Below are 57671 nucleotides of genomic sequence, written 5' to 3' on the forward strand. Positions count from 1 at the left end.
AACGATGGAGTTCTCCGGGAAGGAATGACCTACACAATCGAACCGGGAATCTATATTCCTGAAATCGGCGGTGTGCGAATCGAAGATGATGTCCTGATTACGAAGGATGGCTGTGAAACGCTCACATCCTATCCGAAGGAACTTCAGATCATCGATTGACCTATTTACCAGCAGGGAACATCCTGCTGGTTTTTTCATGCCAACCGAAGGATGCATGATATAATAGAAGGAAATATTCACATAAGAAAGGATAGGCCAATGAAACTTGTAATTGCCGAAAAACCCGACCAAGGTGCCACGTTGGCAAAACCATTCCCCCATACGAAAAGGCAGGGTTATATCGAAATCCAGCCCAACCCTATTTTTCCGAACGGAGCCTATGTGACATGGGCGGTAGGGCATCTTCTTCAATTAAAATCCCCTGAGAAGTATGAATCTTCTTGGAAGAAATGGACCCTCGAGACCCTCCCCATCGTACCCGATCGCTTCCAATATGAAGTGCAGCGCAGCAAAGCAAAGCAGTACAACATCATCAAAAGTCTCCTTCAAAAGGAAGAGGTGTCTGAGATCATCCATGCGGGAGATGCAGGAAGGGAAGGAGAACTGATCGTCCGAAATATCACCACCATGGCAAAAGCCAGGAAACCGATGAAAAGATTGTGGATTTCTTCCCTGACGGAAAAAGCCATCGTTCAAGGCTTTCAGAATTTGAAGGATGAAAGTGAAACCCGAAGTCTCTATCATGAAGCATATTCACGGGCATGCGCTGATTGGCTTGTCGGCATGAATGCTTCGAGGGCATACAGCCTTCTTCTGCAGGGACAAGGAATGTCGGACGTTTTTTCTGCAGGCAGGGTCCAGACACCGACGCTTGCCCTGATCGTAAAAAGGGAAGAAGAGATCGAACGATTCAAAAGTGAGCCCTTCTGGGAAGTGAAGGCCACCTTCAATATGGAAGGGAACGTATACGAAGGAACCTGGGTCAAGGATGGGAACACTCGCATCCAGACGAAGGAAATGGCTGAAAAAATTGCTGCGTTCTGTCAAAAGGGCAATGCCCGTGTAAAAGAGGTGAGGACAGAGAGAAAAGAATTTGCACCACCGATGCTTTTCAACCTATCCTCACTGCAGGCTACCATCAATAAAATGTACAAGTTCTCCCCTAAAAAAACACTGGATATCCTTCAGAAGCTATATCAAAAAGGAATCGTCTCCTATCCACGGTCGGATTCCCAGCATGTGACGAAAGGAGAGGCGGAAGCATTCCCGGAAATCCTCGCTAAGCTGAGGAAGTTCAACCCATACTCCCAATGGATCGGTGAATCCCCACCCAACCTTATGAACAATAAGCGTTTCGTCAATGATCAGAAGGTATCCGATCACTATGCCATCATTCCGACGGAACAGGTAAAGGATCCTGCCAAACTCTCTGAGGAAGAACGGAAAATCTACGATGTGGTGATCCGTAGGCTGATTGCCGCTCATCACGAGAAGGCGATCATCGATTACACTTCTGTGTCCACTATCGTAGAGGAAAGGGCAGAATTTTCATCAAAAGGAAAACAGATCATTCAAGAAGGTTGGAGGGAGGTCATCGTCCCGACTGAAAAAGACCATGACGTGATCCTGCCTCCTCTTTCAGAAAATCAAGAGGGAAGGGTGACGAAGTCCTCTGTTAAGGAAGGAAAGACACAGCCTCCGAAACGGTATACGGAAGGACAGTTGATCACCCTGATGAAGACGGCTGGAAAACATATTGAAAATGATGAACTTGAAAAAGTCTTGAAGGCAACGGAAGGCCTTGGAACGGAAGCTACAAGGGCGGGGATCATCACGATGCTGAAAGACAGACAGTATATCTTCATCCAAAAGAATATTGTCTATCCGACCGATAAAGCCAGAGTGCTGATCCGAGCGGTCGGTCCACACGTCCTTGCCTCCGCTGAAATGACCGCCAAATGGGAGCAAAGACTGCAGGAAATCGGCAGGGGACAAGCCTCGGCACCTGAATTCATGGAGCAGGTAAAAAAGCTCAGTGCCAGTCTTGTCAAACAGGCCACCGAAGAATCCGACCGTTGGGATTTCAACGACCTTGATACGTCATCCATCCAGAGGGGAAGAGGGAAGGGCAAGGGAAAAAGCAGGGCAAAAACACCGGTCGGCACCTGTCCTAAATGCGGAGGAAAAGTCATTACCAAAGGAAAGTTCTACGGATGCAGTGAATATAGTAAAACCAAATGCAGCTTCAGCATTTCAAAGAAGATCCTCTCGAAAACGATTCCCCAAGCCCAAGTGAAGAAGCTCCTCAAAGATGGGCGTACGGACAGGATTGACGGTTTCAAAAAAGGAGAAAAGGAATTCTCTGCCTATCTGGGATGGGATCCCCAAGCAAGGAATATACAGTTCCTATTTGACGTAGAGTGACGTGACTTCCATCCATTCCCTCCCGGTAACATGATGGTTTGATCAAAAACATGTTTAATCCGAATGAAAATGGATAAAACATAAGAGACAGATCAACAACTTGGAGGTTTTAATGTGAAGAAGATTCTAATGGTATTGACCAATGCAAGCAAAATTGATGACGAACATGAAACGGGACTCTGGCTTTCAGAGTTTGCTGAACCATATGAAGAATTCAAGAATCAGGGATATGGTGTAGACGTGGCCAGCCTTAAAGGCGGCAGGATCCCACTCGACCCAAACAGCCTTGAAGACGGAGATCTCGTCGAAAAATGGAAAGGTGTCACGAAAGAGCTTGATCAAACCCTCGTTTTATCTCAGCTCAACATGGAGGAATATGTAGGGATTTTCCTTCCGGGAGGACACGGTACGATGTTCGATCTTCCTGACAGTCCTGAATTAAAATCTGCGCTGGCGCATTTCGCTGATAACAATAAGGCAATCGGAGCTGTATGCCATGGACCGGCAGGGTTTGTCGGAACGAAGCTTTCCAATGGCAAATGGCTCGTCGAAGGGAAGAACATGACCGGCTTTACAAACGAAGAAGAGCAGCAGACAGGGCTCGATTCCCTTATGCCATTCCTTCTTGAATCACGCCTTCGTGAGCAGGGTGCCAAGTTTGAAAAATCGGAACCGTGGAGTGACTATGTGATCACGGACGGTAAATTTGTGACCGGACAAAATCCTCAGTCCAGTCAATCGACAGCAGAAGCGTTCATCAAAGCGTTATCTTGATGTGAAAAGCCAAGGGTGAAGCCCCTTGGCTTTTTTTTGCCCTATTGACTACCTGGATATGTTAAAATTTTCTTACTAATCCAGGAGGGATGAATCATGTACTACATGCGGGTCGCTTTTCAAATTTTTGGACTGATCTTACTGTTTGAGACCGGAAAATGGCTTTCTGCCACTCTCCATCTCCCCATACCCGGTGGGATTTTAGGAATGGGAATCCTATTCATACTCCTATCAACAGGACTCGTTCATGATCAATTGCTTGCACAAGGGGCATCGATTCTTTTGAAATATCTTTCGTTTCTTTTCCTTCCTCTGTCTGTAAGTGCCATCGTCCTGATTCCATTCATGGATCTGTATGGGTGGAAGCTTCTTATGGTACTCATCATCTCAAGCTTCATAGGATTTGTCGCTACTTCAATCCCTGCTGTGTATGCCACACGGAAAGGAAGTGCTTCCCATGAGCATGACCGGTGAGATCGTGGCGATTTCAGGCAGTGCGGTGATTTTTCTTTTAGCCAATCTCCTGTATAAAAGATGGACGAACCCGCTCCTGCTTCCTATCTTCACGTCCACACTGGTCATCATCGGAATCCTGCTGGTCGTCGGGCTTCCGTACGCACAGTACGCACAATGGACCAAAAGCGTCACCTACCTTCTAGGACCGGCAACGGTGGCACTTGCTTATCCCCTCTACCACCAGAGGAGATACCTGAAGGCATACGCACTGCCGATCGTACTCGGTCTGGTAATCGGCAGTTCGGCACAAATGACCGTTTCGTATTATATGGGAAGGTTCCTTCGTTTACCCGAAGATTGGAATCTTGCCGTCATGATCAAAACGATTACTACCCCCGTCGCACTCGGGGTGGGTGACATCATCGGGGCAAAAATCGAGGTCATCCCATCCGTTGTCATTATGACAGGAATGTTCGGAGCAATGGCCATCATTCCCCTGTTGAAAATCCTGCGAATCGAAGATGCCATTGTCACCGGTCTGACTTTCGGAGTCATCTCCCATGGTGTTGGCACGGCAAGGGCACTTAAAGAGGGGGAAGTCGAGGGAGCCGTGAGCGGAGCTGCCATGGCGTTGGCGTCCATGGTGCTATCCATTTTCCTGCCTCTATTGTTTTTCCTTTTTTCCTGATCCTATCGCTTTTAAAAACGTCATCCTTTAGGTATGATAAGGGATGGAGAATATATAAATAGTAAAGGAAGATTGTATGATAGTACGTAATGATGAAGAACTGGAAGCACTAAAAGAAATCGGCAGGATTGTCGCGGAGATCCGGGACGAATTGAGAAAACAAACAAAACCGGGAGTCACGACCAAGGAACTCGATGAGATTGCAGGACGCATGTTTGAAGAAGCGGGTGCCCTTTCCGGACCTAAAGGAGAATATGATTTTCCGGGGTACACATGCATTTCAGTGAATGAAGAAGTAGCGCATGGCATCCCAGGCAGCCGGGTCATCAATGAAGGAGACCTGGTGAATGTGGATGTATCAGGTTCAAAAAACGGTTTTTATGCCGATACGGGAATCTCATTTGTGGTTGGTCAAGGAGAAGCCGTGTTAACAGAGCTTTGTGAGACGGCCATCAAATCATTTGAAGCTGGACTGCGTAAAGCCAAAGCAGGGTCAAAGCTCAATGGAATCGGGAAGGCCGTACACAATGAGGCAAGAAAGAATGGATTCACCGTCATCATGAACCTGACTGGTCACGGAGTGGGGAAATCCCTTCATGAGAAGCCGGATCATGTTCTGAATTATTTCGATCCATGGGATAACGCCCTTCTGAAGGAGGGGATGGTCCTTGCTTTTGAACCTTTCGTTTCTACCGAAGCACAAAACGTCATCGAAAAAGGGGATGGCTGGACCTATATCACTCCAGATGGAAGTAAAGTGGCACAGATCGAGCATACGATCGTCATTACCAAAGGTGAACCCATCATCCTGACCCAATTATAAAAACGAGCGATCCCGTTAGAAGCGGGATCGCTCTTTTCCTATTTATACGATTTTGGTTTTGCCGCATTCCTGGCATTTTCGGTAGAACTTCCCGTCTTCGACCCTTGATTTAAAGACGTTATTGCCACATTCGCAGCGACCGCTGTGTTCATCAGGTTCGTCTCTATATAAAACGATTTTCTCTTCAGACATGACCGGTTCCTCCTTACTTCCATTCGTTTTTATTCTAATATAAGCGGCTAAGATTGTTAAGCCTAACTCTTAATTCTATATTTTTCCATAAAATCCAATATGTACTTAGAAAACGCTCTCTATTACATTACTGAAATATTCTTGACTTATTATTATAAAGTTCCTGTTATTGAAATGAGATTTTACTATGTTAGTATGGTCACTGTTAGCTAATACAAACTCGCTAGCTACATAAGGAGGAATTTTTCATGAAACTAAAGAAATCGATCATTTCTGTAGCAGCTTTCACCACACTCGCGGTTGCCGGTGGTGCCAGCGCATCAGCACAAGATATCGATGTCAAAAAGGGAGATACGTTATGGGGAATAGCGAAGGAGTATGGTACATCTGTTGATCAACTCAAAAAATGGAATAACATTTCCAGCGACTATATTTACCCTGATCAAAAGCTGACGGTTTCTTCCAAAGAATACTACACAGTGAAATCAGGAGACACACTCTGGGGTATCTCCTCATACTATGGTCTTTCAGTAGAAAACCTTAAAAACTGGAATGCACTGGACAACGATCTAATCGTTCCGGGCCAAGAGCTCGTTATAAACTTTGAAGATAAATCACCTTCAGCCCCTGTAAATACTTCTGATGAGGCAGCACCTGCCCAAGAAAAAGCAGAGGTAGCTCCAGAAGCTGAAGCACCAAAGGCTGAAGAGCCTAAAGCAGAAGAACCTAAAGCAGAAGAACCTGCCAAGGAAGCCTCAACTGAACCAGCTCAAGAAGAGAGCGTGGCAAAAGAACTTTCAGTCGAAGCCACTGCTTACACGGCTGATTGTGCCGGATGTTCAGGTGTTACGGCCACAGGTGTTAACCTGAAGGAAAACCCTGATCAAAAAGTAATCGCTGTTGATCCAAGCGTGATCCCACTGGGATCTAAAGTATACGTTGAAGGATACGGCTATGCGACTGCAGCTGATACAGGCGGTGCCATCAAAGGAAATAAAATTGACGTATTCATCCCTTCTGAAGACCAAGCAAGAGACTTCGGACGTAAAACAGTAACTGTAAAAGTACTAGACTAATAGGAATCGAACCAGAGAACCATCCAAATCATGGGTGGTTCTTTCTTTTTATGGTACCCCGTTTTCCTCATTTATACTCTGTTTTATAACAATTACCATTATTACATCTCTGTCATCTAACTGTCATAGAGTTATAAACAGTTTGTCATGGAGATGAGGCATGACTATGTTACTATTTCCTCTGGTTGGTTCATTAGGACCACAACTAAGGAGGAATCACACATCTATGTTAAAAGCGATTATTTCCACATTTACCCTCGCTTCCATTTTCTCCATTGGATTTGCAGAAGTATCGGCCAAAGAAAATTCCAAGGAATTAGCCCTAGCTGATATCCAACATATAGATCAGGATAACTATTTCACAGATCTCGCTGAACGCCATGAGGATTCTGTTGATGAAGTCAAAGAGCGTAAATCACTCCTTAAAGAAGGCGTCCGGAGCGAACCTGTGATTAAAAAGGAAAAAAAAACTGCATCAAAGCCAAAAGCTGAGACCCAAGAAGAAAACATAGCGAAGACTGTAACAGTTAAAGCGACTGCTTACACTGCACATTGTGAAGGGTGCATCGGTATTACCAAAACGGGGGTTGACTTACTCGCAAACCCGAATGAAAGAGTCATCGCCGTTGACCCATCCGTCATTCCATTGGGATCAAAGGTTTATATCGAAGGATATGGTTATGCTAAAGCTGAAGACACCGGAGGCGCTATAAAGGGAAACCGGATCGATATCTATATGCAGCATGAAAAAGATGCGCTGGCATACGGAGTGAAAGAAGATATCAAAGTGAAGATAATTGAATGATCCGGGGGAGGATGCCTAAATGGCATTCTCCTTTATTTTGATTAAAATGACCCATGGCATCTTCAATAGGAATGGTTTCATACAAAAACACTCATACTAATAGCGCAAAGCTCGACAACATTCGCTTAATCGTGGTTTATAGATGTCGAAAAACGGGAATGGGTAAGAAGTATCACTCCTTGTGTCAAAATTCACAAACAATAATCTGATTGATTGTTGATAAAGTGTCTTCATTTGAAATTGTCAACATCCTCTGATAGTGTTACATGGGAGTTTTTTGTACATACCAATTTAATCGAAAGGGAGAATTTTATGAAAAGAATTTCAAACGTATTTTGGATTACCCTGGCAATCGTAGTGGTTGCCGTGGGCTTCGGAGCCATTGCTCCAGACACATTTAAAACGGCAACAGCCAACGTGCAATCATTCATAACATCGAGTTTCGGCTGGTACTACCTGATATTAGTCAGCGTCATCGTCATTTTCTGCATTTTCCTCATCGTCAGCCCGATCGGTACCATCCGGCTTGGTAAACCTGATGACAGACCGGAGTACTCCAGGGGAACATGGTTTGCCATGCTGTTCAGCGCAGGGATGGGGATCGGACTCGTCTTCTGGGGGGCTGCTGAGCCTCTTTCCCATTATATGACGCCTCCACTCGCTGAAGGAGGAACAGATCAAGCGATCAAAGAATCCCTTCGCTATACCTTCTTCCACTGGGGGATACATGCCTGGGGGATCTACGCCATCGTTGCACTGGCACTAGCGTACTTCAACTTCAGGAAAGATGAACCTGCGTTGATTTCTTCAACCCTCCGCCCGATACTCGGTGATAAGGTAAAGGGACCGATTGGTACCATCATCGACGTCCTTGCAGTATTTGCAACGGTTGTGGGTGTAGCTACAACACTTGGCTTTGGAGCAGCACAGATTAACGGAGGATTATCGTACCTATTCGGAATTCCGAATAATTTTACGGTCCAAACGATCATTGTAATTGTCGTTACCGTCCTGTTCATGATTTCAGCCTGGTCCGGTTTGAGTAAAGGAATCAAATATTTGTCGAACACCAATATGGTGCTTGCCGTCGCATTGCTGATCCTTGTTTTCGTAATGGGGCCTACATTACTTATCTTGAATCTGTTTACTGATACGCTTGGTTCCTATATGCAAAACATCGTCTCCATGAGCTTCAGGATAGCCCCGCTTAATCCGGAGCACAGGGAATGGATCAATGGATGGACGATTTTCTACTGGGCATGGTGGATCTCCTGGTCACCATTTGTCGGAATCTTCATCGCAAGGGTATCAAAAGGAAGGACGATCCGGGAATTCCTTATCGGAGTTCTGCTGCTACCATCCCTTGTCAGCTTCTTCTGGTTTGCCGTATTCGGAACTTCAGCCATCGATGTTCAACAAGCTGTCAGTAACGATATCTCCAAACTGAATACGGAAGAGGTCCTGTTTGCCGTCTTTAACGGAATGCCGGGGACAACGATCCTTGCTATCATCGCGATTGCTTTGATTGGTACATTCTTCATCACCTCTGCCGACTCTGCGACATTCGTTCTAGGTATGCAGACCACTTATGGATCCAACAACCCGCCGAACTATGTGAAGCTTACATGGGGTGTTGCTCAATCCATCGTCGCGCTTATCCTTTTGTACAGCGGTGGGCTTGATGCACTTCAAAATGCACTGATCATAGCCGCTCTTCCTTTCTCCGTGATCATCGCCCTGATGATGGCATCCCTGTATAAATCCTTGAACAGGGAAAAGAAAGAACTTGGTTTGTATATTAAGCCTAAGCCTAGAAAACCGAAGGAACCTAAACCGCACAAAGAAAAAAGGCGTAAGAAACATGAACATGCCGATGAGCCTAAAACTGAATCGTAATTTACAGAAAGGACATTCCGTCAAGGGATGTCCTTTTTTCTGGTCATTTGCCTCAATTTTCTTATCTTGCGGCAGGCAGAACCCTTGAATGACAAGGCTGAATAAATGACGGAAGAAAAAAACTGAAGATGATATTAACCTACAAGTTGTCCTCTACATACATTGATATCGTAGTAAGATACTTGGAGGTGACTGATGATGTACGGATACGGATACCCTGGTTATGGATATGGCTGCGGTGGCGGCGGCGGATACGCTGGAGGCTTTGCGTTAATCGTAGTATTATTCATCCTATTAATTATCGTTGGAGCAGCATTTGTTTGCTAATGAGATAACCTAAAAGGTGCCTGGGATCACCATTACAAAAAGATGACGGTGGTCCCGGGTTTTCTTTTTTGATTGTCATGTGCACTCTTCTGTATTAAGATACATGGAGGAGAACCGACAATCATTACATAAAGGATCAGTGATATGGCTAAACAAAAGAGAAAATCTAAAAAGAAGAGAAGAATTTCTATCCTTGTGATCCTGGCGATCCCATTGCTCATTCTTGGACTTTATACCGTTCTCTACTATGAATATCCGTACAAGCTGTCTTCGATCGTTCAAACGGATGTGCCTGAAGAGTACATGCCCATCTATAAAGCGGCCGAAAAAGAGTACGGAGTCCCATGGTATCTTCTTGCCGCTCATCATAAAGTCGAGACGAGATTTTCGACCATGAAGACATTGATATCTCCGGTAGGTGCCGAAGGTCATATGCAGTTCATGCCATGTACATGGGTAGGATGGTCCCATCCGAGCTGCTCGGGACTGGGGGAAGGGGATATTCCTGAAGAAGATAAAGTAAATCCTGATGTGATTGCAAAATACGGCGGCTATGGGGTCGATGCAAATGGAGACGGGAAAGCAGATCCGTTTGATATTGAAGATGCTATATTCAGTGCTGCCAACTTTCTAGCTAATAATGGTGCTGCCGACGGCGAAATAGAAAAAGCAGTATTAACCTACAATCAAAGTGACGAATATGTGAAAGACGTGATGTATTACGCAGATCTATTCCTTGAAAAGGAAGAAGAAGACGATAAAACTCCGATGTAAAAGGCCCTTTGGGCTTTTTTTCGTCCTGGGTATTGATTGTTAGAATACGGAACATCCCGTCAAGAAAGGGGACCTCAATGAAGCAGACAGAAATCATAAGTGAATGGCAGGATGCCCTTGATATGGAGATCATTCAGATGAAGAAGAAGCAAAACAGTGGAATAAGGGTTGAGAATGGTCGATGTATCAAAAAGGAGGAAGGGAGCTATGTATATTGGTTCACCCTTCCTTATCCCCGTTCATTCCCAGAAGGCGGGTCCATTCAGATTGATTATCAGAATAAGAACCTCCAAGGGATCGTTATTTCATCGGAAGAAACCGAATGTATCATTGAATTGGATCAGTACTTGGGGGACATACTCGGTTATGCCCGTCTAATTTATGAACCCTGGGAGCTGCTGGAGAAACTGTGGCAGCGCCTGGAAGACATCAAAGAAAGGCATGGTAAATCCTCCCGTGCAATCAGGACCATACAGCCCTCCGGAGTGACGCATCACCCGCCAGGTAAGCATCTTCTGCATGAAGCGTATGTAAGAAGCAAATACAATGATCTGACCTATATGTGGGGACCACCCGGTACGGGAAAGACCTATACGCTTGCCCGGGTGGCTGCTTACCATTATACAGAAGGCCAAAGGATTCTCATCCTGTCACACAGCAATGCAGCCGTTGATGTATTAATAGAAGAAATGCATCATTTTTTAACAGAAAATGATCGCTGGACCCCGGGTGAAGTCGTTCGTTACGGGCAAAATCGAAAATCACTCTCTGCAGAAGCCCGTGACGTCAGCTTGACACAGCTCCTCGAACTCCAGGACCCCAAGCTGTCAGAGGAACGGGGGAAGGTAGAAAAATATCGGATGAAGCTGAAGAAGAAACTGACAAAGAAATTCTCGAATTATGACTCAGAACGCTTGAGCCGGCTCGAGATGCATTATCAAAAAATCAAGGAAAAGCTGAAGAGGAGGGAGGGAACGGCACTAGAGGAAGCAAGCGTTGTCGGGACCACCCTATCCAAGGCCGCCATCGACTCTTTGATTTATGACAATGAGTATGACCTTGTCATCGTGGATGAAGCCAGCATGGCTTATATCCCTCAGCTCGCATTCGCGGCCACACTGGGCAAGAGAGTCATCATCTGTGGAGACTTCAAGCAACTCCCACCGATTTCCTCATCGTTTCATCCCCTTGTAAAGAAGTGGCTGAATGAAGATATCTTCCATCGTTCAGGTGTAGCAAAGGTGATCGAAGCAGGCGGTCACCACCCACAGCTCCTTCTCCTGCCCGAACAGCGCCGTATGCACCCGAGTATCTCCTCTTTTACCAACCGATATATTTATCATTCCAGGGTTTATGACCATCCTTCCGTAGCAGAGGCCAGGGCATCGATCGTCATGAAACGTCCGTTCAAGGGAGATGGGGGGATCTTGTTCGATGTTCCCCAGGTGTCTCAATGGGGCTTGACCCATAAAGGGTCGAGGTGGAATCCGATATCAGGTATCCTCTCAATTTCCCTTGCCGTTGAAGCCCTTCAGGATGGTGTGACCTCCCTAGGGATCGTTACACCTTACAGGGTGCAGGCTCAGTGGATCAAAACCCTTCTTGATGAAGGGATATCGAGGGACTGGGAAGGGCCGGCACTTCAACTGTATGCCTCCACCGTTCACGGGTTTCAAGGATCAGAGAACGATATGATGATTTTTGATGTGGTGGATGGACCGAATCACGAACGTCCTGGCAGATTGCTGACGGGTAAATCGAGTGATCGACTGGTGAATGTAGCCGTAACCAGAGCAAGGGGCAAATTCATCCTGATGGGAGACCACCGCTTCATGAAGAGAAAGGGAGGCAAGTCCATGCCCCTCCGACAGCTGATCGACCATCTGGAATCCACAGGAAGGAACATCACGTTTCAAGAAGTAGAGCCCGTTGCTACAAAACGAATCAAATGGTTTCCTTGGGGAGATCAAAAGAAATTTCTAAAGGACCTTGCATCTTCAAAAAATTCGATCCGCGTCTTGACAAGCAATCGACAAGACATCCCGCCTGACATCATGGCCCTCCTCCAGGCAGCAAGCCGGACAGTGGAGGTCACGTTCGAGGATCATGCGGGCGGGACGTCCCTGATCATCGATCAAAAGGTACTATGGATCAACCCGTTTGAGCAAGGGTCGTTTCCCTTCCATCTGCGACTGTTCTCCAAAACCATATGTTCCCGATATATGGAATTGATCAAAGAATGAAAAACGATCAGGACATGGAGTCCTGATCGTTTTTACAATCAATGAAGTAGCGATCCTGCGTGCAAGATCCGGATTGTTTCTTGAAGATGATGATTTCGATGGAATGGTGCCCAAGTGTGTATGAAAGGGTATGGTGATCCAAAGAGAAAGGGAACGTCACCGACCTCTTGCACTCCCTATCCTTCAGATTGAGGATAATATGCAGAAGGTGATCCTCTTTCTTAATGATCACGGCTTCCGGATGTATGTGTTCAGTATCGACTTCCAGGATAAAGGATGCCGTCGATTCAAAGAACTCCAGGCGGAATTCCTTTTCATCAAGCTGGGCATTGGCAGGATCGAGGAACCATCCTTTCATATCCTCTTCCCAGCTTTCGAGGCGAAAATCCTCTTTTTCCTTTCCCATGTGACTACGACCCCCACTGATCTCTTTCAGCACAGTATATTCGCGGCTAAAAGAAAAGGTGAGGAATTAAAGACAAGCCGGTCAAGGACGACCGGCCTGCTTGTTACATATCGTGATGCTGGTTATGTTTTTGACGGGAGTGGTTCCGGTTTTTTACCTTATGGGACCCACTCAATGGTTTAGGCTGTCCGGATTGTTCGGGAGCATTTTTCCTGATGTCTTTCGGCGTGTGTTTTTCCATCTTTATGTGCCTCCTTGGTCCGAATGTTTATCTGTCGGTTAAAAGGGTAGTGTATTGGTGGGAAATCCCTTTTTATGATTGTTTTTCTTTTTTTGTTGTACTGTTTCTGCTTTTCTGTCAGCGGCTTATTGGACAGTTCTTCAATAACCTGTGCCCTTGCCTTGTGAATCTGCTGTATTCATGCCGCTAACCAAATGGTTGGTTTTTCTATTTCCCATGAAAACACCTTCCATATCATTAGAATGCCTCATGATGGGATCTTCTATAGGAGGGAAGAGCCACCATATTCACTTTTTCAGCATAATATTTCAAAGATGCTGACAAGTTGCGACAACGTGCAGACCCTTGATATGACAATGTTCTCTGCAGTAACTATCGCTAATGAAGGTTTTTGATAAGCAAAACTTATCAAAAACAATAACTTTATTGTTATTTACTTATGTAATCGCTTGTAATATGATAATTAGTGTGAGAAAAGTTTGACCATTTTTACAGCTTTTCTGCGTCAATGTACGCAAGCAGTCAGAGGGGGAACTAATAATGGCAAAGAATGATGTATTCAATGCACGCACTTCATTTGAGCTTGACGGAAAACGTTATCATTACTACCGTCTAAAAGCTCTTGAAGAAGCTGGCGTGACAAAAATCAACCGCTTACCTTACAGCGTCAAGGTACTACTCGAATCCGTCCTGCGTCAATACGACGGACGTGTCATCAATCAAGAGCATATTGAAAACTTAGCGAACTGGGGATCTTCCGAAGTAAAGGATGCGGAAGTTCCATTCAAACCATCACGTGTCATCCTTCAAGATTTCACGGGCGTACCGGCTGTTGTGGATCTTGCATCCCTTCGTAAAGCCATGGCTGACATCGGTGGGGATCCACAGAAGATCAATCCGGAAATCCCGGTTGACCTCGTCATCGACCACTCTGTCCAAGTGGATCAGTATGGTACAGCTACAGCACTGAAAGCGAACATGGACCTAGAATTCGAACGTAATACGGAGCGTTACCAGTTCTTGAGCTGGGCGCAAAAAGCATTTGAAAACTATCGTGCTGTTCCACCGGCAACGGGAATCGTCCATCAGGTCAACCTTGAGTACCTTGCAAGTGTTGTCCATGCCGTCGAAACAACAGAAGGCGACTTTGAAACGTATCCGGATACACTTGTAGGAACAGACTCCCATACCACCATGATCAACGGAATCGGTGTTCTTGGTTGGGGTGTAGGAGGAATCGAGGCAGAAGCAGGGATGCTTGGTCAGCCTTCATACTTCCCGATCCCTGAAGTCATCGGTGTCAAATTTACAGGTGAACTACCAAACGGCGCAACCGCTACAGACCTTGCCCTTAAAGTCACTCAGGTGCTCCGTCAAAAAGGGGTCGTCGGCAAATTCGTTGAGTTCTTCGGACCAGGAGTTGCGACACTGCCGCTTGCAGACCGCGCTACCATCGCCAATATGGCTCCCGAGTACGGTGCGACATGCGGATTCTTCCCGGTTGATTCAGAATCCCTTGATTACATGCGCTTAACCGGCCGTGATGAAACCCATATCTCCATGGTGGAGGAATACCTGAAGCAGAATGATATGTTCTTCACACCTGAAAAAGAAGAGCCTACTTACACCGATGTTGTTGAACTCGACTTGTCTACTGTAAGTGCAAATCTTTCAGGACCTAAGCGTCCTCAAGATTTGATCCCTCTTTCTGATATGAAAGAAGCATTCCATCACTCCGTAACGGCTAAAGAAGGCGTTCAAGGATTCGGTTTGGACCAAGCTGAATTCAACAAGACGGCCAAATATTCCACAGCTGACGGCAAGGATGTTGAAATGCCTACAGGTGCCATCGGAATCGCAGCCATTACATCATGTACGAACACATCCAACCCTTACGTTATGCTGGGAGCAGGACTTGTGGCAAAGAAAGCCGTTGAACTCGGCATGAATGTTCCTGATTACGTCAAGACTTCCCTTGCACCGGGATCAAAAGTCGTAACAGGATATCTACGGGATTCCGGCCTGCTTTCTTATCTTGAAGAAATCGGGTTCAACCTTGTCGGATATGGCTGTACGACCTGTATCGGTAACTCCGGTCCACTTCGTCCGGAAATCGAGAAGGCTGTATCGGATGCCGATCTGCTGTTGACATCCGTCTTGTCCGGAAACCGTAACTTCGAAGGGCGGATCCATCCGCTTGTAAAAGCAAACTACCTTGCTTCTCCACCACTCGTTGTGGCTTATGCGCTAGCAGGAACAGTGGATATCGATCTTGAGAAAGATTCACTTGGTAAAGATAAAGACGGTAACGATGTGTTCTTTAACGATATCTGGCCATCACAGGATGAAGTCAAAGACGTCGTGAAATCGACCGTTACTCCTGAGCTTTTCCGCAGGGAATATGAGCACGTATTCACTGAGAATGAGCGCTGGAATGAGATCAAGACTAGCAACGAGCCTCTTTACAGCTTTGATGAGAATTCTACGTACATCCAGAATCCATCATTCTTTACAGGTCTTGCTCCGACTCCTGAAGCGATCCAGGGACTTGACGGCCTCCGCGTCGTAGGTAAGTTCGGTGATTCTGTCACAACCGACCATATTTCACCGGCAGGGGCCATCGGCAAAGATACACCTGCAGGAAAATACCTTCGTGCCAATGGGGTAGAACCACGTGATTTCAACTCATACGGTTCACGTCGTGGAAACCACGAAGTCATGATGCGTGGAACATTTGCCAACATCCGTATCCGTAACCAGATCGCTCCTGGCACAGAAGGTGGTTTCACTACCTACTGGCCTGAAGAAGAGATCATGCCGATCTATGATGCATGCATGAAGTATCAGGAAGATGGCACAGGTCTTGCGATCCTTGCCGGTAAAGATTACGGTATGGGTTCTTCACGTGACTGGGCAGCAAAAGGTACGAACCTTCTTGGCATCAAGACGGTCATCGCTGAAAGCTACGAGCGTATCCACCGTTCAAACCTTGTCATGATGGGTGTGCTTCCTCTTCAATTCAAGCAGGGAGAAAGTGCTGAAACCCTTGGATTGACCGGTAAGGAAGCCATCTCCGTGAACATTACGGATGATGTCAAACCTCGTGATATCTTAACGGTAACAGCAGTCAAAGAAGATGGTACGAAGGTAGAATTTGACGTACTTGCTCGATTTGACTCTGATGTGGAAGTGGATTACTACCGTCACGGCGGTATCCTGCAAATGGTCCTTCGCGGCAAACTACAATCATAATATGAAAGCCCCCGTCTCGTACGGGGGCTTTTTGTATGCTCTTTTCCTCATATATGTGGACATGCCTGCATAACGTAAGAAGAGGATGTCCATGGAGGGGATTAAAGATGAAATCATTTTTCGGTTTATTACTCATTGCCCTATTGGTATACAGCCTATATGTTGAAAATCAATCTCGACCAACCGCCCTCTTGGCAGAACAACAGGGGTTCGACCAATTGGTCGATATAGAAGAAGGAGATCCGGGGGAGGTTCCCGTTGAGCATTATCCTGGACCGAATGTTGGGGACCAAGCGCTGGACTTTTCACTAAAAACGACAGCAGGCAAGACGGTCACTTTATCAGAATTACGGGGTAAAAAAGTGATCCTGAATTTCTGGGCCACATGGTGTCCACCTTGCAAGGATGAAATACCGATCTTTCAGGAATTCCATGACAAGAAGAACAAGGATGTGGTTATCATGGCAATCAACATTGACCCACAATACAACGTAAAGCAATATGAGAAAAACATGGGGATGACATTTCCCGTTTTACTCGATGAAGACGATAAAATCAATTCTGCCTACGATATTTTAACCGTACCAACGACATTCATTATTGATGAAAAAGGTGTGATCATTCATAAGAAGATCGGGGCCTTCACGTCTCTGGATGAATTGGAGAGAGCGGTGAACTGAACTTATCTTATGTTGTTTAAACAGTCTGATAATTGGCTATACTGTTTATACAACTTCCATTATGATAAGGCGGTGTACCATGAGAAGACCAAGGAAACGCAGCTTCACCGATTTAGTGAATGAAAATAAAAAGCAATTGATGCTTGATCCGGAAGCGATGAATGCCATCGAAGAACGGATCGATGCACGCTATGAAATCAAGCGTCCCTTAGACAGAGCCGAATGAACTTCGGCTTTTTTTATGATTTTTTCTGGCAATAATTTCGCATGATCCGATTTGTGGGAATGGACAGACTAATGAGTAAGGAGGGGATATTCATGAGTAATCCGAAGCGCGACAGCAAACAGTTTGTTCCGAACCATATTGGTACCCAGCAGAGGGCTGCCGGAGGGAATAAAGGAAAACAGATGCAGGATACATCAGGGAAACATGCACAAGTGATTCAAACAAAAGGTGAATAATACTCAGAGGGGGACTTAGTATGAATCATCGTCCAGACGATCGACGAGACAATGCACAAAAGCTTCAAGGGATGGTCCAGAACACGCTGGAGAATATCGATAAAGCTGAAGAATCCATGGCTTTCACAGACAGCGAGGAACAGCTGGAATCCATTCGACAAAAGAATGAGAGACGGAAAGAAAGCATTGAAGCCTTCCGTCAAGAAATCAAGGATGAATCCCACACATGACCACAGCCACCCGGTGACAACGGGTGGCTTTCTTGTTAAGCACCACAATTCATTCCTTTCCCATGTTATGTTAAAATGGGGTGAACTGAAAAAAGAGGTGCTACTATGCAAATATCAGAAAAATCCATTGAAGTACGATATGCTGAAACGGATCAAATGGGTGTCGTCTATCACGCCAACTATTTGGTGTGGATGGAACTTGGCAGAACGAAAATAATTGAAGACTTGGGCTTTCAATATGTAGAAATGGAGCAGCAGGGAATCCTGTCTCCTGTTATCGACTTGAATGTCGCGTACAAGACACCTGTCCGTTACGGGGAAAGAGCATTGATCAAGACGTGGATCGAAGAATACGATGGCATACGCGTTACATACGGCTACGAAATCTATAACGGTGAAGGCAAACTCGCCCTGAGCGGTGAATCGAGACACGTGTGTGTCAAAAAAGATTCCTTCCGCCCCGTTTCCATACGGAAGACATTCCCGGAATGGCATGAAGCGTATGAGAAGGCGAAGAAAAAGGACTGAATGATATGGCCTTTGGTATCAACCGTGCGGAGCTAAACCGATGGAAGAAGCAGGTGGCACAAGGGAAAATCGCGTTCCTGACACACTACTGGCTGGATTCCCGATTCCCGGATGCAAAAACCGTCACGAAAGCGGGATGTTCCGACCTGGATGCACTTATTCAATGGGGGAGGGGATATGGTTTGAAGCCTGAGTGGATTGATCATCGCCATAAAGGATACCCTCACTTTGACCTTCTTGGAGAGAAGCAGCTGCAGATACTCATGGCAGAGGGACTGGAGGATCACATTGACCGCTTCCATATCTCATAAGAGAAAAGGCTGACCATAATGGCCAGCCTTTTTTTCTTATGCTTTTTTATATTCGTAAGCAGGCTCTTCTCTGGAGGAATCAAATTCCACGAATAGGTCATGTCCGTCAAAAAACCACAGATCCCGTTCTTCAACGAAGAAGGTCCGATCGGCCTTTTCCAACGTTTCTGCCGCTTCGATCGGCTCTTCCTTGCTGACACCTAGTGAGAAGCTGTCATGCAACGGGCTCGATCCTCCATAGCGTACATAAAAACGGACATACTCTCCTTCATCTACGAGCATTTCGTCTTTAAACCAGGCAAGTGCTTCATCTGATAGATGTATCTTCATCGATCGAGACTCCCTTCTTGATATGTATTCAACCTAAAGGTTCCTTCCCATTATAGCCTGAATGAAGCGAAACCACTAGTTATGCGCTCTTATGAACCTTTTTATTGAGCCATCCCATCGGTCATATGTGTAGTGATTTCCTTTGCCGAGTTTGAAATCAGTCCTTTTTTATGGGCCTCAGAAAGGGGGTGAAGACGATAGTTGGAATACCCCTGCTCGGACACATATGTCGGTTCGAAATCGACTGAAGGATAAGAGAGAGTCACACGGCCATCCTGGATCGATTTATTCACCGTCACAGTGGCCATGCCCCCGATATCCTTGTAGTCATCTTTTTGTCCTGAAAGGAAATTCCCCAATGAATAAACGATGATGGCTTCACGGCCATCTTCTGTCTTCACTTTCTCAATGGGTTGCAGCACATGAGGATGGTGTCCAAAAATGACATCGACTCCATTTTCCGTCATGACTTTCCCTAATCGTTTCTGTTCTTCATTCGGGAACCGCTCATATTCATTTCCCCAGTGAAGGCTCATCACGACCATATCCACGTCAAGTTTCCTGGCTCTTTTAATTTCGTTGATCATGTTGTCTTCGTCTATGAGATTCACGAGATACTCTTTACCTGCAGGCACCGGGATGCCATTTGTTCCGTATGTATACGATAAGAGAGCAAATTTGATCCCATTGACATTGAATGTACGGATCGTATCCTGATCTTTCTGATTCTTAAATGTACCGACATAGGGCATGGACACTTTTTCATAATAATCGATGGCACTTAGAAGACCTTTTTCCCCGCGGTCAATGGAGTGATTGTTTGCCGTTGTTACAACATCCACTCCTACGTCCTGGAGTGTGTCGATGATTTCGTATGGACTGTTAAAGGACGGGTAAGTGGACAATCCGATCTTTGTACCGCCTGGTGTCGATTCCTGATTGGCAATCAGGAAATCAGGTGACTTGAGTATGTCTTTTACACCTGCAAACATGGGCGCAAAGTCGTACGAACCGTCTTTTTTCGCGTCTTCATACACCCGGTCATGCAGAAGGATATCCCCAATTCCTGCGATGGTGGCACTGGTTTCAATGGACTTATCTTTAACTTGCAACTCCCTGACTGCATGCTGATCAGAAGCGAGTCCACCTGATTGTGTACCGGCATCATTGTACTGCATGCTCAAAAGACCTCCGACTGCAATCAGCAATAGAAAAGCAATCGCGAGCCCGATCATTTTTTTATTCACATTCATCATCCTTTTTGACTAGTTGACTTCACCCTATTTTACACAAAAAAGAAGGGAATAGGCGAAATTTTTTAAATTTATACAGGGTTCGACATGGAGGAGGAGGCAAACAAAAGAAAAAAGCCCTGAAATGGGCTTTCGTTTGTACATCAAATCCATGTGACTTTCGGTTCGGTTTTATTTTTAATACGGACGATATTGCTTCGATGCCGGTAGATGACAAAGGCTGTAAGTATGCCTACGACGATGATGAGGGGAATGTCCCACACGATCAGCGTATAGATGAAGGCGAACACTCCTGCCAACATGGAGGAAAGCGATACGTATTTGCTAAAGTAAAGGCTGATGAAAAATACAGCCAAGAGGATGACAAACACCAGCGGGGCATATCCAAGCAGGACGCCTGCAGATGTGGCAACCGCTTTTCCTCCTCTGAAACCTGCAAAAACCGGGAACATATGTCCCACGACAGCTACGACTCCAGCAAGAAGCTGGTAGTCCTGAGTACTGGCGAAGAGTAACGGAATGAGCGTTGCGGCCGTTCCTTTAAGAATATCCATTGCGGTAACGGTCATCCCCGCTTTTTTACCCAGCACCCTGAAGGTATTGGTCCCGCCAAGATTTCCACTTCCATGTTCGCGTATATCTATTCCGTAAAAGGATTTTCCAATCCATAGTCCTGAGGGAATGGAGCCCAAAAGATAGGATAATACGAGTATAAGGGCTAAGATCATGTTCATTTCTCCTTTAATATAACTAATCCACTCTTATAGTAACATGTTTTACCTATTCATAGGGGAAAAATACTGTAAAAATTAGTACCTGTTCTTAAAAGTAGATAGTGAATCCTCTTTGTATAACATATGATCCATAGAGGCACAGTTATGTTAAAATGAATCGTTAGACTAGAAAATAGAAATGAAGGTGTCAACATGCAACTCGTCTTAGCCGCATTCCAATGGATGGCATTCATGATCGCAGGATCCATTGCCGCCCCCATTGCGATTGCCGACCTCTTCCAGCTGTCTCCTGCCGAGACGGCTGGATTCATCCAGAGAACCATTTTTGTATTAGGTGCCGCAAGTCTGATTCAGGCGCTTATCGGGCATAGACTGCCGATTAATGAAGGACCCGCGGGTTTGTGGTGGGGTGTATTTTCCATATATGCCGGATTCGCAGGAACGCTGTACGAGTCGCACAGTCAAGTGATGGGCGTTCTTCAAGGGGGGATGATTGTAAGCGGAATCATCTTTATTATCCTGTCGTTGACAGGTTTATTGAAAAAACTGACCTCTCTTTTCACCCCCACGATTACATTTGTCTACCTCATGCTCTTGATCCTGCAGCTGAGCGGATCATTCGTCAAGGGAATGTTTGGCATCCAGCATGAAGGGCAGCCGTTTGACTGGCTTGTTCTGCTCGGCAGCGCACTGACAATCCTCATCGCCCTCTATCTACAAGGGCATAAGGTTCAATGGCTCCAGAGATATTCGATCATCTTCGCCTTGATCGGCGGCTGGATCATCTTTGGTCTCTTAGGGCTGACCAAGACCACGTCTGTTTCGAGCAGCTGGTTCTCCCTTCCGGAGGTGTTTGCCTTCGGAAGACCGGTATTCGATTCGGGAATCATTGTAACAGCCATCTTCATCACCTTCCTGTTAACGACGAATATGATCGCTTCGATACGGGTCATGGAAGAAGTGATGAAAAAAAGCGGTAAGGAGGTACCGGTACGCTATACGCAAAGTGGTATTGCTGCGGGTATCAATCAGCTCCTCGGCGGAGGGTTCTCCGCGATCGGCTCTGTCCCGATCTCAGGTGCTGCAGGTTTCGTTGCTTCTACAAGGCTTTTCTCTACGCTTCCGTTTATCCTCGGAAGCATCATCATCGTCATCGCAAGCTTCGTACCGAAAGTGATGAATGTGTTCGCCAGTCTGCCGGCACCCGTCGGTTATGCGGTGACCACGGTCATCTTCATCAAGATGGTCGGCCTCGCCCTCGATGAATACAGAAAGGTCAAAGAAGTGGATCGCGTCCACTTCACAGCCGGAATCGCTTTGATCATCGGTGTAGGTGCCATGGGTGTTCCAGCCAGTGCTTTTGAAGGTCTTCCTGTCATCGCGGCATCAATTTTGAATAACGGGCTTATTCTCGGCACCATCGTAGCCATCATAACGGAACAGATCCTGATGAAAAAAAATACTTAACAAAATCAAAAGGAATTCAAGATTAGGGTGGAGAAATAAGGGAATAGTGATGTTTAAAGGAGGTTATCAACCATGGAGAATCCAAGTAGAGAAGAAATCGGTCGCATCCTGAAACGGTCGAGACGGATAGCCGTCATCGGACTGAGTGATAATCCCGCCAGGACCTCCTATACCGTCTCCCAGGCGATGCAGGCCAGCGGTTATGAAATCATCCCTGTCAATCCAACGATCGAGTCCGCTCTCGGGGTGAAGGCTGTCAGCAGTTTAAAAGACATCGAGGGTCCTGTCGATATCGTCAATGTCTTTAGACGTTCTGAATTCCTACCTGAAATTGCCCGCGAATTTGATGAGATCGATTCGCCGGTATTCTGGTCCCAGCTCGGTGTTGTGAATGAGGAGGCCTATTCCTTCCTCAAAGAAAAAGGGTATACGGTCATCATGGATCGTTGTATCAAAGTGGAACATGCCTTAACCAGATAGGATTTACAGGCAAGCGGCGAATGATGCCGCTTGTTTTTTCTGTGACATTTCTGCAGAAAAATGTTATCCGGGATTATGTAAATTCAGGGATTTTCATTTGCGAATTTCAAATATAACGCTAAAATAAAGCATAGTGGTTCACCATTTTACGGGTGAACGAACATGCGTTCTTATGATATAGTAGTACATAAACAAGTAAGTGAAAGTGTTGAAAGGGGAATGTTCGTGGCCAGTCAGAAAAAGACCATGGATTACAATGATGATGCCATTCAAGTATTAGAAGGCCTTGAAGCCGTAAGGAAACGGCCGGGGATGTACATCGGTTCGACTGATACAAGGGGACTTCATCATCTGGTATATGAAATCGTGGATAATTCGGTGGATGAGGCGTTGGCCGGTTTCGGAAACGAGATCATCGTCACCATACATAAAGATAATAGTATCTCCGTTCAAGATAAAGGGCGCGGGATGCCTACTGGAATGCACCGTTCTGGTAAACCGACTCCGGAGGTCATCCTGACGGTCCTTCACGCCGGAGGGAAATTCGGACAGGGCGGTTACAAGACGAGCGGAGGCCTTCATGGAGTCGGTGCATCCGTCGTCAATGCCCTATCAGAGTGGCTGACCGTCACCATTGAAAGGGATGGAACAAAGTATCAGCAGAAGTTTATCAACGGGGGGAAGCCTGAGACGACGCTTGAGAAGATCGGGACGACAAAAAAGACCGGAACAAAGATCCACTTCAAGCCCGATCCGACCATCTTCAGCACAACCACCTATAATTATGACACTCTTTGTGAGCGCCTCAGGGAATCAGCCTTCCTGCTTAAAGGGTTTAAAATCGAAATTATTGATGAACGACATGATCAAAAGGATGTATTCCATTATGAAAGCGGAATACAGGCGTTTGTGGAGTACTTGAATGAGGAGAAGGACAACCTTCATAAAGTCGCCTTTTTCGAAGGGGAGAACCATACAATCGAAGTTGAGTTCGCCTTCCAATTCAACGATGGCTTCTCAGAAAACATCCTCTCCTTCGTCAACAATGTCCGCACCAAGGACGGAGGAACACACGAAGCTGGAGCCAAAACGGCCATGACAAGGGTGTTCAATGAATACGCACGGAAAGCAGGCATCCTGAAAGACCGCGACAAAAATCTTGAAGGAACCGATATCCGGGAAGGACTTTCAAGCATCGTTTCCGTCCGTATACCGGAAGAACTCCTCCAGTTCGAAGGTCAGACGAAAGGGAAGCTAGGGACAAGTGAAGCACGTTCTGCAGTCGATGCCGTTGTGTCCGAGCATTTGCTCTATTTTCTAGAGGAGAATCCCGACACAAGCTCATTGCTGATCAAAAAATCCATCAAAGCCGCACAGGCGCGTGAAGCAGCACGAAAAGCAAGGGAAGAAGCAAGGAACGGGAAAAAGCGGAAGAGGTCCGAAACTGTATTATCCGGCAAATTGACGCCTGCACAATCCAGGAATCCTGAGCGGAATGAACTGTATCTAGTGGAGGGTGATTCCGCCGGTGGATCAGCAAAACAAGGTCGAGACAGGAAATTCCAGGCGATCCTTCCTCTAAGGGGAAAGGTAATCAATACGGAAAAAGCCAAGCTTGCCGACATCTTCAAGAACGAAGAAATCAACACGATCATTCATGCCATCGGCGGCGGAGTTGGCCCTGAGTTCAATGTGGATGATATCAACTACGATAAGATCGTGATCATGACGGATGCCGATACAGATGGTGCCCATATCCAAGTCCTCTTACTGACGTTCTTCTATCGCTATATGAAACCCCTTGTAGAAGCAGGAAAGGTGTATATCGCCCTTCCACCCCTCTATAAAGTGAGCAAAGGCGTAGGGAAGAAGGAAAAGATCGAGTATGCATGGACGGATGAAGAGCTGAAGGGCGCCGTCTCCAAAATCGGAAAAGGATATATGATCCAGCGCTACAAAGGACTGGGTGAAATGAATGCCGATCAGCTGTGGGAAACGACGATGGATCCCGAAACAAGGGCTCTCATTCGCGTGAAAATCGATGATGCTGCCAGAGCGGAACGCCGTGTCACCACGCTGATGGGCGATAAGGTCGAGCCACGGCGGAAGTGGATCGAAAGCAACGTTGCCTTCGGTCTTGAAGAAGAAGGAAGCATTCTTGAGAATGAGAACATCATGGTCGCAGAGGAGGGGCAATAATGACATCAGTGGAACGCTATCAAGATCTGCCTCTTGAAGAGGTCATCGGAGACCGCTTCGGTCGTTACAGTAAATACATCATCCAGGAACGCGCCCTGCCCGATGCGCGTGATGGATTGAAACCAGTTCAGCGCAGGATCCTTTACGCGATGTATGTGGACGGCAACACGCAGGAAAAAGGGTTCAGAAAATCGGCTAAAACGGTCGGTAATGTCATCGGTAACTACCATCCCCACGGAGATACATCGGTCTATGATGCCATGGTGAGGATGAGCCAGGAATGGAAAGTCCGGAAGTATCTTGTTGAAATGCACGGGAATAACGGGAGCATCGACGGCGATCCTCCCGCTGCCATGCGTTATACAGAAGCCAGACTTTCCGCCATTTCCATGGAACTTTTAAGGGATATCGACAAAAAGACTGTCGATTTCATCCCGAACTTTGATGACACCTCCGAAGAGCCCACCGTCCTTCCGTCCCGCTTCCCGAACCTGTTGGTGAATGGTTCGACAGGGATCTCGGCCGGGTATGCAACGGATATACCCCGCATCATCTCGGAGAAGTGATCGATGCAGCCATCATGAGGATGGATCGTCCTGACAGTACGGTGGAAGAATTGATGACCGTCCTGAAAGGCCCTGATTTTCCGACAGGAGGGATCATCCAGGGCATCGACGGCATCAGGAAGGCGTACGAAACAGGCAAAGGAAAAATCGTCGTACGAGGTAAAGCGGAGATTGAAAGCATCCGCGGAAGCAAGCAGCAGATCGTCATTACGGAAATTCCATACGAAATCAACAAAGCCAATCTCGTCAAGAAAATGGATGAGTTCAGGGTCGACCGTAAAGTGGAAGGCATTGCCGAAGTGCGTGATGAAACGGACCGTCAGGGGCTTCGCATCGTGGTGGAACTTAAGAAAGATGCAGATGCCACGGGTGTACTGAATTACCTGTACAAAAACAGCGATCTACAGATTACTTATAACTTCAATATGGTGGCGATCTCGAATCGACGCCCTAAACTGATGGGACTCTGTCAGCTTCTCGATTCCTATATCGTCCATCAGAAAGAAGTCGTGACGAATCGGACGAAGTATGATCTGAATAAGGCAAAGGACCGCCAGCATATCGTAGAAGGACTGATGAAGGCACTGTCGATCCTGGATCAAGTGATTGCAACCATCCGTGCATCCAAGGATAAACGGGACGCCAAAAACAACCTGATCAGTGAATTCGCCTTCACGGAGGCCCAGTCAGAAGCCATCGTGAGCCTCCAGCTTTACAGGCTGACCAATACGGATATCACGGCGCTTCAAAAAGAAGCGGAAGAGCTTGATAAGCTGATCACAGAATTGAGTGCGATACTGGCAAGTGAGTCGAAACTCGCAAGTGTCATCAAGAAAGAACTGAAAGCAATCAAAAAGACGTTCGCCGATGACCGCCGTACCGTCATTGAAGATCAGATCGAAGAGCTTAAAATCAATCTCGAAGTATTGATTGCAAGTGAAGATGTCATGGTGACCGTCACCAGCGACGGGTACATCAAGCGGACAAGTCTCCGTTCCTACTCGGCATCCAACGGTCAGGACCTCGCCATGAAGGAAACCGACAGGCTCCTCGGCCAATACGAAATGAATACGACGGATGTCCTTCTCGTATTCACGAACAAAGGTAATTACGTTTACTGCCCGGTTCACGAACTGCCGGATATCCGCTGGAAGGACCTTGGCCAGCATATCGGTAATATCGTACCGATTGATAAGGACGAACAGGTCCTAAAAGCGGTACCGGTTAAAGAATTCGATCCATCCCTGTACCTCATGTTCATCACCAAAAACGGAATGGTGAAGAAAACAGAGATGCTGCAGTATAAGGCACAGCGCTATTCCCGTCCACTCGTCGCCATCAATCTAAAGGGGGACGATGAGCTCGTGGATGTACATGTTACGGATGGGTCACATGACCTCTTCCTTGCCACCAACAGCAGTTATGGACTCTGGTTTGCCGAAGAGGAAGTCAATACGGTCGGACCGCGTGCAGCGGGAGTGAAAGGAATCAACCTGAAAGATGATGATTTCGTCGTTTCAGGTAAGATCATCACAAATCTGGAGAAACAAGCGGTCGTACTCGCGACTCATCGCGGTGCCATCAAGAAGATGAAGCTCTCAGAGTTCGAAAAAACGGGCAGGGCCAAGCGCGGAGTCATCATGTTGAGGGAGCTCAAATCGAATCCTCACCGCGTATCTGGTGCTGAAATTGTTTCAGATAAACAAAGTGTCACTCTGCTCACCAGCAAAGGGAAGCTTGAAACGGTACAGGTATCATCAATCCGGTTCAACGATCGATACTCCAACGGCTCATTTGTCATTGATGAAGGAGACAGCGGGGCGGTAACCAAGCTGTGGGCCGAACCATTATCCGATCAAGAGTAGCAAAATAAAGCGAAATGAAAAAATCCACCCGGAGGACGGCATGTCCATCTTCAGGGTGGATTTTTATATAGCGATCAAGGTCATAAGTCACAGGTACAGTACACATTCTGGACCGAATTACCATGGACTAATAAAGTTGGATAAGGTAAATTATAAAAAAACCTAGGGTATCTCACCCGCTTTTAGGTTTTTTCTGATTTTATGGAAAAAATGTGTAGAAAGGGATTAGACAAAAAGAATGAGGGTAAATCAACTTTGAGATTACATACGGGAGGAATTAGATGGAATTATTCAACAAAATCATGTCCGGAACGAGCGACATCATCTGGACGTACATACTTATTGCAGGTTTGATCGGACTAGGAATCTATTTTTCCATACGGACAAATTTCGTACAATTCCGATATATCAAGGAAATGGGGAGGCTGTTGACGGACAAGAATACCGTTTCGGCTGAAGGGAAGCGGGGCATATCTTCCTTCCAGGCCTTCACCATTAGTACGGCATCCAGGGTCGGCACAGGGAACCTTGCAGGGGTTGCCACGGCCATAGCTGGAGGAGGTCCCGGGGCCGTGTTCTGGATGTGGCTGATTGCCCTTTTGGGAGGAGCGACCAGCTTCATTGAAAGTACACTCGCTCAGATTTACAAGGTCAAGGACGGGAAGGACGGCTTCCGTGGAGGTCCTGCCTATTATATGGAGAAGGGACTCAATGCAAGATGGATGGGGATCCTATTCGCCATCATCATCACATTCTGTTTCGGGCTCGTTTTCAACTCGGTTCAATCCAATACGATCTCTCTGGCCATGAATGAAGCCTATTCGTTCGATCGTTTGACCATCGGCATCATCCTGGCTGTACTCACGGCTGTGATTATCTTCGGTGGCGTCAAGAGGATTGCCAGTGTGACGCAGATTGTCGTACCTGTCATGGCAATCTTGTATATCTTACTGGCATTGTTCATCTTGATCCTAAATGTGACAGAAATCCCGGGTATGATCGCCCTTATATTCGAAAATGCATTCGGTATCAGGGAAGTCGCAAGCGGATCGGTCGGAGCGGCTATCATGCTGGGAATCAAACGGGGACTCTTCTCGAATGAAGCCGGTATGGGGAGTGCTCCGAATGCAGCGGCAAGCGCAGGGGTCACCCATCCAGCAAAACAGGGACTCATCCAGACGTTAGGTGTATTCACAGACACCCTGATCATCTGTACGTCGACAGCATTCATCATCATCCTATCGAATGAGTACATGGGTGGTACAGACGGCATTCAGCTGACCCAGGCAGCCCTCACCACGCACGTAGGGGGATGGGCCAATACGTTCGTTGCGATTGCCATCTTCCTGTTCGCCTTCAGCTCAATCATCGGAAACTACTATTATGGTGAGACCAACATCGAATTCATCAAGTACAGTCCCGTCACACTCTTCCTTTACCGATTAGCGGTCCTGGGCATGGTCATCTTCGGTGCAATGGTCGATCTGCAAGTCGTTTGGGACCTGGCAGATCTCTTCATGGGCGTGATGGCCATCATCAACCTCATCGCCATTACGCTGCTCGGTAGGATTGCCATTGCGGCTCTGAAGGATTACCGACAACAGAAGAAAGAAGGGAAAGATCCGGTCTTCTACTCCGATTCCATTAAAGGACTGAAAGGAATCGAAAGCTGGGATCCAAAACCTAAACAAGAAAAAAAGATTAACTGACATGGCTCATTCTAGTGCGTGACTCATCTCAAAAAGGTCGATTCCATTCCGGAATCGACCTTTTTATATGACCAATTATCGTTTGGAGGTCAGCGATAAAGGATTGAATGTAGCATTCTGTTGTAATGCTTTTATGCACTCAGCAATATGGAAGATCCCTTCACTGATATATTGTTGATCCACCTGAGAGATGCTGATTCTTATGGCCTCGCCTTGATTATGGGACAAGAACATCCTGGAAGTATCGGCAACCTGAACATCCCTCTCAGCGAGCATGCATGTCAGGCGCTCCGCTTTGACTCGCTCAGGTAGAAAGATGGTCAGATAAAAGCCGCTTACCGGCTTAGTATAGTGTACGTCGAGAGGCAGATACGTTTTACAGGCATCGGTGGCAAGGGAAAGTTTCGTTGCATATACCTCTTTGGCCCGTTGGATATGATAGTGGAACATCCCGTTTCGCAAATAGATTTCCAATGCTCCTTGAGTCAGAGGGGAAGTATTGAAATCCGCACTGAATTTGTACTGTGAAAAGGAGGGGAGGAGTTCCGCCGGAAGAACGACAGCAGCCAATCTCAATCCAGGAAGGAACACTTTAGAGAAACTCTTTACATAAATGACGCGATCATTCTGATCATGGGCATAGAGCGGATCGGCTTTTGGATCGGTATCGAGTTCCCCCAAGTAATCATCTTCGACTATATACACATCGTATTTCTCGGCGAGGGACACGATTTTTTTCTTTTCAGCATTCGTATAATGATGACCAAGCGGATTATGGCAGCGAGGTACGGTATAAAAGAATTTGATATCTCCTGTTTTAAACGTTCTTTCAAGCTCTTCAAAATCGATTCCATGCTTTGACAGACTTATTCCGATGGTCGGAATCCGGTGGAGCGTCAGGACATCGATCATCCCAAAATAGGTAGGTTGTTCAATGAGAATCGTTTTCTTCCCGTTCGGAAAAGGCATCAACGATAGTATATGCAAGGCTTGTTGAGAACCACTGGTGATCACAATATGATCGGTCTTGGTGAATATTTGCAGATTTTGCAGATAGCATACAAGCTCATTCCTCAGTGAAGGAAGCCCTTTGACATCATTATAAGTGAACAACTGCTCTTTATAACGGTCAATGGCTTGGTTCATGCAGTGCTGGAAATCTTCATAGGGCAATACGGCGGGATCGGGACCAGCCGATAAAAAATCAATCTGGACATCTGACATATGCGGCTTCTTGTAGTCATCGACAACAAAATAACCGCTTTTCTCCTTGGTATACAGGATATGCCTTTGTTTCAACACTTCTAATGCTTTGACAACCGTATTCTTGCTGCATTGAAATTGAATGGCCAGGGACCGTACCGATGGTAGTTTTCCACCAGAATGCAAACGGTTTTGATCCAATTCATGCATCACCCAATCTACGATGTGTATGTATTTTGTTGCTGACATGCTGCGGCTCCTCTCATCTGTCCCAGGACAGTTGACTAATTCCATCATATGAAAAATAAGCAATGCGGATTACAATCATCTGTACTTAGCATTATGAATGACTACAAAGGACTTGGGAAGGAGAAACAAGATGAAATATCCATTCAATAAGGGAATGCTCCTTGGTTTGATAGGGATCATTGCCTTCAGTTTGACGCTGCCTGCTACCCGATTCGCGGTTCCGTACTTTGGTCAAACCATTGTGGGATTGGGGAGGACGATCATAGCGGCGGTCATGGTCTGCCTTCTTTTTGCATTCAGGAAGCAGGCCTTGCCTGCCAAAGAGCATATAACCAGTTTAGTGATCGTAGCGGGAGGTGCTGTCCTGGCATTCCCCCTATTGACGACATTCGCAATGAAATCGTTGCCTGTATCCCACGGAGCTGTCGAGCTCGCTCTTTTACCGCTTGCTACTGCAGGATTCGCCATTTGGCGAGGAGGAGAGAAGCCTTCAAGACGCTACTGGACGGCCAGCTTGATTGCTGCCACTACCGTCATCCTCTATGCAGTCCATCTAGGTTTTGGTCACGTCCAGATGGGGGATATAGCCCTATTGTCTGCAGTCGTGATACTGGGGTTGAGTTATGCGGAGGGAGGAAAACTTGCAAAGGAACTGGGCAGCTGGCAGGTGATTGCATGGGCCATTCTAATCGGTGCACCATTTTTTCTCATACCGGTAGTCTTGAATGTACATGTTGATATGCTGAAGGCACCACCTCTGGCGTGGTTGAGCTTGTTCTATCTTGGGGTGATCAGTCAATTCCTTGCGTATGTCGCATGGTATGGGGGCATGTCCTTAGGAGGCATTGCAAAAGTAGGGCAACTCCAATATGCACAGCCCTTCTTCATGATTGGATTTTCATTCCTTTTTCTGGGAGAACCCGTCACCTGGTGGACCATTGCCTTTGCAGTCATCGTGGTCTTATGCGTCACAATTGGAAAAGATGCGCCGGTGAAGGGCGTTAAGCCGCGCTCTTCATAAAAAGGTTCTTTAACCGAACAAAGAGGCTCTGTATAGTTCGCATAGTTTCCCTGCATTGAGAGAAAATACTAATGAATATAAATAGCGGGGAGCGAATGAATGATGAAAAAAGAGTTGCTTTTTGCATTCGGGGCCTTTTTCCTGATGTCTCTGCATGCGATTGCAGGGAACAGCCTGACTGAGCCTCCTCAAACGGAGACCATGACAATCAAGACCTACAAAAAAGATGTAACTGGAGATGGTAAACGGGATATTATCAAACTGAACGCCATCCCATTTGAGCCTGATGCGCTGTTTTTAAAACAAATATGGGCCACGATCTCAACATCTGAAGGCAGTAAACTCAGAATCGATTATGAGGGAGGCTACGAACCGGAAATCACGTTTGCTGACCTCAATCATGACGGAGTCAAAGACCTTTTATACCGTGCGGCGACCGGAGGGAGTGGAGGTTTGTATGAGAATGCCCTTCATACGGCGAAAGGTGGAAAGATTCAGGAATTGGATCTTCCCTCGGGAATTACGATTGACGCACATTTTGAAGATCAGTATAAAGGGATCATTTCCTTCCCTGACACACAACAGTCGTATACGGTAGACCTTTCGGAGCGGAAAGATGATTACGAGCGGCTTGGCATCTTTACAAAAGGCATCCTGAATGAACCGACGGAGCTCATGGTTGCACCGATTTCATTTTTTGAACCAACCAAGATACGGGGTAAGAAGGGAAAAGGGCTGAAAGGATATCAGCAGATCAGCGGTGCCTACCGTGCAGATGGTGTCGGTACGGCCACTTCTTATTGGTATTATGAAGACGGGAAGTGGAACCTCATGAAGATTGTATGGAAAACGGATCGCTAGGCACCCTACAAGCCCATTCGTCATATTCTGAAGGTATGTGAGCCCATCAATCCACAAGGAGGCTTATGCTGTGAATATGATCGATCCAGGACGTCTGCATGTCACGTACAGCCCGCCTGCATCCATTTTTGCCCCGATTGACCACAGGAGATATACTATGACTCATTCCGATTCTACGGGCGAGCTATATGTGACGATCGGCTGTGAATACGATGTGTCCGCCATCAATCCCTATATGAGGGATGAAGTACTGACAGAATGGGTGAGGGAGGATGGGCAATACCGGCTTAATGGACGCGTTTACATCTCTGGAGGGGAATTCGACCGACAGATGGCGCAGGTTCGCTACATGATCTTCAAAAGGGAGATGGGGACCGCATTAGCAGCCATCGTGAATGGTGATGCTGGATTTTTCACCTATCATCCATGGCTACTGGATGCACCGATCACGATTCATTTTGAATCGGTTTTCCCGGAGTATGATCAAATGGTTTATTTTGGAACGCCCAGACAATATGTGTGGCAATCTGAGCATAAGGATAGCTGATATCTTTATGCTTTTTTTATTGTAGTGAGAAATGGTTTTTTTTAGTATAAGAATGAACATTTTACTGTTACTGACAAAAGTGATGCTATCATAAAGCAACTATAATCAGAAAAGAATCAGCAAGTTAATGATTCAGCAAAGAATTTTTGGAACAATGAGCCATAAAGTCAACTATGTAAATAAGACTGCATAAGAAAAGATCAAGTGATATTGCTAATAGACATTATAAAGAGTAAATCCGAATTTTTATTTTGTCTCACTGAAATAAGTATACTTTTGATACGAGACATAATTAATGAATTCTACACAACTTCCTATAATAAATATTATGTAAACTAGAAAAAGCGTAACTATCTCATACCATCCATCCCCCATTTGTAATACATTATTCATTCGTTGCAGATGCCTGAGAAATGTTCAGGTAGCTTTCTTCTCAGAATAAAGTCCTGGTACTGGTAAGCCTTGTAGTCGAACTGTAAAACCTAGTTTACCATGAGCGCTACAAAAAGATTGATAAGGTCTTATTCTATTAACCAATATTTGATCAAAAAATAAATCACTATATAGATCATATAATGCGGAAAAAATGTGTACTTCCGGTTAAAACCCTGTTTCACACCAAACTTGGTCAAAACCTTAACTATTCGAAGCAAGATCCAAACACATATAAACCCTATTAGGAGCCTGATCCATAAGATTCCCACTGCGGCATTGAACCAAGGAATAAATGCTACAGCGATTGTGAACACAATAAAGTATAAAAAATCTTCCAGTGACTGCTCCTTGTTTTCTGAGTGTCGCTGTGTATCAGCCAAAATCCTCACCTCCAGTTCTCACGTGCGAAAGAATAACCATCCACAAGACTTAAAAATTTCTGATCTAATTCTTCCTGGCTTTGTCCATTTGATGACGGTATGCCTTGTTATATAGCTGCGAAAGAAACAGCCCGACCAAGGAAGCTATATAGGCGTACACCAGCATCGAAAATTCTCTGATTCCATAAAAAAATATACCAATCGCGCAGAAGGCAAAATAGGTTATGCTGAAATACTTCATAACTCTTTTCGGATCAAAATACATTCCAGCTAGAAATGTGATCATTGTTGAGGTAATCGTGGCTAACAATGAATATAAAGTAACGATATACAACACTCCACCCCCACTCCATTCACCTGTTTTAACTTGCGTGGCTTCTTACCATATAGTGTGACAATGTGAAGAAACGTCCTCTTAATTACATTCTCTTTCAACTACTATTCGTCACCCCTCTTTATTTTTCCTTTATTTGTATATTAGTCCTTCTAACCTGCATGGGTGAAAAGATATCGATAATCCTTTCCTCGAACTTGAAACTAAATCCCTTCTTCCTTCCCCTCCTCACATAAAAAGCACCAGTCGGACGACACTGGCTACGCAGTAATGTCCAACTGGTGCTATGAGATGGGATCGAGATCATCAATCAATCTGTATGTGTTTCTTCTTCGGAAATCTCGTTCACTTCCACCTTTAATTTTTTTATTCTACGATTTTCTACATCCTCTACAATGACTGTAAGCTTTTCATAAGAGAATTGGTTCCCTACTGCCGGTATTTCTCCAAACCTTTCAGCTACCCAACCACCGAGCGTGTGGTAGGTTGTCTCTGGTTCAGCCAGTTCGAAAAGGGTTGAAAATTGATCGATCGGGAATTGTGGATCAAAGCTGTAGGTGTGCTCTGAAATCTTCGTCACGAGCTGGATTTCCTCATCCTGTTCATCATAGATTTCACCAACGATTTCTTCTAGGATGTCCTCGAGCGTGATAATTCCCGTGGTCCCGCCGAATTCGTCTACCACGATGGCTAAGTGAACCTTCTCTTTCTGCAACTTCGGAAGCAACGAAGAGATCTTGGTTGTTTCAAAAACGAATTTGGGATCCCGGATCAATTCTTTTATGCTGACATCGCCGTATTTAAGCAGATGGGTGAAAAATTCCTTCTCGGAGAGAATACCGACAATCGTGTCGATGTCCCCATCATACACAGGAATCCGCGAAAATCGTTCTTCAAAGAAAAATTCCTTGATCTCCGAGATCGGTTGATTGATATCCACTGCCTTCACTTTCACACGTGGTGTGAGGACTTCAGAGACGGTAATATCATCGAATTCCATAGAGCGACTGATCAATTCACGCTCTTCAGAATCGATCACGCCTTCTTCCTGACCGATATCGAGCATCACTTTTAATTCATCTTCAGTGACTGAAGGCAATCCTTCTCCCTTGGCAAACATCCTCGAAACAAAGTCCTTCAGTTTGATGAATATAAAGTTGACAGGCGTCAAAAGTACAATCAGCAGATAAAGGATCCCGGAAATCGACAGTGAGTATCGCTCGGCATGCTCTTTCGCCAACGATTTTGGAAGGATTTCTCCAAACGTCAAAATCAAAAACGTCATTCCGAACGTACTGATCAGGATCCCTGCATTTCCCCCGATAAGGTCTGTAGCAAGTTTTGCCGAGATACTGGCAGCTGCGATATTCACGATATTGTTTCCAACGAGGATGGTAGAAAGGGCACGGTCAAAGTCTTCTGCGATCTTATAGGCTTTTTTACTCCCCTTGACTCCTTCGTCAGCAAAGTTTTTCAATCGAATTTTGTTGACACTTGAGAAGGCCGTTTCTGCTGATGAAAAAAAGGCAGAAAGCATGATCAACACAATAAGTATAACAATCGATAAAACAGGTAAATCGTCCAAAAAACGTTCACTCTCCTAATCGTTCAGTCGTTTTCATCCTCATTGGATGAACTTCAGGGCATATTATACGGTTCGGTTTCCTTCCTGTACAGTAATTTGACTACTGAAACCGCTCAGCTCATACATAGAGCATGCCACGGAATCCTCTGGCAGCATAATAGGACTCCGCTCCGTTGTGATAAACGAATACCTTGTCGTATCTGCGGTCACAGAATAAAGCTCCTCCCAGATCCCTGATATCCTGAGGAGTCTGTATCCAGCTCGACGTCTTCAGGTCAAATTCATCTAGCTTCTGAAGGGATCGATACTGCTCCTCGGTCAGCATGTGGATCCCCATGGAAGCCGCCAGATCCATGGCATTGTGCTCCGGCTTATGCTTCTTCCTCGACTCAAGTGCCTTTAGGTCATAACAGGTACTTCTCCGTCCTTTGGGGCTTTCCTTCGAACAATCGCAAAACACGTAGCTGCCCCCTCTTCTATTCCGATCACATCTGGTTCTCCCGACGTTTGCTCCATCTGATTCAATGACCATAGTTTTTCTGGTCTTTCCCTCAGGGTTTGCTCGACCTTTTCCCATTCGATTCCTTCATGTCGGTGCATATGGGTATGGAAGCGATCCTTCAATGTATTTATCAGTTTATCGCTCTCCTCATGGGAAAGGTGCTTGTCTTCATTTGTGGATGCTGTCATCATTCATTCCTCCCTTTTCATATTTTTATCCGTAAGCAGACGGTCAAGATAGGGTGTTATGTAGCTGAGATATTCATCGGTAACGCCTTTCGGGAGGTTTTGAAGTGAAAAATACCTGAGATCGATGGATTCACTTCCGTCCTTCTTCATCGTTCCCCTCACGTCACCCGCTTCGTACACCGCAGTTACAGAATATAGCTCGTCCTGATTTGCCAGTTTGAAATAGTAGTCTTCTCCTGAGTGGATTCCAAGCAGCTGCAACTGCCCGATTTCCAATCCGGTTTCTTCCCTCACTTCCCTGATTGCCGCTGCCTCCAGGCTTTCACCCAATTCCAGCAGGCCGCCAGGAAGTCCCCAGTCTCCGTCCGTTCTTTGCTGAAGAAGAATTTCCTTACGATGATTCAGAATGATCGCCACTGATCCTGCTAAGATAAGAGGCCTGTGCCTTACTAATTTTCGAAGTTCTTTGATATGGTCCATCCTCAGCCCCCTTTATAATGCTTATATTTATATATTATACTGGATAATAAAGCATTTTGGTGTCGGCCATGTCAAAGTGCCTTCATCTACTATAGAAAGGATGATCGAAATGATTGAACGGTTGGATCATGTTGTTCTGACAGTCGCAAGTATGGAAGACTCCATTCGGTTCTACACAGAGATACTGGGAATGGAGGAAATAACGTTTGGAAATGGTCGGAAAGCCTTGGCGTTTGGTGACCAGAAAATCAACTTGCACGAATACAAGCGTGAATTCGAGCCTAAAGCAGCCCATCCGACTCCCGGTAGTGCCGATTGGTGCTTCATCTCCAGTCTGGATCCAGACTCCCTCCAAAGACATCTCACCGCTCTTGGGATAGCGATCGAAGAAGGCCCCGTGACAAGAACCGGTGCCCTTGGCCCCATCTGTTCCATCTACATACGTGACCCGGACAACAACCTGCTCGAACTCTCTACCTACAAGAACGAATAGACAACATAGGGGGAATTGGACAGTCAGCAGGCTATCCTTTCATATCGAAGCAACATGCCACCTTCTGGCTTAGTCTTCCTATAACAGAACAAATGTTCCCTCCTCCGTAAAAACGGCACTTTCCCCAGTATCAGGACCTTAATTATCATTACTTATGACTTTTTTTACATTAATTTCAAATGTACTAGGGATTATGTTCTCACTAAAGGCCTTCAAATGCAAAAACTGGCCGTTCACGCCCATATCATCACGCTAGCCCATGCAGTCCCTCTCCTGAAGAGGAACCGTTCAGCTCTGTTTGTGGAAATCACCGACGGAACGGACTATGGCTACAGAGCAAACCTTTATTACAGCCTCGCTAAGGTGTTCACGATACATCTTGCCGCAGTACTTGCCACAGAGCTGGCTGATAAACCATCACCGCCCTCTCCCTCACTCCAGGCTTCCTTCGCTGTGAAGCCATGCTTGAATTGTTCGGAGTGTCGGAAGAAAACTGGCGGGAAGGTGCCTCGACCGCCCCCCACTTCCTTGCATCGCAATCCCCGTCATCTATCGGAGGAGAGATGATACTTCTTGTACTGGATCCGGAGGTATCCCGCTTCAGTGGTAAATCCCTCAGCACATGGGCGCTCTCGGACGCATATGGATACACAGACGCAGATGGCACTCGTCCACACTGGGGGAACCATTATAAGGAGCATGCGGAAGGCGGAAACGAACAGCGGTGATGTACGGGTTTACGACGCTTTATGTGTACCACAACTCCTTTTCATCTCCTGTATTCATTTCAAGATGACTCTTGCCAGGATCGCTGGATGAAATTTCAATCAATGGGGTTTAGATCTGAAAAAAGGGGTATATAAGATGTATCTTAATAAGGAGGTAATCGACATGAATAAAGATCAAGTAAAAGGAAATGTAGAACAGGATAAAGGTGAAGCTAAAAAGCAACTGGGAAAAGCAACGGATGATAAATCCCTTGAGACCAAAGGACGCATGGAAAAAGGGAAAGGAAAAGCGAAGGAAGCATATGGAGATATGAAGGAATCCTTCAAAAAATAAGCAGGCATACATAAAGGGAACTTCCATATGGAGGTTCCCTTTAGTCTGTTGATAGTAGTCCCTCCCATCCCTTTGCTGATTTCGAACATACACCTACACAAAAAAAACCGATGGACCCTGACAGGGCCATCGGTTTTTAAATCAATTTTCAGCCAGCTTGGTTGTTGCTTTCGGTTCGTTCGTCTGAGGTGCGCCCTCCGGGTCCGGAGAAGGTGTGGCACGCTTGATGAAGAAGGAAAGAATCAATGCTACACCGGCTATGAAGGTGGCAACCAGGAAGGCATCGTTGATTCCTTCAAGCATTGCCTGCATGCCGATCTGAGCTTTCATTTCGGCCATGGCTGCGGCTGTCGGCTGACCACTGGTTGCCTTCTGAAGGGCTTCAGCAGCAAGCTCTTCCCCGTGAGTCGTGGTGCGCGTTGACATGACCGTCACGAGCAAGGCCGTACCGATGGCACCTGCCACCTGATTCAGCGTATTGTTCATTGCTGTACCGTGTGGATAATAGCGGGCAGGAAGCTGGTTCAATCCGTTCGTGGATACAGGCATCATGACCATGGACATTCCAAGCATCCGCACGGAATAAAGGATGATCAAATGCGTGTACGTTGTATCAAGTGTCAATTTGCTGAATGCATAGGTTGTGACGACCGTGATGGCCAAACCTGTCATGGCAAGGATGCGTCCACCGAATTTATCGAAGAGACGACCGGTGATCGGTGACATGATCGCCATGATGATGGCACCCGGCAGCAGGAGCAGTCCGGCATCCATCGGTGAGATGCCACGAAGTGTCTGTACATAGATCGGCAGTAAGATCATACCGGAGAACAACGCCATATTGACGACCATGGCAATGGCAGAAGAAAGGGCGAACATCGGGTAGCGATACACCCTGAAGTTCAACATCGGGCGCTCCTGACGTGATTGCCTGATGATGAAGATGACAAGGGAAATCACACCGATGGCAATTGCTCCGTACACATACGGGCTATCCCAGCCTTTGTCCCCTGCAGAACTGAAGCCGTAAAGGATTCCACCGAATCCGATGCTTGATAGAAGCAATGAGAAGAGATCCAATCTCATGGCAAGCTTCTCTTTTTTATCCTTAAGTCTGAAGAATCCGATGAGCAGTACGACGATGGCAATCGGCGTGATGAAGTGGAAGAGCATCCTCCAGTCATAATGCTCGATGATCCAACCGGATAGAGTCGGACCGATTGCCGGAGCAAACATAAGGATCAAGCCGAACACACCCATCGCCGCTCCCCTCTTCTCAACCGGGAAGCTTACGAGCATGACATTCATGAGTAGCGGCATCATGATGGCAGAACCTGATGCTTGAAGCATCCTTCCGCCGAGCAGGACAGGGAAGATTTCAGCAGTCCCTGCAAGTACCGTACCTGCTGTGAAGAGCAGCATGGCTGCCAAGAACAGGCGTCGAACGGAATATTTCTGGATCAGGAATGCCGTAGCGGGAATCAAGATCCCATTCACCAGCATGAAGCCTGTAGCAAGCCATTGGACAGTGGATGGTTGTACCTCCATATCCTTCATGATGGATGGCAGCGCTATGTTCAATAGTGTATTGTTTAAAAACGTGATAAAAGCTCCTATCATTAAAATGGCAATAATTCCATATGGCGGGCGTTTACCTGTTGCATTGATTTTCTGTTCCATTTTCTCCTCCTGTACTACGGGTCTAATTTATTAGACTTCTGTTTCACAAAGTACATCATATACCACTGGTTTATAATTTGCAATCATAAAATTTCGGATTGCGTAAGGGTTTGTAGAACCCGAGTATTTGCGGTACTATTACAACTAGACAGGTAGTTTATGTATAAAGGATGATTGTATGAAAGACCGTAAGTTGCACGTGATAAAAATGTCTCATCAGCTCTTTATCGAGAAAGGATTCCTGGCCACGAGCATCCAGGATATCCTGAATTACAGCGGTATTTCCAAAGGTACATTTTACAACTATTTTTCATCTAAAAATGAATTGTTGATGGAATTGTTCAAATCCATATATATGAAGCTTGAAAAAGAACGGAATGACCTCTTGATCGGACAGAGTGCCGATGATCTCGATATCTTCATCCAACAAATCGAACTTCAGGTAGCAACGAACCGCTCGAATAAACTATTGACGTTGTTCGACGAAGTGGTCGTTCTCCATGATGAAGACCTGAAGGAATTCTTCCATCGCGGCCAGCTTCGCATGCTCCGTTGGTATTATCAGCGGTTCATTGATTTGTTCGGCGAGGAGAAGAAGACGTATTTGCTTGATTGCACGATTATGTTCATTGGTATCCTGCATCAGAACCTGAAGTATCATTCCTTTGCATTTGAAGGATCTGATGCCAATCTGCACGCCGTCGTGGAGTATAGCGTCAACCGGATCGTCCGGGTGGTGGAGGAAGCCTCTGAGTCAAGAGAGCAGCTATTCGACTATGAACTGATTGATCAATGGATGCCGGACTTCAGGGATCAGGATCCCGATTTTCAGAAGGAGCTGCATCACGTCATTCTCTCCATGAAACAGCAACCGCTTTGTGATACGCCGAGATATACAGAGCTTCTTGAATTCATTCGCGATGAAATGCTTCATCATCCGAAGCCCCGCCGCTTCCTTGTTGAGAGTGCGATGGACACATTGCGTCAGAACGACCGATTTTCCGAGGAAGCGCTGGACAAATTGAATCTTCTTATACACTCTTTTTTCGATTAACACAAAAAGCCATGCAGATTGGATCCTGCATGGCTTTCTTTATGCCAGGCTGACGAAAAAAAACGGCGTTCCCTGTCCTAATACCGTTCCATATCTGCCTGGTCCTGTGTAACAACCATAGCCTACTCCCTTTGGTGACAGGATGGGTGCACCAGGTCGTCTTGGGATGGGGGGATAGAACGTGGCAAGGGAAAATGGACCGTAGGCGTACGATGTATCTGGAGAGGTTGCCTGGCCATAATAAGGACCTTTGGATTCCATGTTGGGCATGTATTCCCTCCTCTCTCCTCCATCCTATTCACAATGGATCCCCTGCGCTTTTCATCCTGGTCACGTTCCCATAAAAAAAGCCCTGGGGCATCGTGGCTCCAAGGCGTCTATAGTTGATAATCCAATTGAAAATCCGTGAGCACTTCGATGTGACTGAATCCTTTGCATGCATCTTCATAATGCCCCTCATTCACGAGTTCAGTGAATGACACAACCGTTTTGGTGTTCGTATCGAGATTGATGCGTTTTACTTTCAAATCCATGACGTGGTATACGTAAAGATCATTTTTTTGTTCATCATATCCGAGGATCGGACCGAAATAGGCTTCTGCTTCGATGGAAGGGTGCTTGAACGGGTAATCGTGTTGGAAGTACCATTCACAAGCGGGATAATATTTGAGAGATAAAAATTCCAACTGTTCGACTTGATGATCGATGACATCCCTGGACTTTTTCCAGTCTTGATAGAGCACTTCGGCTGTGACGATGTGGTGGTTGATCAATTCGCTCAGATGGGTCATGATGAATCCCTCCAATGGATATAGTCCTTATCTTTCGTACTTTTACTATAACGGATGCGAAGCTCCTTGTGTGTAAGGATTCCATGAAGAGTTTGTAAAGATTATAAAGATGGGCCTTATTGTTGAAAAAGACCCCTTTCACATGAAAGGGGTCCATTGTCAGTTGCTTTCTTTTCTAACCTGTTTCGTCTGCTTTTCAGCATCGTCTGCATTTTCGATTTTCTTATTGACATCATTTGTATTGTCAGAGGATTTTGCACGTTCTTTTTTAAGTTCGAAGTACTTATCCATCACGCGCTTCCCGATCTTTTTATCCAAGTACGGATCCGCTACCCCGCTTGCCTGGATGTGAGAGTAAGGGATGACAACGGCATAGGACACTTCAGGGTTATCAGACGGTGCATACCCAATAATCGTTGTATTGTAGTTCAATTGACCGTTCACATACGTTTCAGCTGTCCCTGATTTACCCGACGCATCATACGGTGCACTGTTGAACTCGGTATACGCTGTTCCTCTCGGAAGATGGTACACATCGTGGAATCCAAGTTGTACATGGTTGATTTGGGCTGAAGTGGCATCTATACGATTTAACACTTTCGGCTCGTCTTCGTATACGATGGATCCCAGCCGTTTCTTATCTTCCGAGGGTTCCCTGATCTCCTTCATGACATGAGGCTCAATCCGGTACCCACCATTGGCGATTGTGGAAACATATTGAGCAAGCTGCATTGTGGTATACGTATCGAACTGGCCGATGGCATAATCCAGAAGGAAACCTGGATCCGTTGCTGTCCCTTTCAGTCCGGATGATTCACCAGGAAGGTCCAGTCCCGTCTGCACGCCCAATCCGAACTGGGCAAAGTGATTACGGAATACGTCGAATGCATGAGGATTATTGACGATCGGTTCATTCGGCACATACTCTGCACCGGCAACTCGGAGGGCCACTTTCCACATATAAGAATTGGAAGAGATCCTGAGAGCGAATCGATCATCGATCGGCATCTGCCCATATTTGTTGAACCATGAAGATTTTACGGGTGTACCTTTGATATGAAGAGGTTCATCGACCAATGTCTCACCAGGGGTGAGATTCCCCGTCATATAACCTGTCAGGACGGTGGCACCCTTAACGGCTGAACCCACTTCGTATGAAGAAGTGAACGTCCCGAGGGCCGCATCCTGCAGTTCATATTTCCCCGTCTGGCTATTTTTCACATACTGTTTTCCTGCCATGGAAAGGACTTCACCGGTATTGGGATTCATCATCACCACAAATGCCCGGTCAAGGTTCGGTGACACGTCCCTGTGGGCAACCTGCTTGGACAACTCGTCCTCAATGATCTTTTCGACTTCCCGCTGGAGGTCCATATCAATCGTCAGGACGACATCTTTACCGCTGTGGCCCGATTGCACGAGTTTGGAATCAATGACGCTTCCATTCTTCGTGATATCCTGGATCTGTTCTTTTTGTCCTTGGAGCACATCTTCATATTGCAGTTCTACGTAACTCTTCCCGACGCGGTCGTTGCGGTTGTAACCTTCGGCAAGGTACGCATCAATGAGGTTTTTCGGGAGACCTTCTTTCGATGAAGATACATTCCCAAGGATGGTCCTGAGCGTATCGTCGAATACATAAGCACGTTTCCAGTCCGTCGTGGTATTCACTCCCGGAAGTTCACTCAAGTGTTCACTGACCTTGGAGAATTCTTCTGTCGTGACGTTTTCGTTTTTGACGATTTGTGGGTTAAGGGCATATCCTCCAGCAAACTGACGATAGATCGAGATGATCTGAAGGTCTTTCTTTGTCAGGGAATCAAGTTCCTTATCCATGATGCGGTCCAACTTCATCTTGTAGACCTTATCATTCACGTCATCCGTCGACAGTTCCTCATCCGCTTGGAGCTTTTGGATCTCATTTTCAGTCACAAGAGCCTCTGCCTTCTTCGGATGCTTGGTGATCCAGTAGTCCTTTTTGTCGCGTACGGTCACACCTTTTGTATCCATCGTGATGTACTTGGATAAGTTCGTTGCCACTTCGATCATTTCGTCGATGGAGGTCGTACTTGTCCTCGTATATGTAATGGCGTTCAGTGGAACATTGTCCACAATGACATTCCCGTAACGGTCGTAAATCTTTCCGCGTGGAACACTCGTCTTGACGACAACATCTTCCGTTCGTTCCACTTCGTTCTTGTAGTTTTCACCGTGGACGATCTGGACAAAACCCAATCTCATCTCGAGCAGGGAAAACAATAAGAACACGGAAAGGAACAACAGGTTCATCCTCATGGGAACGATGCTTTTTTTCTTGGATTTCTTGCTGCTTTTTCTCACTTTCTACGACACTTCCTTCATGTGAAAAACGTAACATTATCTAGTGTATAGAAAAATTCTTTATTTTTCTACCATTAACTTTGATCAATAATAGGAATAGGAACGTTTGCATTCTTTATTAAAATGAAAAAACCGGCAGCCATAAGAGCTGCCGGGTCTCGGGGAAATCAGGAAAATACCCGATCGATGAACGCTATTTCGTTTTCTGAAAGTGTCACGTCCATTGTTTTGAGATTTCGTTCTACTTGATCCCGTCTCTTTGCACCTGGAATGAGGACATCAAGGGAGGGGCGGGAGAAATACCAAGCAAGGACGAGTTGACTGATTTCGACCCCTTTATCATCTGCCAGCTGCCTTAGCTCTTCTACTTTTTGAAGGTTGGACTTGAATGTACTGCCATGGAAGTTCGGCATATCTTTTCTCAGGTCCCCGAACGTGTCGGTCTCCTTGTATTTCCCCGTTAGAAGTCCCGCTTCAAGGGGGAAATACGGAATGAATGTGATGCCGTGTTGTTCCGTATAGGGAAGCAGCTCTTTCTCGGCGGATCGTTTCAAGAGATTATATTCAGCCTGTAGTACGTCCACATGACCGTTCTTGTTCGCTTCCTTTAGCTGTCCAATATCGAAATTGGAAACACCGATTGCCCTTATCTTTCCTTGATCCTTCATTTCTTTCAATGCACCGACCGCTTCATCCTTTGGTGTATCTTCGTCAGGAAAATGAATATAGAATAAATCGATGTAATCCGTTTGCAGACGTTTCAAAGCCTCGTCGACGGATTGTTTAAGGAATGAGGGGGAGTTGGTGATTGTGACGTTACCATCCTCATCCAACTGATGGGCGGCTTTTGTTGCAATGGTTATTTCATCCCTCTTATAGTCTTTGATGACCTCACCAACAAGTTCCTCTGACCGTTTCGGTCCATAGATAAAAGCGGTGTCAAGCAGGTTTACTCCACGATCGAGAGCAGTCCGGACGACTTTTTTTCCTTCTTCCTCATCAAGATTCGGGAACAAATTGTGCCCGCCCACTGCATTGGTTCCAAGACCTATGGGGAATACCTTTACATCTGAATGACCTAGGTTCACCTTATTTTGCATCTTGCTTCACTCCTTTGATTCAATCACTGGATGATACACTCCCCCATTTTCCCTTATCGAAGAGGAATTTAAACATATGGAATCTTTTGATTGACTATGCAAGGGGCGATTGAGTATATTTATGTAGACCAATCTCTATAATTCTTAGTAAAGGTGAGCTTTTAATGAAGACTAATCCTACGAAGCGGCTGATTCTCGAGACGGCAGCACAGCTATTTCAAAAACAGGGCTATCATGGCACCGGCATCAATCAGATCATCGAAGTGAGCGGGACACCGAAAGGCTCCCTCTATTACCATTTCCCAAACGGAAAAGAGCAGATTGCCCAAGAGGCGATCAAGCTGGTGAAAGAGCATATTGTCGAACAGACAAAAGTGGATCTTCAACAGGATAAAGATGCATCCGAAGCCTTCCAACGACATATCCTTAATATCGCTGACTTTTATGATTCTGATAACGATACGGAATGGCTGAAGATCGGGACCCTTGCGTCCGAAACAGCCGCTACGCATGAGGAGCTGCGATCAACGTGTGAACTTGCTTTCAAAGAATGGCAGGAGCTTTATGCCGAAGCGTTGACTTCAAGGGGTTACCCTGAAAGAGAGGCCATGCCCCTTGCCATCACAATCAACGCGTTGCTCGAAGGTGCCACCACCATCTCGCTGATCGCCGGAAACAGAGATACACTTCGTATCATAGCTGAACAAATACCTATCCTACTTCATAGAGAGAATTTAGTACAGGAGGACAATCACATATGAGTCATAGTCAATCGAACACCTCTTCACAGAGCGAAGGAACCTATAAGGTTCTTCCGATCCTCACATCATTCCTTATCGCCGGATTCATCGGCCTTTTCAGTGAAACGGCACTGAACATGGCATTGAGCAATTTAATCCAGGATTTCGGCATTCATGAAACAACCGCCCAATGGCTGACAACGGGTTACCTTCTCACGCTTGGGATTTTGGTACCTGTCTCTGGACTGATTCTGCAATGGTTCACGACGAGACAGCTGTTTGTCGTCTCACTGGTCTTCTCGATCATCGGGACCTTCATTGCAGCCATCGCCCCGAACTTCGGCTTCCTGATGGTGGCACGTGTCGTGCAGGCAATGGGTACCGCACTGATGCTTCCGTTGATGTTTAATACCATTCTCCTGATTGTCCCGCCACATAAGCGCGGTAAGATCATGGGGCTCATGGGACTCGTCATCATGTTTGCACCGGCGGTAGGTCCTACGCTGTCCGGCTTGATCCTTGAATCCCTGACGTGGCACTGGATCTTCTGGATTTCACTGCCATTCCTGTTGGTTGCACTGGTTTTCGGTATCTTCTTCATGCAAAATGTATCGACACCGACAAGACCAAAAATCGATATTTTATCCATCATCCTGTCCACGATCGGATTCGGTGGTGTTGTGTATGGCTTCAGTTCAGCTGGTGAAGGCGGAGGTTGGAGTGAACCTGTCGTCATCATTTCCATTGCCGCCGGAGTCATCGGGCTTATCGTCTTCTGTCTTAGACAGCGAACCATGGCTCAGCCGATGCTGAACCTGAAGACGTTCAAATACCCAATGTTCGTTGTCGGATTGCTGCTTGTTTTGATCTGCATGATGGTCATTCTGTCATCCATGATCCTGCTTCCACTATACTTGCAAACGTCACTTGCCATGACGACCTTTGCCGCTGGTCTTCTCTTATTGCCGGGTGGGATCATCAATGGATTGCTATCCCCGATCATGGGAAGCCTGTTCGACCGCTTCGGTCCTAAATGGCTAGTCATACCTGGCCTTGCCATCGTCATCGCATCACTTGCCGGTTTCTATACAGTGGACCTTGATACGTCTTCCTACTTCATTGTCGGAATGCACATCCTGCTTATGATCGGTGTATCCATGATCATGATGCCCGCCCAGACAAATGGGTTGAATCAACTGCCACCTGAGCTTTATCCTGATGGAACGGCCATCATGAACACTCTTCAACAAGTTGCCGGTGCCATCGGAACGGCTGTTGCAATCTCGATTCTTTCTTCTGGCGTGAAATCTTATTTGGAAGGCGGTGCGGATCTCTCGAATCCGTTAACCCCGCTTCTTGCATTCACATCAGGTGTACAAAATGCATTCCTGTTTGCCATTATCGCTGCGGTTGTCGGATTCATCGTCGGACTATTCGTCAAGCGGGTGAAAGTCGATCATCCTATGAGCTCTTCATAACGGAAAAGGTGCACAGACTTCATACTAAGTCGTGCACCTTTTTTATTTCATTTAACTCATCTTACCTTTTCCTTCAATTCTTCCAGATCTCCTTGTACCTTTGCCAATCTGATCGAAAGAACGATCATGTTGGCAAAGGCAACGAGTCCCGCTATGCTCATGCACAATGTGATGATGCCCAATGGGCCCATGCTTCCATCTCCTTTTCAATCAGGTTTACATCCCGCCAAGAAAGATGGAATAAATGCCCCATATCCCAACCAGGAAAGGGACCATCGACAGAACAATGATCCAAATACTACGGCGCCAAGCTCCTAACGCCATTATAATAAGTCCGATAATGAGCAGAATAAAAATGATGCTAAATGTCATCTTCTACCTCCTTGCAGATGGATAAGATGAAGGGAGTTTCATCATACTATACGGTAAGTACGATCATTCATAGGATTCAAGGAGTTGCTTTTATCATGGATACGATCATCCACAGACTGGATTTCGGAGCGACAGGGCTGTGGTTCCCCATCACCGTGAGCCTGCTTTTAGCAGTATGCATGCTGATTCAGCCGAAACGATGTCTCTCCTGGGTAGAACTTTATATCACATTCGGCGTCGTTGGATTAGCTGCCTGGCTTTCAGATGTGCTGGTCATGAGGGTCCTTGACTGGGTCGATCTAGGAGACGCCAAGATCACGGGCATCGGTGAGGTGCTTAGCTATACTCTCATTCCTGCTTCACTCGCCATTCTTTACCTGAACCTGACGACTCATGAAAAGCGTTGGAGAAATTCATTTTTATTCACACTGTTATCATTTCTCATACAGGCAGGCATGGAGTATTCCGGATATATGAAAGTGGTCTCTCCCCTCATCCTATACGTATCCCCGATCTTTTATCTGATCGTATACAGGTTCATCCTGCCCATTCACCTCCGGATCATCCGAAAGCAACACTAAACCAACGGGATCTGGTGTTTTTCAATGAGTTCCTTGAACGCAGGTCTTTCGTGACCATCACGACCGATGACATGGGAAGCCGTGACAAGGGAATTGAGGACCGCCTCCTCCGTTGCCTCCCCAACGGCTCTGAACGCAGCATCCATATCATCCTCATGAATCACCGGGATGGATAGAAACTTCCCGCTTTGAAGATGCGGAATGGTGGTGTGGGTGGAAAATCCGACCACCACCTCGCCGCTCCCCGTGGTGATGATGGATCCTGTACGGGACAAGCCGGTGATGGATCGTTTGATGATCCGGTGCAGTTGCCTTTCCGATACAGGAAGATCCGTTGCGACCACAATGATGATGGATCCTTTATCCCTTTCCTCACGTTCCTGAAGGATGGCCTTTTTCAACTTCTCCCCTACAGGATTCCCTCCTACCATAAGATCGCTTAATATCCCAAAGTTTGAGAGCACGAGTACGCCAAGGGTGTAGGTGCCGTGATCGAGGGGAATGATTCGAGAGGAAGTACCTATTCCACCTTTCAACGAATAGCAGAGCATGCCTCTTCCTGCTCCCACACTGCCTTCCTCTACTTGTTCTCCAGCTTTGTGTATGGCATCGAAAACATGTTCCTTCCGAACCACCTTGGCCCTGACATCATTCAGCAGCATATCATTGCATTCACAAACGACAGGATTCACCGTCCCTGTCGTTCTGCCAATCTCCGGATTGTTATCAAGCATGTAATCTATCAGTGCATCAGCGGCGACTCCGATGCTCAGTGTATTCGTCAGAATGATTGGCGTTTCAAGTGTGCCCAGTTCATTGATCTGGATCAACCCCATGCTTTTACCAAAGCCATTGATCACATGGGAAGAGGCTATGAGCTTGTCTTTAAAGAGAGATCCCTGATGGGGCAGGATGGCAGTGACACCGGTTTGATGTGGCCCATCATCAATGGTCGTATGTCCGACAGTCACTCCCTTTACATCGGAAATGGAGTTGTGCTTTCCCGTTCTCATTCTTCCTATTTTGACTCCGTAGTCCCTGATTCGTCTCGTCATGTCAATTTCCTCCTTGTGATTTATCCACCCAGTGTACCTCTTCCAAGCAGGAATGTTTTGACCATGGCGAAAAATTCACGTATGTAATAGTTGACCCTCACTAACCATGGCGTCGGGGCTGAGTACCCGGATGGCTCAAGTCCCACATCCCTGGCCAGCATTTTGGACCGTGCTAGATGGAAGTCATTGGTCACAATCAGGACCTTTCCCTCCGTCAGCCCTTCTTCTGCCAGCAACCGCCGGGAATACAGCATATTTTCAAATGTATTGGTGGATGATTCTTCGTATATGATCCGGCTCTCTTCGATCCCGTTTGCAACGAGATGCCGACCCATGGCCTCTGCCTCGGTGATGGATTCACCAGGCCCTTGACCTCCGGAAACTATCACAGGCAGGTCTTCCCGGACTTTCAGAATTTCTTCCGCTGTGTCCAGGCGGGATAAGAGAGTTTTCGAAGGTTCTTCTCCCTTTAAACCGGCACCAAGGATGAGCACTGCATCATAGTCTCCGGATAGATTCCCGGGTCCGTCATAGGCTTCCTTTAAGATGTATCCCTCTACCCCTGCAAACGTCACCAGAAAAATAAGATAGGCTCCACCTATCAAGCGGTAGTACCACGACCGTTTCCGTAAACGAAAAACAAACAATAGATAGATAATCAAAACATTCGCCAGTATGAACAGCAAGCCGAACGTCACACCGAAGGACAAGAACGCCACGAAAGCCCCAAGGAGGACCGGAATCAAGAAGCCTCTCTTATACTTGATTCCCGGCATCTTCATCCTTCTCTGCCGCTTTGACGCTTTTTCAATGTGTGATTGATATTATTCAAACTGATCAGAATCAGGGAGAGCATAATAAATGTCACCAGTTCCCCTGAAAAATAAGAATAGACCCCAACGATAAGCAGGATAAAGCCATACCATGTGTTACTCACGATTCATCACTCCCAAAAACACTTTTGATCCTATCCATTATTTCAAATTACTTACAATGTGACAATGCTTATTTAAAGAATGAAAACACAGAAAACACCTATTGTTATCGTGAATATTGCGATGCATCTTTTTGGTAGGAATACTGCAAACCCCTTGTGATTGAATATGGAAAGGCCTAGCCCCAAAAGATAGGAAGTCCATTCACATGAGATATTTTTGCTTGAAAGAAGAAGATGTGGAATAATAAAAGACGTCTTTTCAGCTCAGGAGTGATGAATCAAATATGAACGTAAAAAAACGAAACAACATGAAAAAATGGTTATTTTACATCGTTCTTGTTGCACTATGCGTATTATCCATCTATTTCGTCTACCATAATGAAGACTATTATGATCGATCCATTGCGGAAGTGACGGGCGTGAAAATAACCGGAACACGGGACGTCACCGACCCCAATGGGAACGAAGATCGACTGTATGAACAGGAAGTCTTTGCTACGGTGAAGAACGGTCCCGAGAAGGGAAGGAGTATTCTCCTATCCAATACGTATTCGAGGTCGAAGGCGTACGATCAAGAATACAAACCAGGCAATGACTTGTTTGTCTCGATCAACGAACAGACCGATGGGCAGGGTCAGTTAAGAGGTTCGATAGATGATGTTAAGCGTGATACATACCTCGTAATCATCGGATGGGTCTTCATTTTCCTGATGATACTTGTAGGGAAACGGCAAGGCTTATATTCTCTCGGAACCCTTTGCGTCAATGCAGTCATTCTTTCGTTCGCTCTTGATAGCTATCTGAATCATGACCGGATCGGATTGCTGGGAGTGTGCGGTCTGGCTGTGCTCCTGTTCACTTCCATCTCACTACTGTTGGTAAACGGCTTCAATCGCAAAACCTATGCAGCGGTCATTTCCACACTGGTTGCCACCTTTGTGACATTGTTGATCAGTTTCATCGTCATCAAAGCCACTGCAGCAAATGGTCTGAGATATGAGGAGATGCAGTTTCTGACCAGGCCGACCGAGACCGTGTTTATGGCTGGAATCCTTGTGGGCTGTCTAGGTGCCGTCATGGATGTGGCGATCACCCTATCTGCATCTATCTTCACCCTGTATGAAAAAAATCCTTCAATCAGTACAAAGGCTTTAAAGGAAGCGGGATTTGAAATCGGTCGGGACATCATGGGCACGATGACCAATATCATGTTCTTCGTTTATATCAGCGGTGCCATGCCCATGCTGATTCTCTACTTCAAGAATGCTTCCCCCCTTGGTTTCACCTTATCGATGAACCTCTCTTTGGAGCTTGCCCGTGCACTCACGGGAGGGATCGGTATCGTCCTGGCGATTCCCATCGGAATATTCATCTCCATCAATTTGGTTAATCGAAGGAGGGCCGTGTCATGACCGTTCAATTCATTCTGGCCGTCATTCTCTTCATACTCATGACTGTGATCGGAGGAAAAAAAGGGGCACGATCCTTTGTCGCGCTCTTCCTCAATTTCACTGTGCTCATCCTCTCGATCATCATCATGAATAACCCGGGGGCCAATCCCGTCGTAGTCACTCTCTTCGCCTCTGCATTGATCAGTTCCATCACGCTATTCTACATCAGCCGTTTTAGCACCAAGACGATAACGGCCTTCCTTGCCACCATTGTGACCACCTGCATCCTTCTCGTCGTCATCCTCCTATTTACCGATCAGGCGATGATTCAGGGGTTCGGAGAAGAAGAAATCGAAGAGCTTGCACCTTATTCTCTTTATGTAGGGGTGGACTTTGTCAAGATTGGTGCAGCCATGATCCTTATGAGCACCATTGGCGCCATCATCGATTTGACCATTGCAATAGCCTCGCCCATGCAGGAAATCAACTATCATAATCCGGATATTGATCGCCATTCTCTTTTTGCAGCAGGAATGAGTATCGGACGGGATATTCTCGGTACAAGCGCGAATACGCTCTTCTTTGCCTTCTTCGGAGGATACATGGGGCTGTTGATCTGGTTTAAGGATCTGAAGTACTCACTAGGGGATATCGTTAATTCCAAAGTGTTCAGCTCTGAAATGATCTTCATCGGCTCCTCTGCCATCGGTATGGCCCTTGCCATTCCCATCACAGCTGGCTTCACGGCTTACTTCCTTGATAAAAAGAAACAGGGCAGGAATAGAACCCTTTGATTGAAGGAGTGTTCCCAACGCATCATCTCCATAAAAAAAAAGCCCCGTATATGCACGGGGCTTTGCTATGTGTTTGAGCAAGATGTACTACCAGTATTCCCTATATAATTTGATTTAATCATACTATAGTTTGATTTTAATGCCATTTTATGACGAGTGGACATCATGCTTGATCTCTAGGATATCCAAAGCTTCTTTGACGGTTCCTGTGACTGGGAGGCTGGAAAGATCGATATCCAGGTTCAAAGCTTCAAGCACGAGCTCAGGGCGAAGTCCCGTTATAAACGTTTCGACCCCAAGTAGGCCCAATACATGATGAACTTTAAACAGCGTGTCGATCACAAGATCATCTACAGAATACATACCTGAGAAGTCGATGATCAGGTGCGTAATCTGCTGATTCCGGACTTTAACCGGAATTAAATCCAACAGGGCTACGGCTTTATCATGATCGACCTTTCCGGTCAACGGAAGGATGGCGATATCATCAAGTAGGGGAACGATGGTCGCAGATAATTCGTTGATTTCCTTGATTAACTCATTCTGCCTTAGGCTTGCTTCGCGTCTCCATCCGATATCGCGTATGTATGACTGGATCGCTTGTTTACCTGCGACGGTGACAGGATGGCAATAAAGCTCGGCTTCGACTGATGTGCCGTCCATACGATAGAGAAGTTCTACGATCACATCAGCCGGTTTGATATAGGCAGACTGTATCCGTTCTTTGATTGCCTCTCTCGATGAATCCTGGAAAATATCCAGGGGACTGAGACCGATGACTTCTTCCTTCGTTGTCCTGAAGAACGATTCTGCTGCACGATTGATATACAGGATTTGATAATCTGTATGGATGATGACAGGCTCGAGTGAATATTCGATGACCTCTCGATAGTCTATAGTAGATATGGCTTCACTCACGTTCCTCACTCCTTCTCCTCAACGATACAGGTTATCGTAAGACCACGCAAGGAAGTTCCCTCGGTTTCTCATCTTTTAATGAAGGTACTTGCTATGAAACGCGTTTCATATCGTAGTATAGATGATGGGAGGCATGAACATGTCTCCCAAGGCTCATATGAAAAGCGTGACCCTCTCTAGGGGCGTGATTGACAATATGAGCTTTCTTGTGCTTTTATGGGTTGCGAATTAATTTGTTTGAATATTATGTAAAATTATTGTATAATAGAAAAAAGGTCAAGGAGCTGATAGTCATGAAGAGGCATTTATTGAACTCACCGCAGTCTGATGAAAGCAGTATCCACTCTTTACTAGCTGAAATGATCCTGGACGAGGCTCTGCTGAATTTCCGTAAAGAGAAGATTGAACAGGAAATTGACCGTGCGCTATGTGAGAAAAACAAAGACGATTTTCTAAGATTGTGTAAAGAATTAAACGATCTCCATCGACAATATGGATATGCAATGTAGTATTTTCTAAACCATTCGTGATTGCTCTTTCTATAAATAAACGGAAAACCTCCCTGTAAATAGGGAGGTTTTCCGTTTATTTTATCTAATTGGTCATCCTCTTCCGGCTTGGAAGGAAGGATATTTCGTCATTCCACCGTCAACGAATAGTGTCACACCTGTAACATAGCTTGCCTGCTCTGAAGCGAGGAAGGCAGCTACGGATGAGACTTCTTCCGGTTTACCGATATACCCCATCGGGATCATGCTTTCAACGTCTGCACGCTGTTCAGGGTCGTTGAATTTCTCTGCATTGATTGGTGTATCCATGGCACCTGGTCCGATGTTGTTTACACGGATGCCTTTTGGAGCATATTCCAAGGCAAGTGTTTCAGTCATCAGCTTCATGCCGCCTTTACTTGCAGCATAGTGAACGAATAACGGCCATGGGATCATTTCATGAACCGAAGACATATTGATGACATTTCCCTTGATGTCGTTTTCAACCCAGTACTTGATGGCTTCTCGGCTGCCAAGGAATGCTCCGGTCAGGTTAGTATCGATGACCGCCTGCCAGTTATCCAATGATAGCTCGTGTGATGGCACTGGATTTTCGAAGCCCGCGTTATTGATCATGATATCCAGTGTACCAAATTCTTTGACGGCTGTTTGGACAAGGTTGATCACGTCCGCTTCTTTTGAGACATCACCATGAACGATGATGGCTTGGCCCCCCGCTTCTTCCACTTCTTTTTTAACTTCAAGGGCTTCTTCTTCCTTACTGCGGTAGTTGATCACAACTTTTGATTGCTCTTGTCCAAAACGAACGGCCATCGCACGACCCAACCCTTTGGATGCACCTGTAATAACGACAACTTTATCTTTTAAATCTTGATACATACTATTTCCCTCCTGTTGTTGGTTTCCTCTTTGATTGTTATTTACCAAAAGAACGTTCTTTAGTCACCTTAATGAACGCTTCATCTCCTGCACGATTGCGTGCCTCAAGGGATTGAACGGCATCTTGTCCAGCAGCGTAGCGTAACCGGTCCGTGCCATCGGTGGCTGCTTCAAAAACAACCTCCGCAATGGTGAGAGGTTCACTCGATTCGATATTGGAAACGAACCGCTCCTGGAAGGTTTCCATTCCAGGGTCATAATCCCTTATGGTCTTTGATGAGGTTTTCTCCAATGATCGACCATCAAAATCAGTGGCCACTCCCCCTGGTTCAATAAGTTTTGTCTTGATACCGAGCTGGCTCAATTCAAAATACAGGGATTCGGTAAAGCCTTCTATCGCCCACTTGGTGGAATGATACAAACTTAAATAGGGGAATGCAACTCTTCCGCCCAGGGAAGAAACATTGATGAACATCCCGTCTCTATTCTTCCTGAAATGTGGAAGAAACGCTTTTGTGACTTCAAAGAGCCCGAACACATTGACCTCGAATTGCCTCCTAATCTGAGAATCCTCGGCAAGTTCGAACGGGCCCATCAGTCCGAACCCTGCATTATTCAGTACTGCGTCCACTTTTGGATAGTCGGATAGAATTTGATCTCTGGCTGCCTCGATGCTGCCAGGATCCGTTACATCCAGCCGGTATAAGTGTATATTCCCGTTTTTCCTAAGTTCAATCTCTTTTTCCGGAGTTCGCATGGTGGCCGCCACATTCCAGCCATTTTCAGCAAAGTGGAGGGCAGTCGCCTTTCCGATTCCTGATGAAGCACCGGTTATTACAATGGTTTTGGCTGTCATAAGATCACCTCATTTTTATTTCCAGAAGGTTACATCATTAACAGGCAAGCGGTAAGAAGGATACCCTTCATCAGCTGCTTTACCCATTGAAATGAGCATGATCGGCACGTAGCGATCTTTATCGAGTCCGAATTCTTCAGCGATGATCTCTTTTTCATATCCACCGATCGGATTTGTGTCGTATCCGTGAGCGCGTGCCACGAGCATCAGCTGCATGGAGACAAGTCCAGCATCGATCAGTACTACATCGCGTAAATCATTCTCAAGTTGGTTATCATAATGAGCTTTGATTTTCCCAAGCTGCATATCTTTGATTTCCTGAGGCATATATCCGAGCTCCACCGCTTTGTCATAAATGACATCGGCGTTCTCGATATTTTTCATATCACCGAAGACAGCGACCACGGCTGCCGAAGTGTCTACTTGTTCTTTGTTGAATCGTGCCATACGAGACAGCTTTTCTTTTCCTTCCGGAGTATCGACTACCATGAATCTCCATGGCTGCATGTTAACAGAAGAAGGTGCACGAGTAGCTTCCGTAAGGATCTGCTCCATTTCTTCACGACTGATCTTCACTTCCGGGTCATACCTCTTGATGGAGCGGCGGTTTAAAACAATATCGTTGAAATCATTTGGTTTCATGTGTGATGTTCCTTTCTTGGTTGAGAGTAAATTCCACAATTGATTGATGGGTCAATAATTGATACATCAAACACTATAAAACATTTAAGCATTCAATGCAAGGGAAGAGCTCAAATGAAAATATTCCCCTGATTTCAAGGATATTTCATATCATTCCCCTTCAATCGTTGATACGTCAATTAATATAAACCATCATGGATTGCATTTCAAGTGATGTGTTTCACAAACATTTCAAAGGTGCTTTTAGTATTCCCCTGTCATTGATTCATATCAAACCACACAAACATTCTTTCTTAGATGGTAAAATAGGGAACTGAACACTAGGAAAAGGAGCCCTGAATCATGAAAAAGATCATAATTGGAGGATCTGCCTCCTTAGTAGGCATTGGCATCGCAGTCGGTACCTACCTGTTCGAAACAGCTCCCTCTCCCCGCTTGCCATCAAAAATGGAAACGCCTCAGCAGCAGAAATCGCTTCCAGAAAACGGCGATACACTTCAACCGATTGGATCAAATGGTCCTATTGGTTACGCCCTATCCGGTGAGCTCCAAATCACCTATGATGACGGAGAGCATTGGTCCCGCGTACCTATCGGAATTGAAACCCTTTTTGCCGGGGAATACAATGGACAGGAGAACGAGCTGATCGAACACAGCTTTTTCCTATCTGATGATCGCGCTGCCTTTCTGTATGTAGAAGGAGCGGACGATCAACGTGTAAAGCTGCTTTATTCCCTTGACCAGGGAGATACATGGAAAGATGCAGATATAGGCAGGATGACAGCTCCCCGCTCCAGGAAAGTGGATTTCCTCAATGAAAATGACGGCTATGTAGTGTATACCGGCGAGAGGACCATGTCCTCAGAAGCAACGAAGGTATTTATGACGCATGACAGTGGAGAAACATGGACGGAGGTGTCTCACCCGGATCACTATCGCCTGCTGTACGACGGGAATTTCATTGACGAGAATACCGGTTTTTTATCTTATGGGATCCTAAATCCAGAAGAACCCGACCTTTAT

Annotated in this window: 58 protein-coding genes and 4 pseudogenes (2 of these 62 running past the window's edge); 38 read left to right on the forward strand and 24 right to left on the reverse strand. The window is 46.0% G+C overall.

Annotation, left to right across the window (positions count from 1 at the left end; translation table 11 throughout):
* From D5E69_RS11585 to map, 6 genes are all read left to right on the forward strand, one after another.
* Positions 1-159, forward strand: partial view of a M24 family metallopeptidase gene (locus D5E69_RS11585; RefSeq protein WP_048012771.1) — the 3' portion only. Its footprint begins 936 nt before the window's first position; 159 of the gene's 1095 nt are visible here — the last part of the coding sequence; its start codon lies off the left edge, out of view; the stop codon is at positions 157-159.
* A gap of 99 nt (positions 160-258) precedes the next feature.
* On the forward strand, positions 259-2424 hold the full coding sequence (locus D5E69_RS11590; protein WP_159129685.1) for a DNA topoisomerase III: 2166 nt from the start codon (positions 259-261) through the stop codon (positions 2422-2424).
* Between the two features lie 114 nt (positions 2425-2538).
* Complete coding sequence (locus D5E69_RS11595) at positions 2539-3198, forward strand: type 1 glutamine amidotransferase domain-containing protein (protein WP_311283413.1); 660 nt, start codon at positions 2539-2541, stop codon at positions 3196-3198.
* 96 nt (positions 3199-3294) lie between these two features.
* Entirely contained in the window at positions 3295-3672 is a 378-nt protein-coding gene (locus D5E69_RS11600; protein ID WP_048003642.1) for a CidA/LrgA family protein, read from the forward strand.
* The gene (locus D5E69_RS11605) at positions 3656-4342 is read left to right on the forward strand and encodes an LrgB family protein (protein WP_159129686.1); all 687 of its coding nucleotides are present in this window, start codon (positions 3656-3658) and stop codon (positions 4340-4342) included. The genes D5E69_RS11600 and D5E69_RS11605 overlap by 17 nt, the downstream gene beginning before the upstream one ends.
* A 76-nt stretch (positions 4343-4418) precedes the next feature.
* Complete coding sequence (map, locus tag D5E69_RS11610; protein ID WP_048003644.1) at positions 4419-5165, forward strand: type I methionyl aminopeptidase; 747 nt, start codon at positions 4419-4421, stop codon at positions 5163-5165.
* 42 nt (positions 5166-5207) lie between these two features.
* Here the strand turns inward: map and D5E69_RS23385 are convergent, their stop codons facing one another.
* On the reverse strand, positions 5208-5357 hold the full coding sequence (locus D5E69_RS23385) for a DUF8096 family protein (protein ID WP_187427054.1): 150 nt from the start codon (positions 5355-5357) through the stop codon (positions 5208-5210).
* Positions 5358-5605: 248 nt separating this feature from the next.
* Here D5E69_RS23385 and D5E69_RS11615 point away from each other — a divergent pair, with 248 nt between their 5' ends.
* The 6 genes and pseudogenes from D5E69_RS11615 to D5E69_RS11640 all read left to right on the forward strand — a co-directional run bounded on the left by D5E69_RS11615 (position 5606) and on the right by D5E69_RS11640 (position 12478).
* The gene (locus D5E69_RS11615; RefSeq protein WP_048012774.1) at positions 5606-6433 is read left to right on the forward strand and encodes a 3D domain-containing protein; all 828 of its coding nucleotides are present in this window, start codon (positions 5606-5608) and stop codon (positions 6431-6433) included.
* A gap of 226 nt (positions 6434-6659) precedes the next feature.
* Positions 6660-7238 carry a 3D domain-containing protein gene (locus D5E69_RS11620; RefSeq protein WP_249931482.1) on the forward strand — a complete coding sequence of 193 codons (579 nt, stop codon included), beginning with the start codon at positions 6660-6662 and terminating at the stop codon, positions 7236-7238.
* A 312-nt stretch (positions 7239-7550) separates the two neighbouring features.
* Positions 7551-9134 carry a glycine betaine uptake BCCT transporter gene (locus tag D5E69_RS11625; protein ID WP_082139170.1) on the forward strand — a complete coding sequence of 528 codons (1584 nt, stop codon included), beginning with the start codon at positions 7551-7553 and terminating at the stop codon, positions 9132-9134.
* Positions 9135-9380: 246 nt separating this feature from the next.
* Positions 9381-9461 (forward strand): annotated as a pseudogene (locus D5E69_RS23640) (YjcZ family sporulation protein); the annotation flags it as partial.
* Positions 9462-9605: 144 nt separating this feature from the next.
* Positions 9606-10235 carry a lytic transglycosylase domain-containing protein gene (locus D5E69_RS11635; RefSeq protein WP_048003647.1) on the forward strand — a complete coding sequence of 210 codons (630 nt, stop codon included), beginning with the start codon at positions 9606-9608 and terminating at the stop codon, positions 10233-10235.
* Between the two features lie 77 nt (positions 10236-10312).
* Positions 10313-12478: a DEAD/DEAH box helicase gene (locus tag D5E69_RS11640; RefSeq protein WP_159129688.1), complete on the forward strand. Its 2166-nt coding sequence runs from the start codon at positions 10313-10315 to the stop codon at positions 12476-12478.
* Between the two features lie 7 nt (positions 12479-12485).
* Here the strand turns inward: D5E69_RS11640 and D5E69_RS11645 are convergent, their stop codons facing one another.
* The 3 genes and pseudogenes from D5E69_RS11645 to sspO form a co-directional block, all read right to left on the reverse strand.
* Entirely contained in the window at positions 12486-12884 is a 399-nt protein-coding gene (locus tag D5E69_RS11645; protein ID WP_048003649.1) for a hypothetical protein, read from the reverse strand.
* A 103-nt stretch (positions 12885-12987) separates the two neighbouring features.
* On the reverse strand, positions 12988-13125 hold the full coding sequence (locus D5E69_RS11650) for a small acid-soluble spore protein P (RefSeq protein ID WP_063191536.1): 138 nt from the start codon (positions 13123-13125) through the stop codon (positions 12988-12990).
* Positions 13064-13376 (reverse strand): annotated as a pseudogene (gene sspO / locus D5E69_RS24055) (small acid-soluble spore protein SspO). Before sspO ends, D5E69_RS11650 begins: the two are co-directional and overlap by 62 nt.
* 289 nt (positions 13377-13665) lie before the next feature.
* Here sspO and acnA point away from each other — a divergent pair.
* From acnA to D5E69_RS11690, 7 genes are all read left to right on the forward strand, one after another.
* Positions 13666-16377, forward strand: coding sequence for an aconitate hydratase AcnA (gene acnA / locus D5E69_RS11660; protein WP_063191537.1), 2712 nt, complete (start codon positions 13666-13668; stop codon positions 16375-16377).
* Positions 16378-16484: 107 nt separating this feature from the next.
* Positions 16485-17057 carry a peroxiredoxin family protein gene (locus D5E69_RS11665; protein ID WP_082139171.1) on the forward strand — a complete coding sequence of 191 codons (573 nt, stop codon included), beginning with the start codon at positions 16485-16487 and terminating at the stop codon, positions 17055-17057.
* Positions 17058-17136: 79 nt separating this feature from the next.
* Positions 17137-17283: an FbpB family small basic protein gene (locus tag D5E69_RS11670; RefSeq protein WP_082139172.1), complete on the forward strand. Its 147-nt coding sequence runs from the start codon at positions 17137-17139 to the stop codon at positions 17281-17283.
* 92 nt (positions 17284-17375) lie between these two features.
* Positions 17376-17519 carry an acid-soluble spore protein N gene (locus tag D5E69_RS11675; protein ID WP_048003651.1) on the forward strand — a complete coding sequence of 48 codons (144 nt, stop codon included), beginning with the start codon at positions 17376-17378 and terminating at the stop codon, positions 17517-17519.
* 20 nt (positions 17520-17539) lie between these two features.
* Entirely contained in the window at positions 17540-17749 is a 210-nt protein-coding gene (gene tlp / locus D5E69_RS11680) for a small acid-soluble spore protein Tlp (RefSeq protein WP_048003652.1), read from the forward strand.
* A gap of 105 nt (positions 17750-17854) precedes the next feature.
* The gene (locus D5E69_RS11685; RefSeq protein WP_048003653.1) at positions 17855-18277 is read left to right on the forward strand and encodes an acyl-CoA thioesterase; all 423 of its coding nucleotides are present in this window, start codon (positions 17855-17857) and stop codon (positions 18275-18277) included.
* Positions 18278-18282: 5 nt separating this feature from the next.
* Positions 18283-18588, forward strand: coding sequence for a hypothetical protein (locus D5E69_RS11690; RefSeq protein ID WP_048003654.1), 306 nt, complete (start codon positions 18283-18285; stop codon positions 18586-18588).
* 36 nt (positions 18589-18624) lie between these two features.
* Here the strand turns inward: D5E69_RS11690 and D5E69_RS11695 are convergent, their stop codons facing one another.
* From D5E69_RS11695 to plsY, 3 genes are all read right to left on the reverse strand, one after another.
* On the reverse strand, positions 18625-18918 hold the full coding sequence (locus tag D5E69_RS11695; protein ID WP_048003655.1) for a HesB/YadR/YfhF family protein: 294 nt from the start codon (positions 18916-18918) through the stop codon (positions 18625-18627).
* Between the two features lie 101 nt (positions 18919-19019).
* Entirely contained in the window at positions 19020-20171 is a 1152-nt protein-coding gene (locus tag D5E69_RS11700; RefSeq protein ID WP_063191538.1) for a CapA family protein, read from the reverse strand.
* A 143-nt stretch (positions 20172-20314) separates the two neighbouring features.
* Entirely contained in the window at positions 20315-20899 is a 585-nt protein-coding gene (gene plsY, locus D5E69_RS11705) for a glycerol-3-phosphate 1-O-acyltransferase PlsY (protein WP_048003656.1), read from the reverse strand.
* 198 nt (positions 20900-21097) lie between these two features.
* On the opposite strand from plsY, the gene D5E69_RS11710 reads away from it, so the two are divergent.
* The 5 genes and pseudogenes from D5E69_RS11710 (at position 21098) to D5E69_RS11730 (ending at position 29191) form a co-directional block, all read left to right on the forward strand.
* Positions 21098-22372 carry a purine/pyrimidine permease gene (locus tag D5E69_RS11710; RefSeq protein ID WP_159129690.1) on the forward strand — a complete coding sequence of 425 codons (1275 nt, stop codon included), beginning with the start codon at positions 21098-21100 and terminating at the stop codon, positions 22370-22372.
* 72 nt (positions 22373-22444) lie between these two features.
* Positions 22445-22852, forward strand: coding sequence for a CoA-binding protein (locus D5E69_RS11715; protein WP_048003658.1), 408 nt, complete (start codon positions 22445-22447; stop codon positions 22850-22852).
* A gap of 225 nt (positions 22853-23077) precedes the next feature.
* Complete coding sequence (gene parE, locus D5E69_RS11720; protein ID WP_048003659.1) at positions 23078-25051, forward strand: DNA topoisomerase IV subunit B; 1974 nt, start codon at positions 23078-23080, stop codon at positions 25049-25051.
* Positions 25051-27482: pseudogene (gene parC, locus D5E69_RS11725) on the forward strand (DNA topoisomerase IV subunit A). The gene parE and the pseudogene parC overlap by 1 nt, the downstream one beginning before the upstream one ends.
* Before the next feature lie 281 nt (positions 27483-27763).
* Complete coding sequence (locus tag D5E69_RS11730) at positions 27764-29191, forward strand: alanine/glycine:cation symporter family protein (RefSeq protein ID WP_048003661.1); 1428 nt, start codon at positions 27764-27766, stop codon at positions 29189-29191.
* 75 nt (positions 29192-29266) lie between these two features.
* On the opposite strand, the gene D5E69_RS11735 is transcribed toward D5E69_RS11730, so the two are convergent.
* Entirely contained in the window at positions 29267-30643 is a 1377-nt protein-coding gene (locus tag D5E69_RS11735; protein WP_048003662.1) for an aminotransferase-like domain-containing protein, read from the reverse strand.
* 130 nt (positions 30644-30773) lie between these two features.
* Between D5E69_RS11735 and D5E69_RS11740 the strand changes: the two genes are divergently transcribed.
* The 3 genes from D5E69_RS11740 (at position 30774) to D5E69_RS11750 (ending at position 33072) form a co-directional block, all read left to right on the forward strand.
* The gene (locus tag D5E69_RS11740; protein WP_048014469.1) at positions 30774-31664 is read left to right on the forward strand and encodes a DMT family transporter; all 891 of its coding nucleotides are present in this window, start codon (positions 30774-30776) and stop codon (positions 31662-31664) included.
* A 99-nt stretch (positions 31665-31763) separates the two neighbouring features.
* Entirely contained in the window at positions 31764-32525 is a 762-nt protein-coding gene (locus D5E69_RS11745; protein WP_249931483.1) for a YybI family spore inner coat protein, read from the forward strand.
* 76 nt (positions 32526-32601) lie between these two features.
* Positions 32602-33072: a staygreen family protein gene (locus tag D5E69_RS11750; protein WP_231593157.1), complete on the forward strand. Its 471-nt coding sequence runs from the start codon at positions 32602-32604 to the stop codon at positions 33070-33072.
* 1459 nt (positions 33073-34531) lie between these two features.
* Here D5E69_RS11750 and D5E69_RS11755 read toward each other — a convergent pair.
* From D5E69_RS11755 to D5E69_RS11765, 3 genes and pseudogenes are all read right to left on the reverse strand, one after another.
* Complete coding sequence (locus tag D5E69_RS11755) at positions 34532-35806, reverse strand: hemolysin family protein (RefSeq protein ID WP_159129691.1); 1275 nt, start codon at positions 35804-35806, stop codon at positions 34532-34534.
* Positions 35807-35924: 118 nt separating this feature from the next.
* Positions 35925-36499: pseudogene (locus D5E69_RS11760) on the reverse strand (DUF4256 domain-containing protein).
* Positions 36500-36976 (reverse strand): NUDIX hydrolase, encoded by a 477-nt coding sequence (locus tag D5E69_RS11765; protein ID WP_159129692.1) that lies wholly within the window; start codon positions 36974-36976, stop codon positions 36500-36502. It lies immediately after the preceding pseudogene.
* 109 nt (positions 36977-37085) lie between these two features.
* On the opposite strand from D5E69_RS11765, the gene D5E69_RS11770 reads away from it, so the two are divergent.
* From D5E69_RS11770 to D5E69_RS11780, 3 genes are all read left to right on the forward strand, one after another.
* Positions 37086-37469 carry a VOC family protein gene (locus tag D5E69_RS11770; protein ID WP_159129693.1) on the forward strand — a complete coding sequence of 128 codons (384 nt, stop codon included), beginning with the start codon at positions 37086-37088 and terminating at the stop codon, positions 37467-37469.
* A 461-nt stretch (positions 37470-37930) separates the two neighbouring features.
* Entirely contained in the window at positions 37931-38197 is a 267-nt protein-coding gene (locus tag D5E69_RS11775) for an SDR family oxidoreductase (RefSeq protein ID WP_213085544.1), read from the forward strand.
* Positions 38198-38360: 163 nt separating this feature from the next.
* The gene (locus D5E69_RS11780) at positions 38361-38531 is read left to right on the forward strand and encodes a CsbD family protein (protein WP_048003874.1); all 171 of its coding nucleotides are present in this window, start codon (positions 38361-38363) and stop codon (positions 38529-38531) included.
* A 141-nt stretch (positions 38532-38672) separates the two neighbouring features.
* On the opposite strand, the gene D5E69_RS11785 is transcribed toward D5E69_RS11780, so the two are convergent.
* A complete protein-coding gene (locus D5E69_RS11785) occupies positions 38673-40211 on the reverse strand; it encodes a DHA2 family efflux MFS transporter permease subunit (RefSeq protein WP_048003672.1) in 1539 nt (512 codons plus the stop codon).
* Between the two features lie 208 nt (positions 40212-40419).
* Here D5E69_RS11785 and D5E69_RS11790 point away from each other — a divergent pair, with 208 nt between their 5' ends.
* Positions 40420-41265, forward strand: coding sequence for a TetR/AcrR family transcriptional regulator (locus D5E69_RS11790; protein WP_231578754.1), 846 nt, complete (start codon positions 40420-40422; stop codon positions 41263-41265).
* A gap of 39 nt (positions 41266-41304) precedes the next feature.
* On the opposite strand, the gene D5E69_RS11795 is transcribed toward D5E69_RS11790, so the two are convergent.
* The 4 genes from D5E69_RS11795 to D5E69_RS11810 all read right to left on the reverse strand — a co-directional run bounded on the left by D5E69_RS11795 (position 41305) and on the right by D5E69_RS11810 (position 45496).
* A complete protein-coding gene (locus D5E69_RS11795) occupies positions 41305-41535 on the reverse strand; it encodes a hypothetical protein (protein WP_048003674.1) in 231 nt (76 codons plus the stop codon).
* 107 nt (positions 41536-41642) lie between these two features.
* Positions 41643-42056: a hypothetical protein gene (locus D5E69_RS11800; protein WP_048003675.1), complete on the reverse strand. Its 414-nt coding sequence runs from the start codon at positions 42054-42056 to the stop codon at positions 41643-41645.
* A gap of 159 nt (positions 42057-42215) precedes the next feature.
* Complete coding sequence (locus tag D5E69_RS11805) at positions 42216-44351, reverse strand: peptidoglycan D,D-transpeptidase FtsI family protein (protein WP_159129695.1); 2136 nt, start codon at positions 44349-44351, stop codon at positions 42216-42218.
* Between the two features lie 212 nt (positions 44352-44563).
* Positions 44564-45496: an aldo/keto reductase gene (locus D5E69_RS11810; RefSeq protein ID WP_159129696.1), complete on the reverse strand. Its 933-nt coding sequence runs from the start codon at positions 45494-45496 to the stop codon at positions 44564-44566.
* Positions 45497-45660: 164 nt separating this feature from the next.
* Between D5E69_RS11810 and D5E69_RS11815 the strand changes: the two genes are divergently transcribed.
* Together D5E69_RS11815 and D5E69_RS11820 are read left to right on the forward strand one after the other, a co-directional pair.
* Entirely contained in the window at positions 45661-46257 is a 597-nt protein-coding gene (locus D5E69_RS11815; RefSeq protein ID WP_159129697.1) for a TetR/AcrR family transcriptional regulator, read from the forward strand.
* Positions 46254-47714 carry a DHA2 family efflux MFS transporter permease subunit gene (locus D5E69_RS11820; RefSeq protein WP_048003678.1) on the forward strand — a complete coding sequence of 487 codons (1461 nt, stop codon included), beginning with the start codon at positions 46254-46256 and terminating at the stop codon, positions 47712-47714. The genes D5E69_RS11815 and D5E69_RS11820 overlap by 4 nt, the downstream gene beginning before the upstream one ends.
* Positions 47715-47770: 56 nt before the next feature.
* On the opposite strand, the gene D5E69_RS23830 is transcribed toward D5E69_RS11820, so the two are convergent.
* A complete protein-coding gene (locus D5E69_RS23830; protein WP_262370498.1) occupies positions 47771-47905 on the reverse strand; it encodes a hypothetical protein in 135 nt (44 codons plus the stop codon).
* A gap of 276 nt (positions 47906-48181) precedes the next feature.
* Between D5E69_RS23830 and D5E69_RS11825 the strand changes: the two genes are divergently transcribed.
* Positions 48182-48667, forward strand: a complete 486-nt coding sequence (locus D5E69_RS11825) for a hypothetical protein (protein ID WP_082824355.1) — start codon at positions 48182-48184, stop codon at positions 48665-48667.
* On the opposite strand, the gene D5E69_RS11830 is transcribed toward D5E69_RS11825, so the two are convergent.
* Genes D5E69_RS11830 through D5E69_RS23390 form a run of 3 tightly spaced genes read right to left on the reverse strand, consistent with a single transcriptional unit; the run spans position 48664 to position 50659 of the window.
* Entirely contained in the window at positions 48664-49722 is a 1059-nt protein-coding gene (locus tag D5E69_RS11830; RefSeq protein ID WP_063191546.1) for a DmpA family aminopeptidase, read from the reverse strand. The genes D5E69_RS11825 and D5E69_RS11830 overlap by 4 nt on opposite strands.
* A gap of 20 nt (positions 49723-49742) precedes the next feature.
* Positions 49743-50504 carry a YdcF family protein gene (locus D5E69_RS11835; RefSeq protein WP_159129698.1) on the reverse strand — a complete coding sequence of 254 codons (762 nt, stop codon included), beginning with the start codon at positions 50502-50504 and terminating at the stop codon, positions 49743-49745.
* Positions 50501-50659, reverse strand: a complete 159-nt coding sequence (locus D5E69_RS23390; protein ID WP_187427058.1) for a hypothetical protein — start codon at positions 50657-50659, stop codon at positions 50501-50503. The genes D5E69_RS11835 and D5E69_RS23390 overlap by 4 nt, the downstream gene beginning before the upstream one ends.
* Before the next feature lie 308 nt (positions 50660-50967).
* On the opposite strand from D5E69_RS23390, the gene D5E69_RS11840 reads away from it, so the two are divergent.
* Both D5E69_RS11840 and D5E69_RS11845 read left to right on the forward strand, forming a co-directional pair.
* Positions 50968-52071 (forward strand): YibE/F family protein, encoded by a 1104-nt coding sequence (locus D5E69_RS11840; RefSeq protein WP_231888750.1) that lies wholly within the window; start codon positions 50968-50970, stop codon positions 52069-52071.
* Positions 52068-52844 (forward strand): YibE/F family protein, encoded by a 777-nt coding sequence (locus tag D5E69_RS11845; protein ID WP_159129699.1) that lies wholly within the window; start codon positions 52068-52070, stop codon positions 52842-52844. Before D5E69_RS11840 ends, D5E69_RS11845 begins: the two co-directional genes overlap by 4 nt.
* Positions 52845-52991: 147 nt before the next feature.
* Here the strand turns inward: D5E69_RS11845 and D5E69_RS11850 are convergent, their stop codons facing one another.
* Complete coding sequence (locus D5E69_RS11850) at positions 52992-53762, reverse strand: PAS domain S-box protein (protein WP_048003683.1); 771 nt, start codon at positions 53760-53762, stop codon at positions 52992-52994.
* A 293-nt stretch (positions 53763-54055) separates the two neighbouring features.
* Here D5E69_RS11850 and D5E69_RS11855 point away from each other — a divergent pair, with 293 nt between their 5' ends.
* A complete protein-coding gene (locus tag D5E69_RS11855) occupies positions 54056-54271 on the forward strand; it encodes an IDEAL domain-containing protein (RefSeq protein ID WP_048003684.1) in 216 nt (71 codons plus the stop codon).
* Positions 54272-54364: 93 nt separating this feature from the next.
* On the opposite strand, the gene D5E69_RS11860 is transcribed toward D5E69_RS11855, so the two are convergent.
* From D5E69_RS11860 to D5E69_RS11870, 3 genes are read right to left on the reverse strand one after another with little or no spacing between them, the layout of a single operon-like run.
* A complete protein-coding gene (locus tag D5E69_RS11860; RefSeq protein WP_048003685.1) occupies positions 54365-55150 on the reverse strand; it encodes a glucose 1-dehydrogenase in 786 nt (261 codons plus the stop codon).
* Between the two features lie 37 nt (positions 55151-55187).
* A complete protein-coding gene (locus D5E69_RS11865) occupies positions 55188-56006 on the reverse strand; it encodes an SDR family oxidoreductase (RefSeq protein ID WP_148795164.1) in 819 nt (272 codons plus the stop codon).
* A 15-nt stretch (positions 56007-56021) separates the two neighbouring features.
* Positions 56022-56648, reverse strand: a complete 627-nt coding sequence (locus D5E69_RS11870; RefSeq protein ID WP_048003687.1) for a nitroreductase family protein — start codon at positions 56646-56648, stop codon at positions 56022-56024.
* Positions 56649-56990: 342 nt separating this feature from the next.
* Here D5E69_RS11870 and D5E69_RS11875 point away from each other — a divergent pair, with 342 nt between their 5' ends.
* Positions 56991-57671 carry the 5' portion of a WD40/YVTN/BNR-like repeat-containing protein gene (locus D5E69_RS11875; RefSeq protein WP_159129700.1) on the forward strand. 234 nt of this gene lie beyond the right edge of the window, so the window shows 681 of its 915 coding nt (coding positions 1-681); the start codon lies at positions 56991-56993; its stop codon lies beyond the right edge, outside the window.

Origin of the sequence: Rossellomorea marisflavi (assembly GCF_009806575.1) — a bacterium.
Lineage (GTDB): Bacteria > Bacillota > Bacilli > Bacillales > Bacillaceae_B > Rossellomorea > Rossellomorea marisflavi_A.

What these genes read in the sequence shown, in the direction of transcription:
- D5E69_RS11590 (WP_159129685.1), top strand. Translation starts at nt 259, where the DNA reads ATGAAACTTGTAATTGCCGAAAAACCCGACCAAGGTGCCACGTTGGCA.
- D5E69_RS11600 (WP_048003642.1), top strand. Translation starts at nt 3,295, where the DNA reads ATGTACTACATGCGGGTCGCTTTTCAAATTTTTGGACTGATCTTACTG.
- D5E69_RS11605 (WP_159129686.1), top strand. Translation starts at nt 3,656, where the DNA reads ATGAGCATGACCGGTGAGATCGTGGCGATTTCAGGCAGTGCGGTGATT.
- map (WP_048003644.1), top strand. Translation starts at nt 4,419, where the DNA reads ATGATAGTACGTAATGATGAAGAACTGGAAGCACTAAAAGAAATCGGC.
- D5E69_RS23385 (WP_187427054.1), bottom strand. Translation starts at nt 5,357, where the DNA reads ATGTCTGAAGAGAAAATCGTTTTATATAGAGACGAACCTGATGAACAC.
- D5E69_RS11615 (WP_048012774.1), top strand. Translation starts at nt 5,606, where the DNA reads ATGAAACTAAAGAAATCGATCATTTCTGTAGCAGCTTTCACCACACTC.
- D5E69_RS11620 (WP_249931482.1), top strand. Translation starts at nt 6,660, where the DNA reads ATGTTAAAAGCGATTATTTCCACATTTACCCTCGCTTCCATTTTCTCC.
- D5E69_RS11625 (WP_082139170.1), top strand. Translation starts at nt 7,551, where the DNA reads ATGAAAAGAATTTCAAACGTATTTTGGATTACCCTGGCAATCGTAGTG.
- D5E69_RS11635 (WP_048003647.1), top strand. Translation starts at nt 9,606, where the DNA reads ATGGCTAAACAAAAGAGAAAATCTAAAAAGAAGAGAAGAATTTCTATC.
- D5E69_RS11640 (WP_159129688.1), top strand. Translation starts at nt 10,313, where the DNA reads ATGAAGCAGACAGAAATCATAAGTGAATGGCAGGATGCCCTTGATATG.
- D5E69_RS11645 (WP_048003649.1), bottom strand. Translation starts at nt 12,884, where the DNA reads ATGGGAAAGGAAAAAGAGGATTTTCGCCTCGAAAGCTGGGAAGAGGAT.
- D5E69_RS11650 (WP_063191536.1), bottom strand. Translation starts at nt 13,125, where the DNA reads ATGGAAAAACACACGCCGAAAGACATCAGGAAAAATGCTCCCGAACAA.
- acnA (WP_063191537.1), top strand. Translation starts at nt 13,666, where the DNA reads ATGGCAAAGAATGATGTATTCAATGCACGCACTTCATTTGAGCTTGAC.
- D5E69_RS11665 (WP_082139171.1), top strand. Translation starts at nt 16,485, where the DNA reads ATGAAATCATTTTTCGGTTTATTACTCATTGCCCTATTGGTATACAGC.
- D5E69_RS11670 (WP_082139172.1), top strand. Translation starts at nt 17,137, where the DNA reads ATGAGAAGACCAAGGAAACGCAGCTTCACCGATTTAGTGAATGAAAAT.
- D5E69_RS11675 (WP_048003651.1), top strand. Translation starts at nt 17,376, where the DNA reads ATGAGTAATCCGAAGCGCGACAGCAAACAGTTTGTTCCGAACCATATT.
- tlp (WP_048003652.1), top strand. Translation starts at nt 17,540, where the DNA reads ATGAATCATCGTCCAGACGATCGACGAGACAATGCACAAAAGCTTCAA.
- D5E69_RS11685 (WP_048003653.1), top strand. Translation starts at nt 17,855, where the DNA reads ATGCAAATATCAGAAAAATCCATTGAAGTACGATATGCTGAAACGGAT.
- D5E69_RS11690 (WP_048003654.1), top strand. Translation starts at nt 18,283, where the DNA reads ATGGCCTTTGGTATCAACCGTGCGGAGCTAAACCGATGGAAGAAGCAG.
- D5E69_RS11695 (WP_048003655.1), bottom strand. Translation starts at nt 18,918, where the DNA reads ATGAAGATACATCTATCAGATGAAGCACTTGCCTGGTTTAAAGACGAA.
- D5E69_RS11700 (WP_063191538.1), bottom strand. Translation starts at nt 20,171, where the DNA reads ATGAATGTGAATAAAAAAATGATCGGGCTCGCGATTGCTTTTCTATTG.
- plsY (WP_048003656.1), bottom strand. Translation starts at nt 20,899, where the DNA reads ATGATCTTAGCCCTTATACTCGTATTATCCTATCTTTTGGGCTCCATT.
- D5E69_RS11710 (WP_159129690.1), top strand. Translation starts at nt 21,098, where the DNA reads ATGCAACTCGTCTTAGCCGCATTCCAATGGATGGCATTCATGATCGCA.
- D5E69_RS11715 (WP_048003658.1), top strand. Translation starts at nt 22,445, where the DNA reads ATGGAGAATCCAAGTAGAGAAGAAATCGGTCGCATCCTGAAACGGTCG.
- D5E69_RS11730 (WP_048003661.1), top strand. Translation starts at nt 27,764, where the DNA reads ATGGAATTATTCAACAAAATCATGTCCGGAACGAGCGACATCATCTGG.
- D5E69_RS11735 (WP_048003662.1), bottom strand. Translation starts at nt 30,643, where the DNA reads ATGTCAGCAACAAAATACATACACATCGTAGATTGGGTGATGCATGAA.
- D5E69_RS11740 (WP_048014469.1), top strand. Translation starts at nt 30,774, where the DNA reads ATGAAATATCCATTCAATAAGGGAATGCTCCTTGGTTTGATAGGGATC.
- D5E69_RS11745 (WP_249931483.1), top strand. Translation starts at nt 31,764, where the DNA reads ATGATGAAAAAAGAGTTGCTTTTTGCATTCGGGGCCTTTTTCCTGATG.
- D5E69_RS11750 (WP_231593157.1), top strand. Translation starts at nt 32,602, where the DNA reads ATGATCGATCCAGGACGTCTGCATGTCACGTACAGCCCGCCTGCATCC.
- D5E69_RS11765 (WP_159129692.1), bottom strand. Translation starts at nt 36,976, where the DNA reads ATGGACCATATCAAAGAACTTCGAAAATTAGTAAGGCACAGGCCTCTT.
- D5E69_RS11770 (WP_159129693.1), top strand. Translation starts at nt 37,086, where the DNA reads ATGATTGAACGGTTGGATCATGTTGTTCTGACAGTCGCAAGTATGGAA.
- D5E69_RS11775 (WP_213085544.1), top strand. Translation starts at nt 37,931, where the DNA reads ATGCTTGAATTGTTCGGAGTGTCGGAAGAAAACTGGCGGGAAGGTGCC.
- D5E69_RS11780 (WP_048003874.1), top strand. Translation starts at nt 38,361, where the DNA reads ATGAATAAAGATCAAGTAAAAGGAAATGTAGAACAGGATAAAGGTGAA.
- D5E69_RS11785 (WP_048003672.1), bottom strand. Translation starts at nt 40,211, where the DNA reads ATGGAACAGAAAATCAATGCAACAGGTAAACGCCCGCCATATGGAATT.
- D5E69_RS11790 (WP_231578754.1), top strand. Translation starts at nt 40,420, where the DNA reads ATGTCTCATCAGCTCTTTATCGAGAAAGGATTCCTGGCCACGAGCATC.
- D5E69_RS11795 (WP_048003674.1), bottom strand. Translation starts at nt 41,535, where the DNA reads ATGCCCAACATGGAATCCAAAGGTCCTTATTATGGCCAGGCAACCTCT.
- D5E69_RS11800 (WP_048003675.1), bottom strand. Translation starts at nt 42,056, where the DNA reads ATGACCCATCTGAGCGAATTGATCAACCACCACATCGTCACAGCCGAA.
- D5E69_RS11805 (WP_159129695.1), bottom strand. Translation starts at nt 44,351, where the DNA reads ATGAGGATGAACCTGTTGTTCCTTTCCGTGTTCTTATTGTTTTCCCTG.
- D5E69_RS11810 (WP_159129696.1), bottom strand. Translation starts at nt 45,496, where the DNA reads ATGCAAAATAAGGTGAACCTAGGTCATTCAGATGTAAAGGTATTCCCC.
- D5E69_RS11815 (WP_159129697.1), top strand. Translation starts at nt 45,661, where the DNA reads ATGAAGACTAATCCTACGAAGCGGCTGATTCTCGAGACGGCAGCACAG.
- D5E69_RS11820 (WP_048003678.1), top strand. Translation starts at nt 46,254, where the DNA reads ATGAGTCATAGTCAATCGAACACCTCTTCACAGAGCGAAGGAACCTAT.
- D5E69_RS23830 (WP_262370498.1), bottom strand. Translation starts at nt 47,905, where the DNA reads ATGGGCCCATTGGGCATCATCACATTGTGCATGAGCATAGCGGGACTC.
- D5E69_RS11825 (WP_082824355.1), top strand. Translation starts at nt 48,182, where the DNA reads ATGGATACGATCATCCACAGACTGGATTTCGGAGCGACAGGGCTGTGG.
- D5E69_RS11830 (WP_063191546.1), bottom strand. Translation starts at nt 49,722, where the DNA reads ATGACGAGACGAATCAGGGACTACGGAGTCAAAATAGGAAGAATGAGA.
- D5E69_RS11835 (WP_159129698.1), bottom strand. Translation starts at nt 50,504, where the DNA reads ATGAAGATGCCGGGAATCAAGTATAAGAGAGGCTTCTTGATTCCGGTC.
- D5E69_RS11840 (WP_231888750.1), top strand. Translation starts at nt 50,968, where the DNA reads ATGAAAAAATGGTTATTTTACATCGTTCTTGTTGCACTATGCGTATTA.
- D5E69_RS11845 (WP_159129699.1), top strand. Translation starts at nt 52,068, where the DNA reads ATGACCGTTCAATTCATTCTGGCCGTCATTCTCTTCATACTCATGACT.
- D5E69_RS11855 (WP_048003684.1), top strand. Translation starts at nt 54,056, where the DNA reads ATGAAGAGGCATTTATTGAACTCACCGCAGTCTGATGAAAGCAGTATC.
- D5E69_RS11860 (WP_048003685.1), bottom strand. Translation starts at nt 55,150, where the DNA reads ATGTATCAAGATTTAAAAGATAAAGTTGTCGTTATTACAGGTGCATCC.
- D5E69_RS11865 (WP_148795164.1), bottom strand. Translation starts at nt 56,006, where the DNA reads ATGACAGCCAAAACCATTGTAATAACCGGTGCTTCATCAGGAATCGGA.
- D5E69_RS11870 (WP_048003687.1), bottom strand. Translation starts at nt 56,648, where the DNA reads ATGAAACCAAATGATTTCAACGATATTGTTTTAAACCGCCGCTCCATC.